Genomic DNA, 55,857 nt, shown 5'->3' with positions numbered 1-55,857 from the left:
CGGCGGGCTGGTCGACCGGCACGGCGCCGGGCGGGTCACCGCGATGGGTGATTCGGCCGGCGGTCAGATCGCGCTGTCCGCCGCGCTGCTGCTCCGCGACCGGGGCGTGCCACCGCTGCACCGGACGGTGCTCGTCTCGCCCGCGGTGGACCTGACCCTGGCCAACCCGGAGATCGACCTCATGGAGCCGCAGGACCCCTGGCTGGCCCGGCCCGGCACCCGGGCGGCGATCGAGCTCTGGCGGGGCGACCTGCCGCTGACCGATCCGCTGGTCAGCCCGCTGTTCGGGGAGCTGGCCGGGCTCGGCCCGCTGACCGTCTTCAGCGGCACCCGGGACATCACCAGCCCCGACACCCGGTTGCTGGTCGACCGCGCCCGCACGGCCGGCGTGCCGGTCGACCACCACGAGGAGGCGGGCCTGGTCCACGTGCACCCGCTGCTGCCGGTGCCCGAGGGGCGGCGGGCCCGGCGGGTGATGGCGGCCGTCCTCGCCGGCTGACGCAGCACCCCGTCGGGCCGGGCAGCCGGTCCGCTCCGGAGGTGCTGGCGCCGCCCGTGGCCGTGCTGGGAAAGTCGCGCGGGGGTGTCGATCCGTCGGCACCTCGTTCGTACAGGGGGTGAGCGACCGGCACGAGGCCGGCGCCGCACCCCAGGAGGCAGCCATGGCGCAGTACCTGCTGAACATCGTCCAGCCGGTCGGCGAGGTCCCCCCGCCGGAGAACCTCGAGCCGGTGATGAAGGAGCTCGCCGCGCTCAACGAGGAGATGCAGGCGGCGGGCGTGTGGGTCTTCGCCGCCGCGCTCCACCAGCCGGAGGCCTCGACCGTCGTCCGGGCCGAGGGCGGCGACCTGCTCGTCACCGACGGCCCCTACGCCGAGGCCAAGGAGTTCGTCGGCGGGTTCGACCTGATCGAGGTCGGGGACCTGGACGAGGCCCTGGTCTGGGCCGGCAAGCTCGCCCGCGTCCTCGGCGGCCTGCCGGTCGAGGTCCGGCTCGTCGCCCAGGCCTTCTGACGCCCGTGCCCGACGCCGCCGCCGAGGTCGAGCGGATCTTCCGCGAGCACCACGGCCGGGCGGTCGCCGCCCTGATCCGCCTCCTCGGTGACGTCGACGCCGCCGAGGAGGCGGTCCAGGACGCCTTCCTCACCGCCCTCGCGCGGTGGCCGGCCGACGGGGTGCCGCCCAGCCCGGCCGGCTGGATCGTCACGACCGCGCGCAACCGGGCGATCGACCGCTGGCGGCGCGAGTCCGTGCGGACCGACCGGCACGCGCAGGCCGCGCTGCTCGGCGGCGCCCCCGAGCCGGTCGAGGAGGGGCCCGTGCACGACGACCGGCTGCGGCTCGTCTTCACCTGCTGCCATCCCGCGCTGGCCGCGCCCGCCCGGGTGGCGCTCACCCTGCGGCTGCTCGGCGGCCTCACCACCGCCGAGATCGCGGCGGCGTTCCTCGTGCCCGAGGCGACGATGGCCCAGCGCCTGGTGCGGGCCAAGGCGAAGATCCGCACGGCGGGCATCCCGTACCGGGTGCCGCACGAGGCGGAGCTGCCCGACCGGCTGCCGGCCGTGCTCGCCGTCGTCTACCTGGTCTTCGGCGAGGGCCACACCGCGACCTCCGGGGACCGGCTGGCGCGGGCCGACCTGTGCGACGAGGCGATCCGGCTGGGTCGGCTGCTCGCCGAGCTCACGCCCGACGAGCCGGAGGTGCTGGGGCTGCTGGCGCTGATGCTGTTCACCGAGGCCCGCCGCCCGGCGCGGACCTCCGCGGGCGGCGACCTCGTGCTGCTCGCCGACCAGGACCGGTCGCGGTGGGACCGTGCGCTGATCGCCGAGGGGCCAGGAGCTGGTGCGGCGATGCCTGCGGCGGGGCCGGCCGGGACCCTACCAGCTGCAGGCGGCGATCGCCGCGGTGCACGCCGACGCGGCGACGGCCGCCGGAACGGACTGGCGGCAGGTGGTCGCGCTCTACGACCAGCTGCTGGCCGTCACCCGCAGCCCGGTCGTGGCGCTCAACCGCGCCGTCGCCGTCGCCGAGCTGGAGGGCCCCGCCGCCGGGCTGGCGCTGGTGGAAGGGCTGGAGCTGCCGCACGAGCACCTGCTGCCCGCCGTCCGCGCCGACCTGCTGCGCCGCGCCGGACGCCCGGCCGAGGCGGTCGCGGCGTACGACGAGGCGATCGCGCGGTGCGGGAACGAGCGCGAGCGGGCGTTCCTCCGGCGGCGCCGCGATGAGTTGTCGCCACGGGAACGGTCGGTAGGGGTATGAGCACCCCTGGAGCCCTCGACGTCACCTTCACCGCCCCGATCGAGAAGGACGGCGCGTTCCCCACCTACCTCGAGGTGCCGGACTCCGCCGAGCTGCTGGGCACCCGCCGGGCGGTGAAGGTGACCGGCACCGCCGACGGGCACGCCTTCGCGGCCACCCTCATGCCCTCGGGCACCGGCCCGCACTGGCTGCCCCTGCGCGCGGCGATCTGCTCGGCCATCGGCAAGAGCCACGCCGGCGAGGAGGTCACCGTGCACCTGCGGCAGCGGCTGAGCTAGTCCCAGGAGCCGCGCTGCTTCTTCAGCTGGCCCCGCTGCTTCTTCGCCTGGATCCGGCGCTCCTGCGAGCCCCGGGTGGGCTTGGTCCGCCGCCGGGCCGGCGCCGGCGGGGCCAGCGCGGCGCGCAGCACCGCCGCCAGCCGCTCGCGGGCGGCCTGCCGGTTGCGCAGCTGCTGGCGGTGCTCGCTCGCCGCGATGGTGAGGACGCCGTCGACCAGCCGGCTGCCGAGCCGGGAGGCGAGCCGCGCCCGCTGCGGGTCGGTCAGCCCCGGCAGGTCCAGCGGGCGCACCGAGAGCTCGACCCGCGAGTCGGCGGTGTTCACGCCCTGCCCGCCGGGGCCCGACGACCGGGAGAACCGCCACGACAGGGCGGCCGCGGGCACGACGACGGACCCGGTGACGGGGAGGTCACCGGCGGCGTCGTCGGTCAGCGGCACCCCACCAGTCTGGCCGACCCGGTCAGCGACCGGTCGACAGCGGGCCCGGGGCCAGGTGCTCGGCGGTCCAGCCGGCCACCTGGCCGGCCCACTCGGCGCGTTCGGCCGGGTGCACGCCGCGCAGGATCCGGCGCCAGGTCAGCGCCCGCTGCAGCGGCGCGACGTGGAGCGCCAGGTCGCACTGCCGCCGCAGCTCCTCGGCCGCACCGAAGTCGAGCCACTGGTCGAGGTAGGCGTCGCGCAGCCGCCGCAGCGCCGGGTCGCCATCCGGCAACCGGAGCACGCGACCGGCGAACCGCAGGGCGACCAGCAGCACGAGGAAGGGGTGGGCCACCGAGGCGTCCCCCCAGTCGAAGAAGCGGTGCCGGCCGCCGCGGACGAACACGTTCGCATCGTGCAGGTCGTCGTGCTGCACGGTGGGCGGCAGGCCGCTCCCGGCGAGCTCCCGGCAGGCCTCCGCGTACTCGCCGAGACCGGCCAGGACGCGGGCGCGGACGTCCGCGGCGAGGCCGTCCGGGCGGCCGACCCGCTGCGCCTCGTCGTCGGCCAGCAGGTCCTCGACCAGCTCCGGCAGTCGTTCCGGTCGGTGGTCGGGCACGCCCAGGCACACCAGCTCGTCGGCGTGCTGCGCCACCTCGGACTGCAGGCGGGCGTGGTCGGCGAGCATCGACGCCCACGCGGCGGGCTCGGCCGAGCCGGCCCCGCGGAGCGTCGGCCCGCCGTCGGGCAGGAGGAGCAGCCGTCGCTCGCGGTCGGCCGCCAGCGGCACCAGCACCCGCTGCGGCACCCAGCGCCCCAGCGCTTCGGCCAGCACCGGCTCCTGGACGGAACCGGGCCCCACCGACTTCAGCCAGACCACGCCCCCGCCCCGCACCGGGATGCGGAAGGCGGTGGACCAGACCCGCACGTGCACCTGCTCCGGCGGGCCGGCCGGCTCGAGCCCCGCGCGCCCCAGGCGAGCCGCGACCCAGCCCACGGCGGCGGCGCGCCAGGCGTCGTCGCACCACGTCGAGGTGCCGGACGTCGCGCCGTCCCCGGGGTGCACCGCCGCACCGTAGGCGACTCCCCTCCTGCTGCCCAGCCGGTTTCCGGCGAGCGATCAGGCGGGCACCGGATCGGCACCGGGGGCCGCACCGGGGCGGCAGCGCACGAGGCGGCGGAGGGTCAACCAGGAGCCGCGCAGCGCGCCGTGGGTCTCGAGCGCCTCGATCGCGTAGGCCGAGCACGTCGGGGTGAAGTGGCAGCACGGCCGGCGCTTCGGGCTGATCTCCCGCTGGTAGTAGCGGACGGCGGAGACCAGGCGGGCCGTCGCGCCGCTCCCCTGCCGGCCTGCCCGGATCGCCGGCAGCGACCGCGGTGCCACGAGCAGCAGATCCATGCCGCAGCCGACGGCGTTGGCCAGGCAGCAGCCGGTGTTGAGGAACAGCAGGTCGCGCAGGCACGAGTCGTTGCGGCGTCCGTAGCCGTAGCCGGGCGGCGGCCCGTACCCCCGGCGGTAGTGGCCCGCGTAGTGCCCGCGGTACCCGCCGCCGTACCGGGGACGCCGCCGACGGGGACCCCAGCCGCTGCTCCAGATGAACACCATGGACAGCCCTGTACCGCGGGATCATCGAAGGCATGCCTCCACTGGCCGATGCGCTCGCCGCCGGACCCGTCCTCCTCGACGGGGGCCTGTCCACCGAGCTGGAGGCGCGTGGCCACGACGTCTCGTCGGCGCTGTGGTCGGCGCGGTTGCTGCGGGACGACCCGGCGGCGGTCGTGGCCGCACACGCGGCGTTCGCGGCCGCGGGTGCGCAGGTGGCCACGACGGCCAGCTACCAGGCCACCGTGGCGGGCTTCGCCGCCGCCGGCGTGGACGCGACCGAGGCGCGGCGGCTGATCGCGTCGTCGGTGGCGCTGGCCCGGGAGGGTCAGGCGACGGGGTGGGTGGCCGGCTCGATCGGACCGTACGGCGCGATGCTCGCCGACGGCTCGGAGTACACCGGCGGCTACGCCTCCGAGATCGGCGTAGCCCGGCTGCGGGAGTTCCACCGGCCGCGGATGGCGCTGCTGGCCGAAGCGGGCGCCGACGTGCTGGCCTGCGAGACGGTGCCGGCCGCCGCCGAGGCGGAGGCCCTGCTGCTGGAGGCGCAGGCACTGGGCGTGCCGGTGTGGCTGTCGCTCACCACGGTGGTGGACGACGACGGCGTCGCGCGCACCCGCCGCGGCGAGCGGGCGGCCGACGTGTACGCGATGGCCGCGGACGTCGACGAGGTGATCGCGGTCGGCGTCAACTGCACCGCGCCGGACGCCGTCCTCCCCGCGGTGCGCGCGGCCGCCGGCAGCGGCAGACCGGTCGCCGCCTACCCCAACAGCGGTGAGGCGTGGGACGCCGCCGCCCGGCGGTGGACCGGGACGCCGGGGATCGCGCCGGACACCACCCGGGAGTGGCTGCCCGCGGGCGTGCGGCTGGTCGGCGGCTGCTGCCGCGTCCGCCCCGCCGCGATCGCCGTCCTCGCCGCGACGATCAGGTGACCTGATCACGAGGGGTCCTGGCTCACGACCGGTGGTGAGCCAGGACCCGGAACGATCAGGTCACCTGATCATCAGGGGCGGTCACAGGATCGGGCGACCGCCGGTGACGGCGACCCGCGCGCCGGAGACGTAGGAGGCCTCGTCGCTGGCCAGCAGCACGTAGACCGGCGCGAGCTCGGCCGGCTGGCCGGCCCGACCCAGCGGTGTGTTGCCGCCGAAGCTCTCCACCTTCTCCTCGGGCATCGTCGAGGGGATCAGCGGCGTCCAGATCGGGCCGGGCGCGACGCTGTTGGCCCGGATGCCCTTCTCGGCGTAGAGCTGCGCCAGGCTGGCGGTGAAGTTCGCGATGCCGGCCTTGGTCATCGCGTAGGCGATGAGGTTCGGGCTCGGGTTGTCCGAGTTCACCGACGACGAGTTGATGATCGAGGCGCCCGGCTGCATGTGCGGGATGGCGTCCTTGGTGAGGGTGAACATCGCCGAGAGGTTCGTGGCGACGGTGAAGTCCCACTCCTCGTCGGAGATCTCCTCCAGCGAGTCGTGGCTCATCTGGAAGGCGGCGTTGTTGACCAGGATGTCCACCCGGCCGAACTCCTCGACGGCCTTCGGGATGATCGTCTTGCAGTGCGCCCGGTCGGAGATGTCCCCCGGCACGAGCACGCACTTCCGGCCGGCCTGCTCCACGTACTTCGCGGTGTCCTGCGCGTCCTCGTGCTCGTTCAGGTAGGAGATCAGGACGTCGGCGCCCTCGCGGGCGAAGGCGATGGCGACGGCGCGGCCGATGCCGCTGTCCCCGCCGGTGATGACGGCGGCCTTGCCGGTGAGCCTTCCGGAGCCCTGGTAGCTCTCCTCGCCGTGGTCGGGCTTCGGCGTCATCTCACCGAGCGTGCCGGGGACGTTCTGCTGCTGGGCGGGCTGGGTCTCGGGACGGGGCGATGACATGACGGTCCTCCGCGGCGTTCGGGAGCGGGCGCAGGCCCCTGCGGCCCGCACCTCCTCGTCCGCGCGCTACCCCGGCAGGACCCCGCGGAACCGGCACGTGCCGGCTCCGGACAGCACACGACCCGGGCGGTGGGAGAGGCGCACGTCGCTGTGCACCCCTCCTACCGCCCGGGTCGGGTCTCCGTCACGTCCCGGGGAGGGGGTGTCCCTCCGTCACGCCGCGCGGGCCACCGGGGCGTGGTCGGCCGTGGCGCCGAGCGGCACCCAGCGCATCTCGAGCCGACGCCGGCCCGCGGGGTCGGTCACAACGGTCCACCGGCACTCCGGGCAGAAACGTTCACGCATGGTCTCAGCCACCTTCCGTTCACCTGTTGTTCACCTTCCTCTCCGATTACGACGCACGTCACACCTCACCGCACCCCTTGTTACCGGATCGTGACCATCGTGCGGACACGAACCCGCAGCCGGACCTGGATCAGCGGAAGCGGGAGGCCGTCGGGCACGCTGGTAGCCCTGATGACCACGACCGCCGCTCCTCCCCTGCTCGACGACCCCGCCGACCTCTCCGCGCTGCGCGCGAGCGGCGGCGACCCCGACGAGCTGTTCGCCGCCTTCGCCGCCTGGGCCGAGGCCGGCGGCACGCCGCTGTACCCGGCGCAGGAGGAGGCGCTGATCGAGCTGGTCAGCGGCGCCAACGTCGTCCTGGCGACGCCGACCGGCTCGGGCAAGTCGCTGGTGGCCACGGGCGCGCAGTACGCGGCCCTGGCCGCCGGCCGGCGCAGCTACTACACCGCACCCATCAAGGCGCTGGTCAGCGAGAAGTTCTTCGCTCTCTGCGGGATCTTCGGCGCGCAGAACGTCGGCATGCTCACCGGTGACGCGGCGGTGAACCGGGACGCGCCGATCATCGCCTGCACCGCCGAGGTGCTGGCCAACATCGCGCTGCGCGAGGGCGCCGAGGCCGACATCGGCCTGGTGGTCATGGACGAGTTCCACTTCTACGGCGACCCCGACCGCGGCTGGGCCTGGCAGGTCCCCCTGCTGGAGCTGCCCGAGGCGCAGTTCCTGCTGATGAGCGCCACGCTGGGCGACGTCACCTTCCTCCGCGAGGACCTCACCCGCCGCACCGGCCGGCCGACGGCGCTGGTCGCCAACGCCGTCCGGCCGGTGCCGCTGCACCACTACTACGCCACGACGCCGATGCACGAGACGATCCAGGAGCTGCTGGACACCCAGCAGGCGCCGGTGTACGTCGTCCACTTCACCCAGGCCTCGGCGCTGGAGCGCGCGCAGGCGCTCATGAGCGTCAACGTCTGCAGCAAGGAGGAGAAGGCCGCGATCGCCGACATGATCGGCGGCTTCCGGTTCTCCTCCGCCTTCGGGACGACGCTGTCGCGGCTGGTCCGCCACGGCATCGGCGTCCACCACGCCGGGATGCTGCCCAAGTACCGGCGGCTGGTGGAGCAGCTGGCGCAGGCCGGGCTGCTCAAGGTCATCTGCGGCACCGACACCCTCGGCGTCGGCATCAACGTACCGATCCGCACCGTCGTCTTCTCCGCGCTGAGCAAGTACGACGGCACCCGCACCCGGCTGCTGCAGGTGCGCGAGTTCCACCAGATCGCCGGCCGGGCCGGCCGCGCGGGCTACGACACCGCGGGCACCGTCGTCGTCCAGGCGCCGGAGCACGAGGTGGAGAACCTCAAGCAGTTCGCCAAGGTGGCCGACGACCCGAAGAAGCGCCGCAAGCTGGTGCGCAAGAAGGTGCCCGACGGCATGGTGCCGTGGAGCGAGGCGACGATGAACCGGCTGGTCGAGGGCGAGCCGGAGAAGCTGACCAGCCACATGCGGGTGACGACGGCGATGGTGCTCGACGTCGTCGACCGGCCCGGTGACCCGTTCGCGGCGATGCGCCGGCTGCTCACCGAGAACCACGAACCCCGCAAGAAGCAGCTGAAGCTCATCCGCGACGCCATCGGCATCGCCCGCTCCCTGCTGCAGGCCGGCGTCCTGGAGCGGCTGCCCGAGCCCGAGCCCGACGGCCGCCGCTACGACCTGACGCTGGACCTGCCGCCGGACTTCGCGCTCAACCAGCCGCTGTCGACGTTCGCGCTGGCCGCGATCGACCTGCTCGACCCCGACTCCGACACGTACGCGCTCGACGTCGTCAGCGTCATCGAGGCCACCCTCGACGACCCCCGGCAGATCCTGTCGGCGCAGCTGAACAAGGCCAAGGGCGAGGCCGTCGCCCAGATGAAGGCCGAGGGCATCGAGTACGACGAGCGGATGGAGCTGCTCGAGGAGGTCAGCTACCCCAAGCCGCTGGAGGAGCTCCTCGGCCACGCCTACGACGTCTACCGGCAGAGCAACCCGTGGGCCGCCGACGGGCAGCTGTCACCGAAGTCGGTCGTCCGGGAGATGTGGGAGCGGGCGTTCACCTTCCGCGAGTTCGTGAACACCTACGGCCTGACCCGTGCCGAGGGAGCGGTGCTCCGCTACCTCTCCGACGCGTTCAAGGCGCTGCGCTCCGGCGTGCCCGCCGCGGCGCGCACCGAGGAGGTCACCGACCTGGTCGAGTGGCTCGGCGAGCTGGTGCGCCAGGTCGACTCCTCGCTGCTGGACGAGTGGGAAGCGCTGACCGACCCCGCGGAGGGGCCGGTGGCGGAGGTCGCCGTCCCCGCCCGGCCGCGCCCGCTGACCGGCAACGAGCGGGCGTTCACCGCGATGGTCCGCAACGCGCTGTTCCGCCGCGTCGAGCTGTGGGCCCGCCGCCGCTGGTACGACCTGGGCGAGCTGGACGCCGGCTCCGGCTGGGACGCCGACCGCTGGGGCGAGGTGGTGCAGGCCTACTTCGCCGAGCACGACGAGGTGAACACCGGGGCGGACGCGCGCGGCCCCGCACTGCTGATCTGGGACAAGCGCCCGGACGTCTGGCGGGTGCGGCAGATCGTCGACGACCCCGAGGGCAACCACGACTGGGGTCTCGACGTCGAGGTCGACCTCGAGGCGTCCGACGAGGAGGGCGCGGCCGTCCTCCGCCTGGTCGACGCCGGCCGCAAGGACTGAGCCCGCTCAGGCCGGTGCGGTGACCCCGACCCCGCCGCCGTCCGGCTCGTCTACGCCGATCGCGGCTCGACGACCTCCTGCTGGGCCGCATCGTCGCGCACGCCTGATCGGCGCGCTCGGACCGACCGGCGCGATCCGCTCCGTCGCCGAGGCTCTCGGCGGTTTCCTCACCCGGGAAGCCGGGGACACTGCTCGTCGACCTCGCGCTCGTCCTCGACCCCCGACCGTCCCGCCAAGGAGCCAGCATGACCGTCCTCGTCGGATTCGTCCCCACGCCGGAGGGGCGCGCGGCGCTCGACGCCGGGATCGCCGAGGCGGCCCGCCGCGGCGAGGGAGTGCTGGTGCTCAACTCCGCGCGCGGCGGCGCCCCGGTCAGCGTGGAGGTCGCCGACGAGGACACCGTGCGAGACATCACCGCACGCGCCGAACGGGCCGGCGTCGCGCTCGAGCTCCGGCAGGGGATGCGCGACGGCGAGGCGGCCGACGAGGTGCTGCGCGTCGCGCGGGAGGTCGACGCCTCGGTGATCGTGATCGGGCTGCGCAAGCGCTCCCCCGTCGGCAAGCTCCTCATGGGCAGCAGCGCGCAGCGGATCCTCCTGGACGCCGACCGCCCCGTCCTGGCCGTGAAGCCCTGAGCCGGCCCGCGGCCGTCAGATGCCGAGCACCGCGCGCGCGATGAGGAAGTAGACGATCAGGCCGGTCGCGTCCACGAACGTGGTGATGAACGGCGCGCTGACGACTGCCGGGTCCACCCCCACGCGCCGGGCGAGCATCGGGGTCAACGCGCCGGCGGTGGTGGCGAGCGTGCAGACCACCAGCAGCGCGGAGCAGAGCACCACGGCGATCTCCACCCCCACCAGCCAGGCGGCGGGCGCGAAACCCACCAGCCCGAGCAGCGCGCCCAGCAGCGCGCCGGTGGCCATCTCCCGGCCCACCACGCGCGGCAGGTCGCCGAACCGCACGTCACCGACGGCCATGGCCCGGATAACCGTGGTCGCCGCCTGCGCACCGGTGTTCCCCCCGGTCCCGATCAGCAGCGGGACGAACAGCGCCAGCGCCACCACCTCGGCCAGGACGTCCTCGAAGTAGTCGAGCACGTTGACCGTCAGGGTGGCCGCGGCGATGAGCACCAGCAGCCAGCCGACGCGGCTGCGCGCCAGGCCCACGACGCCCGCCGTCAGGTAGGGCCGGTCGAGCGGTTCGGCGCCGCCGGCACGGGCGATGTCCTCGCTCTCCTCCGCCTCGAGCACGCGCATGGCGTCGTCGACGGTGAAGAGCCCGACCAGCCGGCCCTCCCGGTCGACCACCGGCACTGCGACCAGCCCGTGGTCGCGCAGCACCCGCGCGGCCACCTCCTGGTCGTCCTCGGTGCGCACCACCACGGGCTCGCTCATCACGTCGTCGACCGGCGCCTCGGGATCGCTGACGAACAGCCGGCGCAGGGACACCACCCCGACGACGCACCGTCCCGCCCCGACCACCGGCAGGGCGTAGATCGTCTCGGCGTGCGGCTCCTCGCGGCGGGCGATCGCCAGCGCGTCCGCGACGGTGCTGCCCACCGGGACGGAGACCACCTCGGGCGTCATGCGCCGGCCCGCGGACTCCTGGGGGTACCCGAGCAGCTCCGTGGTCATCGCGCTCTCCCGGGCATCGAGCCCGGAGAGCAGCCGCGCGGCGACGGTGGCCGGCAGCTCGTCGAAGAGGTTCGCCCGGTCGTCGGGGTCCAGCCCCGTGATCAGCTCCCGGGTCGACTCCTCCCGCAGCGTGTCCAGCAGTTCCCGCTGGAGCGAGGGGTCGAGGTTCTCGAACACCGCCAGCGACCGGTCCTTGGGGAGCAGCCGGAACACCACCGCCCGCGTCGTGGGATCGACCCGTTCCAGCTCGTCGACCGTGCCGGGGACGTCCAGCGCTTCGAGCACCTCGCGCAGCGCGCGCGGATCACCGGCCCGGGCGAGCTCGGCGAGATCGGCGGTGGCATCCATGGCCCCTGTCTACCGGCCCCGGCCGGGGTCCTGCCCACCAAGAGCCGATGAGCACCCGTAGGGCGGCGCGGCGACGATCACACCCGTCCACCCGCCCGGGCGGGGTCCGGGCGTGCCAGGCTCGTCGGCGATGACCGCATGACCGTGTGGGAGATGGTGGCCGTCGCGGCGGCGGGCGTCGCGGCCGGCGGCATCAACGCCGTCATCGGTTCCGGGACGCTGGTCTCCTTCCCGGTGCTCGTCGGGGTGGGCATCGCCCCGGTCCCGGCCACGATCAGCAACTCGCTCGGCCTGATCGCCGGCAACCTGACCGGCTCGATCGGCTACCGGCGCGAGCTGCGCGGGCAGTGGCCCCTGCTCCTGCGGCTGGTCCCCGCCTCCGTCCTCGGCGGCCTGACCGGTGCCTTCCTGCTGCTGCACCTGCCCGCCGCGACGTTCGAGGCGGTGGTGCCGGTGCTGATCGCGCTCGCCGTCGTCCTGGTGGCCGCGCACCCGCTGGTCCGGCGCCGGCTGGCCCGGCGCGGGACGGACGAGCGACGCACGCCCCGCATCGGCCCGGGACGGCACGCGGCCCTCGTCGGCACCGCCTACCTGACCGGCACCTACGGCGGCTACTTCGCCGCCAGCCAGGGCGTGATCCAGATCGGCGTCTTCGGCTTCCTGCTGCGGGAGCCCCTGCAGCGGCTCAACGCGCTCAAGAACGTGCTGACCCTGACGGTGAACTCCGTGGCGGCCGGCGCCTACGTGGTGGTGGCCACCGACCGGGTGGTCTGGTCGGCGGCCGGGCTGCTGGCCGGTGGCTCGCTGGTCGGCGGGCACGTCGGCGCCCGCTACGGCCGGCTGCTGCCCGAGCCGGTCCTGCGGACGGCGATCGTCGTGCTGGGCGTGGTGGCGATCGGGGTGCTCGTCTCCCGATGAGCGTCCTCGAGTTCCTCTTCCTCGTGGCCGCCGGCGTGGGGGCCGGGCTGACCGGCAGCATCGCCGGGCTCGCCTCGCTGGTGAGCTACCCCGCGCTGCTGGCCACCGGCCTCCCCCCGGTCGCCGCCAACGTCACCAACACCGTGGCGCTCGTGCTGAACAGCGCCGGGTCGGTCAGCGCCTCCGGGCCGGAGCTGCGCGGCCAGGGACGACGGGTGGGGCGGCTGGCCGTGGGGGCGGTGCTGGGCGGCGCCGGCGGCGCCGCGCTGCTCCTGCTCACCCCGTCCGCGGCGTTCGAGCGGATCGTCCCCTGGCTGGTCGCCGGGGCGTCGCTGGTGCTGCTCCTGCAGCGTCCACCGCGCGAGCTCGCCGTCGAGGGGATCGCCGCGCAGGCGGCGACCCCCGACCCGCGGTGGCTGCCGGTGGGCACCTTCGCCGTCGCCGTGTACGGCGGGTACTTCGGCGCCGCCGCCGGCGTCATGCTGCTCGCGCTGTTCCTGCTCGGCACCGGCGAGGGGCTGGCCCGCAGCAACGCGCTGAAGAACGTCATGCTCGGCATGGCCAACGCGGTGGCCGCCGTCGCCTTCGTGGTGCTGGCCCCGGTCGCCTGGACCGCGGCGCTGCCGCTGGCGATCGGGCTGTTCGGCGGCGGGCGCCTGGGGCCGCGCGTCGTGCGCCGGGCCCCGCAGACGCTGCTGCGCCGGCTCATCGCCCTGGCCGGCCTGGGGCTCGCGGTCCACCTGGGCGTCCAGGCCTACCGCTGAACCCCCCGGCGGGAGTACGCCGATCGTGGTCAGGCCGCGCCATGACCACGACCGGCGCACACCGGCTCGGTCAGCGGGCGACGTAGGCCGAGAGGAACAGCACGAAGGCGCTGACCAGCAGCAGCAGCCGGGCGGGGGTCAGCCCGTTCACCAGCCCCGCCGTCGCCTCCACCCACTGCGGCCGCACCCCGGCCTCCCGGGAGCGCTGGCGCACGATCCGCACCTCGTCGGCGAGCAGGACGCCGGCGGCGCCGAGCAGTCCGAGGCCGACGACGGCGAACGCCAGCGCCAGCCGGTCGTCGAAGGCGTCCGCCGACCCCGCGAGCAGCAGCACGACGACCAGGCCGAGGAACAGCCCGAGCAGGCCGCCGGCGACCGGGGCCCAGGGCCCCATGACGGTCATCGGTCCGCGCCGTGGCTTGCGGGGGGCCGGACGCACGTTCACCGGCGCGGTGGCGTGCCCGACCGCGGGCGTCTCCCCCGGATCGTCGGTCGGCGTCGGTCCGGGCAGCGGCGGGACGGGCCCGGCAGCTCCCGCTGCGGTGGCGCCGGCGCCGTCGGCGCTCGGCTCGGGCAGGGACATGGTCTGGTCACGTTCGCTCATCGCACTCACCTCACCGGCCACGCTAGGCACAGCCGCCCCGCGAACGCCGCAGGACACCCCGCCGCCGCGACGTGGGTCATCCCTCACCGTCCCGGAACACCGGACCGCAGGTCAGCGCGTGACCGGGCGGGTGCAGCCGGCCACCGCCACGCTCACAGCAGCCGGCGGCTCCCCTGCCGCACCACCCGCAGCCAGCGGTGGCCGTATCCCTCCAGCGCCAACTCGACCGCGCCGTCGTCGCCCACCTGGGTGGCGCCCTCCTGCAGCAGGTCGTGCAGCCCCGCACCGCCGAGGGCGGGCAGCCGCAGCGGCACCGTGCAGGGCTCGGAGCCCAGGTTGTGGACGGCGATCAGCGCGCCGTCGTCCCAGGTGCAGCGGTGCGCCAGCACGGCTGCGTGCGGCTGGTCGAGCAGCTCGAAGCTCCCCCAGCCCAGCTCCGGCGACTCCCGGTACCGGCGGATCAGCAGCTTCATGTACGACAGCAGCGAATCGGGATCGCGCCGCTGGTCGGCGACGTTGACGAACTCGGGGGCGAACCCGCCGCGGACCACGGGTCCGGGCAGCCGGTCGGGCTCGGCCGTGGAGAAGCCGCCGTTGACCCCGCCGTCCCACTGCATCGGCGTCCGCACCGACTGCCGCCCGTTCGCGGAGAGCTCCTCTCCCATGCCGATCTCCTCCCCGTAGAAGAGCACCGGGGTGCCCGGCAGGGAGAACATGAGGCTGTAGACCAGGCGGATCCGGCGCGGGTCGCCGGCCAGCATCGGCGGCAGCCGCCGGCGCAGCCCGCGGCCGTAGAGCTGCATCCGCGGGTCCGGGCCGAAGGCGGCGAAGACCTCCCCGCGCTCGTCGTCGGAGAGCTTGTCGAGGGTCAGCTCGTCGTGGTTGCGCACGAACGTGGCCCACTGGGTGTCCGAGGCGACCGACGGCCGCGCCCGCAGGGCCTCGGTGAGCGGGCCGGCGTCGCAGCGCGCCAGGGAGAGGTACATCGCCTGCATGCCGACGAAGTCGAACTGCATGGTCAGCTCGTCGCCGTCCGGGCCACCGAAGAACGTCACCTGCTCCTCGTAGGGCAGGTTCACCTCGCCGAGCAGGATCGCCGGCCCCGTCCGCCGGGTGAGGAACCGGCGCAGCGCCCGCATGTACTCGTGCGGCTCCGGCAGGTCGCCGGCGTCGCCGTGCTGGGTCTCCAGGAAGTACGGCACCGCGTCCACGCGGAACCCCGACAGCCCCAGCTGGAGCCAGAACCCCATGATCTTGGCGATCTCGTCCCGGACCCGCGGGTTGGTCACGTCCAGGTCGGGCTGCTCCTTGTAGAAGCGGTGCAGGTACCACTCCCCCGTCTCCTCCGAGAGCGTCCAGATGCTGTCCTCCTGGTCGGGGAAGACCACCTGGTCCCTGGTGTCCGGCGGCTCGTCCGCGCGCCACACGTAGAAGTCGCGGAACGGGGCGTCGGTGCTCCGGCGCGCCGACTCGAACCACGGGTGGTGGATGGAGGTGTGGTTCACCACCAGGTCGGCGATCACCCGGATACCGCGGTCGTTCGCCGTCCGGATCACCTCGACCAGGTCACCGTGGGAGCCCAGCCGTGGGTCGACGCCGTAGAAGTCGGTGATGTCGTAGCCGTCGTCGCGCTCGGCGGTCGGGTAGAAGGGCATCAGCCACAGGCAGGTGACGCCGAGGTCGGCCAGGTGGTCGATCCGCTGGGCGAGGCCCGCGAAGTCGCCGCAGCCGTCGCCGTCCCAGTCCAGGTAGGTCTCGACGTCGAGGCAGTAGACGACGGCGTTCTTCCACCACAGGTCGCTGGTGTCGGTGATCCTCACGCCCGCACCGCCTCCACGGCGCCCGGGGCGGTGACCCCGAGCTGCGGCAGCACGTGCTCGCCGAACGCGTCCAGGAACGGCCGCTGCTCCTTGCCGACGTGGTGCAGGTACACCGCGTCGAAACCGAGCTCGAGGTACTCCTGCAGCCAGGTGGTGTGCTGCCCCAGGTCGGCCGACACCCGGACCGCCCCGGTGACGTCGCCCGGCCGCACGTGCGCGCTGGCCTGCTCGAAGGCCTCCGGGCTGTCGAGGTCCCAGCACAGCGGCGGGGGGAAGACGTTGCTGCGCCACTGGTCGTGCGCGATCGCCAGCGCCCGGTCGGGGTCGGGGTCCCACGACAGGTGCACCTGCAGCGCGACAGTGCCCCGCCCCCCGGCGTCCCGGTAGGCGGCGACCACCTCGCGCAGCTTGTCGTGCGGCTGGTTGATGGTGACCAGCCCGTCGGCCCACCCGGCGGCGTCGCGGGCGGTGGCCACGCTGACGGCGGGGGCGATCAGGGCGGGCTGCAGGTCGGGGAGGGTGTAGAGCTTCGCGCGGTCGACGGTGACCAGCCCGTCGTGGCTGACCTCCTCCCCCGCGAGCAGGGCGCGGATGACCGCCACGCACTCGCGCAACCGGGCCTCGCGCACCGCCTTGCGCGGCCAGGTGTCGCCGGTGACGTGCTCGTTCATCGCCTCGCCGCTGCCCAGGGCGACCCAGAAGCGCCCGGGGAACATCGCGCCCAGGGTGGCGATCGCCTGGGCCACGATCACCGGGTGGTAGCGCTGCCCGGGCGCGTTGACCGCACCGAAGGGCAGCGACGTCGTCGCCATCGCCGCCCCCAGCCACGACCACGCGAACCCCGACTCGCCCTGCCGCGGGTTCCAGGGGGTGAGGTGGTCCGAGCACATCCCAGCGGTGAAGCCGACCTCCTCGGCGTGCCGGACGGCGTCCAGCAGTGCGGCGGGGTGCACCTGCTCGTGGGAGTTGTGGAAACCGATCACCGGCATGGCCCGATGCCTACCCGACTCCCGGCGGCGCGGCCACGTGGGACGGGTCGGGGTCGGCCGCCGTCCGGCGCCGGACGAGACCGGCGCCACGCCGGTCCGGACTGCGAGGCGGGGCGCGCCCGGCGAGGATCGCGGGGTGACGACGAAGCCGACCACCGACGACTGGGGCATCGATGCGAGCTGGCTGGACGCGCTGGACGAGGAGCACCAGGTAGCCCAGGAGACGATCGAGCAGCTGCGCGCCGTCATCGGCGAGCCGCCGGCCGACCTGGAGGACCGGGCGCCGATCGTCGCCCGCCCCGGGGACGCGCTCGAGGTGGACGAGGCCGACGTCGTCTGCGAGGACGGCGAGGTGCGGCACATCGACGGCGAGCTGCCCCCGGACTTCCCGCTGGGCTACCACTGGCTCCAGTCCGCGGAGGGGCCCCGCCGTCGGCTGATCGTCTCCCCCGGACGGTGCTGGCTGCCCGAGAACCGCGCCTGGGGCTGGGCGGTGCAGCTGTACGCGGCCCGGAGCCGGGACAGCTGGGGCATCGGCGACCTGGGCGATCTGCGTGCCCTGCGGCAGATGGCCACCGAGCAGGGGGCCGGGTTCCTGCTGATCAACCCGCTGCACGCAGTCGCCCCCATCGCCACCCAGGAGGCCAGCCCCTACCTGCCGGCCACCCGCCGCTTCCGCAACCCGCTCTACCTGCGGGTCGCCGAGGTGCCGGGTGCCGACGCGGTCGACCTGGAGGCCGACGCCGGCCGGGCGCTGTCGGAGGGACCGCTGATCGACCGCGACGCGATCTGGGCGCGCAAGCGCGAGGTGCTCATGCGGATCTTCTTCGCCCACGGCGGCGGGGAGGCCTTCGCCCGCTGGCGGGAGGAGCGCGGGCAGACGCTGCAGGACTGGGCGACGTGGGCGGCGATCACCGAGGAGCACGGCGCCGACTGGCACGCCTGGCCCGAGGAGCTGCGGCGCCCGGACGGCCCGGCCGTCGCGGCCTACGCCGAGCGGCACGGCGCCGTCGTGGCCTTCCACGCCTGGCTGCAGTGGGCGCTGGAGCTGCAGTTCACCGCCGCCGCCGAGGGCATGACCGTCGTCCAGGACCTGCCGATCGGCTTCGCCGGCGGCGGCGCGGACGCGTGGACGTGGCAGGAGGTGCTGGCCGACGGGGTCAGCGTCGGCGCGCCACCGGACGCGTTCAACTCGGCCGGCCAGGACTGGGGCTCCCCGCCGCTGATCCCCTGGCGGCTCCGCGACGCCCACTACGAACCGTTCATCCAGTCGATCCGGGCCACCATGGCCGGTGCCGGTGGCCTGCGGATCGACCACGTCATGGGGCTGTTCCGGCTGTGGTGGGTGCCGGCCGACGGCAGCGCGGCGGACGGCGCCTACGTGCGCTATCCGGCCGAGGACCTGCTGAACATCGTCGCCCTGGAGAGCCACCGCGCCCGGGCGCTGGTGGTGGGTGAGGACCTCGGCACCGTCGAGGACGGGGTCCGCGAGGCGATGGCCGAGCACGGGGTGCTGTCCTACCGGCTGCTGTGGTTCGAGGACGACGCCCCCGCGGAGTGGCCGGCCGAGGCCATGGCGGCGATCACCACCCACGACCTGCCGACCGTGGCGGGGCTGTGGACCGAGGCCGACGTCGACGAGCAGCGGGAGCACGGCACGGGCACCGAGGAGGAGCTGGAGCGGGGCCGGAGGTCGCTGCTGGCGCACCTCCCGGGGCTCTCCGACGACGCCACGGTCGAGCAGGCGGTGGAGCAGGCGCACGCCCTGCTGGCGACGGCGCCGTCGTTGCTGCTGTCGGCGACGCTGGACGACGCCGTGGGTGAGCAGCGCCGGCCGAACATGCCCGGCGCCGACGACCGGCCCAACTGGTCGCTGCCGCTGCCGGTGCTCGTCGAGGACCTGCCGGCGCACCCGCTGCTGCAGACGATCGCCCGCACCCTCGCCGAGGGCGTCGGCAGCGACTGACCCGCCGGACGCAACCGGCGCGGCACCTCCTCGGGGAGGTGCCGCGCCGGCGCGCGTCAGGGACCGGTCAGGTCAGGACTCGACGCCGTCGGGCGTGTGGCTCCCGGTTCCACGCCCCTGGTCCAGCCGGTCGGCGCCCGGGCCGCCGACGAGCGCGTCGCTGCCGTTGCCCCCGTCGAGCCGGTCGTCGCCGAAGCCGCCGGACAGCACGTCCTCGCCGTTCTCCCCGGCGATCCGGTCGTCCCCGGCGCCGCCGCAGATGACGTCGTCGCCGTTGCGGCCGCGGATCTTGTCGTTCCCCCCGAGGCCCATGATCACGTCGCGGCCGTTCGTCCCGCTGAGGACGTCCTTCCCCGCCGTGCCCCGGATGGTCGGCAGCAGGCCCTGGCAGCGCTCCTCCAGGTCGATCCCGAGCACCAGCGGGTCGTGGTCGCTGGAGCGGTACGGGTCCGGCGCGTAGAGGGCCGGGTCGCCGGTGTACTGGTAGGCGAAGGACTCGACCGCGTTGATGTTCCAGTGCGTGACGCCGGTGACCTTCGCGGTCAGCTCGGCCGTGGCCAGCGCGTGGTCCAGGGAGCCCGACATGTCGTCGTACACGTAGCTGTACGAGCCCTCGACGAACCGCAGCCCCAGGTCGGTCCAGCCGGCGTCCTCCAGGAGCTGGATCGGGTCCTCCTGGGTGTAGGCGTTGAGGTCGCCCATGAGCACGACGTCCCGGTCGCCGGAGGCCTCCGCCAGGTCCGCGGCGAACTGCGCGAGGGACGCCGCCTGCCGGACGCGGTCGCCGTTCCAGGCACCCTGACCGTCCCCGGAGTCGACGTTGTCGCCCTCGGGCTGGCCCGGGCTCTTGGACTTGAAGTGGTTGGCGACGACGGTGAACGCGTCACCGTCCTTGACGAAGGTCTGGGCGATCGGCTCGCGGGCGTTGTCCCAGACGTCCTCGTCGACGAGGCCGACCGGGTCGCCCACCGGGAGGACGACGTCGTCCTGGTAGATGACCGCGTTGCGGATCACGTCGCGGTCGACGGCGTACAGCTCCGCCGGCAGGGCGACGTAGCTCCACTTGGCGTAGCCGGCCGCCTCGTTCAGCCGGCGCACCAGGTCGGCGAGCGCGGTGTCCGCGTTGCCGGGCGTGAGGCCGGTGGAGTCGGTGTCCTCGATCTCCATGAGGGTGACGACCTCGGCATCGAGGGCCTCGATGGCCGGGACGATCTTGCCCGCCTGCTTCTCGAGCTGCTCGGCGCTGCGCGCGCCGCGGCCCTCGCCCCCGAAGGTCAGGAAGTAGTTCAGCACGTTGAAGGCGCCCAGCCGGACGTCCCCACCGACCTCCTCGGGAGCGGCCGGCCGGGTGTTCTGCGGCGCGAAGACACCGTCGGCGGTGCCGTCGGCCGGCTGCAGCCGCCACTGGTCGAAGCCGTAGCCGAGGACCAGCGGCTCGGTGAACGTCAACTCGTCGCCGACCCGGACCGGGGTCCGCGGCGACAGGTAGGGACGCGTGGTCACGCTGACCCGCGCGCTCACGCCGTCGTCCAGGACGATGCGGCGCAGGGCGTTCCCGGCGGCGATCGCCGCCGCCTCGGCGGTGCCGGGCCGGGCGAGCTCGGTCGGCTGCACCAGGATCCCGCCCTCGGCGAGGGTCAGCTCGCCGTAGCTGGTCAGGTCGTACACCTCGCTCACGGTGAGGGTGTCGACCGGCGCGACGCGCATGCCCTCGACGCGCTCGCGGGCGGCGTCGTCGGCCGGCAGGTCCAGCGGCGTGGCCTCGGGCAGGTCACCCGCCGTCCCCTTCGCGCAGACGGCGACGTCCTCGCCGGAGCTGATCTGGGTCTGGCCGAAGTACTCCTGCGCCTGACCGGTCACGGCGACCGTGTCGCCGAGGTCGACCGCGACGGGGCTGAACACGAAGACGCCGTCGGAGGTGGCGGCGTCGCCGTCGCCGTCGGCGTCCTGGAGGTAGAACCCGGAGAGCCCCGCCACGTCGCCGACGACGGTGCCGCGCACGGTGACCTGCTGCCCGGCCAGCGGGGTCTGCGCGCCGGTCCCCTGGACCTCGCCGATCTCGTGGGTCGCGGGGAGGTCGCACACCTCGCCGGAGGCCGGCGGCGGGTCCACCGGACCGGGGGCCGCGGAGTTCACCGCGCCCCGGGTGGCTGCGGCCGGGCCGGACCAGAGCAGCGAGCCGGTGGCGGCGTCGTAGCCGCGCGACAACGACTGCCCGGCCGGCTCGCTGCCGTCCTCCGAGACACCGATGTCGGTGCTGGTCAGCCCGTCCGCGGGGCCGCTCGCCGCCGTCATGCCCCCCTCGTAGGAGAGGAACTCCAGCACCTCGTCGCCACGGACGAGCGCGAGCCCGTCGGGCGCGCCGTTCTGGACGCCGTTCGACGCGTACTCGATCACCGCGACCGCCGGCGCGTCGGCCGGCGCGGTGACGGCGGGCAGCGCGTCGGTGTCGTAGACCGCGCCGTTGCTGCCGTTGTAGAGGACCACGGACAGCCCGGCGGAGCTGGTGCCCGCCGGGAGCTGCACCTCGACGAACTCGCCGACGTCGGTGCCGGCGTTGTCGTAGTGGATCTCGGACACGAACGGGCCGGTGGGCGGCGCGGCCTGGGCCAGGGACGGCAGGCCGAGCGTGGTGAGGGAGACGGCGACGACGCCGAGGGTGCTGCAGCGCGCGAGACGCGCGCCACGAGGACGCAGGAGCACGGGGGTCCTTCCGGAGGAGGAACGGAACTCGGCGACCGTAGAGCTACCCGGTGACAGCACGGCCTACGCCAGGTGACCGGGCCGTGACAGCGAGATGGGGCGCCTTCCCACCGCGGCAAGGCGCCCGCGCCGCGTCGTGTCGAACGTCTGTTCGATCCCGTGGCAGACTGCCGGTATGGCCGGCGGCATGCATCCAGGACGTTCCGGTCGCCGCTCGCTGGGCGAGCGCGCGCTGGGATCGGGGGTCCGGCCGGAGCCGCCCGAGCCGCTCGCCCGCCCGGCGGCGGAGACGGCGGAGGGGCGGCACTGCTGGGTGCACGACCCCCCGGAGGCGCCCGGCACGTGGCCGGGTCTGCTGGTGGAGTGGCAGCAGCGCGGCGGCGGCTGGCACGGCCGGGTGACCTACGCCGTGGCCGGCCCGCACGGGCCAGCACTGGTCGAGGCCTGGTTGCCGGCCGCCCGCCTCGAGCCGCGGTGAGCTCCGTCCCGGTTAGCGGGCACGGGTGGGGGCTATGGCCCCTTCCGACCGCATCCCGACAGACCGGAGGACGTCACGATGACCGAACCCCACGACCGCCCCACCCTCGACGACGTCATGGAGCCGCAGGAGCACCCGACCCGGGACCGCACGCAGCACGCGAAGGACCCGCACCCGGCCGACGAGGTGCTGGAGCACCGCACCGAGCAGGAGCGGCAGGCCGTCGGCTCCGACGACGCCGACCCCGCCGGCGCCGACCTTCACTCGGCCACCGACTGACCCCGCGGTCACCCCGGCCGGCGACGCCGGCGCGGCTGCGCGCCGCCGACGTCGCCGGCTGGCTGCTCAAGAGCACCCGGCCGCCGGCGTCCGTCGACGCGGCCTGGCAGCCCGGCGCCATCCGGGACCTGGCGCGCTGCGTGCGCCGCAGCTACCGGCTCGACCTCGTCGCGGCCGGTCAGCCGGTGGTCCTGTGGGTGAGCGGGCGGGCCGCTGCCGGCGTGCACGCCGTCGGCCGGGTCACCGCCCCGGTCCACGAGACCGCGGACGGGCCCGTGATCCCGGTCCGCCTGCTCCGCCTCGACACGCCGGTGGACCGTGCCCGGTTGCGGGCCGATCCGGCCTTCGCGGACGCCGAGGTGCTGCGCATGCCGGCCGGCAGCAACCCGTCGTGGCTGTCGAGCGCGCAGCTGTCCGCCGTCCTCGACCGGGTTCCCTGCGATCAGCTGGGATCATGGCTGCCGTGACTGCCCACCGCCTCCGCTGGGGCGCCCTCGCGTGGGTGCTGACCCTGCAGTTCTTCGTGGCGGAGGCGGTGGCCCAGGCCCGCTACGCCGGGTCGTACTCCCGCACGGACGACGTGATCAGCGCCCTGGGCGCCGCCGACTCCGCCGGCCGGCAGGTGATGAACGCCTCGTTCGTCGTCCAGGCCGCCCTGATCCTGGGCGGGGCCCTGCTGCTGCTCCCCGCGCTGCGTGGCGGGGCCGCCCGCGCGGTACCCGTGCTGCTCGGCGCCGCCGCCCTCGGCGTGCTGCTCGTGGGCGTCTTCCCCACCGACGGCAACGGCACGCTGCACGCGCTCGGGGCGGTCCTGTACCTGGCCGGCGGCGGCCTGGGGCTGATCGCGCTGGCCTACGCCGTGCGCCCCCTCTCGGAGGCGCTCGGCACGACCGTGGTGCTGCTGGGCATCCTGGCCACCGCCGCGACCGTCTTCTTCCTGGCCGGCGTCACCCGGTACCTCGGGGAAGGGGGCGTCGAGCGCGCCGCGGCCTACCCGCTGCCGATCACCCTGGCGCTGACCGGGCTGGTGCTGTGGCGGCTCGGCCGCCGCGGCGACGTCGCGCCGGCGGAGTCGCCCCTGCGCGCCGCACGGGCGCAGGAGCAGGCGCGACGGGCGGAGCAGGCGCGCGCACGCGACGAGGCCCTGGAGTCCGCCGCCGGCCGCGATCGGCGGACCGGCGCGACGACCGCCGACGGACACGACGCCGACGGGCACGACGCCGACGGGGAGGACGCCGACCCCGAGGACCCGTGGGCGGCTCCCCGCCGGCACGGCTGAGCTGCCGCGGTTCAGCCCGCGGGCTCGAACCGCAGCACGTCGCCCACCGGGCGCCGTCCGCTGACCGCCGGGGTCGCTGCCCCGGGAGCCGACGGCTGCGGGTACCCGAGCCGCAGGAGCATCTGCGGGTACCCGACCAGCGACAGCCGTGACTGCATGCGCACCCGGGTCGCCGGCCAGTCCAGCGCCTGCGTCAGCGGTGAGGCGACCAGGCCGGCCGCGGTCACCCGGAGGAGCAGGCGCCCCAGGGCCCGCCCCGAGCGCAACCAGTCGGCTCGGTCGTCGCCGTCGGTACCCACGAGCACGACCGCCGGCCGCTCGACCTCCGGCGGCGGGGCCGCGGGGTCGCCGGCCGCCCGGAACGGGTGCTGCTCGCGGTGCCCGGCCACGAAGTCCCGGATCAGCCAGTTCGAGGCCCGCTCGTGGGGATCACCGCTGGGCACCGCCCCCAGCGGCACCCCGTCCTCGGCGGCCGGGTCGGTGCGCAGCCAGCTCTCCAGCTCGGCGAGGTAGGCCGGGTCCCCCTGCTCCATCTCCTCGGCCCGGGAGATGAGGAACACGGTGGCGATCTCCTCCTCCGAGCGGGTGATCGGCTTCAGCCATGCGCCGAACACCGCCGCCTCCGCCTGCAGGCGGTCGACCACGTCGTCGGGAACCGCCCGCGCCTGGAAGGGCGTCCGCACGGTGTGCCGGCGAGGGATCGCCTCGGCGAGCGCCCGGTCGTCGGCGGCCGCCTCGGCCGCGCCGGCGACCAGGATCGTCGCCAGGTGCTCCGGGTCCGCGGCGTCCGGGAGCAGCTCCACCTCGGCGGCCCTGCCCCGGGCGGCGAGGGCGACGACGACGAACTCCAGCACGGCGCCGCAGCTGATCACCTGCTGCCGGCCGCTCGGGTCGAGCACCGGGAGAGCGCGTGCCGGGTCGGCGTGGAGCTCCAGCCGGTCGGGCCGGGCGACGAACCGCCACGGCTGCGTGTTGTGGATCGACGGCGCCCGCGTGGCGGCCGCCACCACCTGCGCCCACTCCTGCTCCTCCACCACGAACCCTCCCGACCGGTCTCCACGGAGGACCACCGGCGGTGGTCCCGGTCCGTGCCTACCCCATGGCGGCAGCCGCCCGCACACCCGGTCGTCGATCGGTGCGCTTACCGCTGACCGGCCGTTCCCGCCCCCACCGGCGGAGCGCCGGCCGCGGGGACCAGCGCGGGCCGCCCCCGCCGCCGGGACAGCGCCACGCCGGCCAGGCACACCGCACCGCCGGCCACCGCCAGCAGCGGCGGCGCCTCCTCCAGCAGCAGCCAGCTGAGCAGGATGACCAGCGGGGGCACCAGGTACGTGGTGACGCCGAGGCGGCCGGCGTCCATCCGCGACAGCGCGTAGGCCCAGGTGCTGAAGGCCAGCGCCGTCGGGACGACTCCGAGGTACACCAGCCCCGCGACCGAGCCCGCGGGCGCGCGGCCGAGATCGGCCACCAGCGCGCCGGCCCAGGGCAGGCAGGCGACCGCGCCGATCGCGCACGCCGTGAAGGTGACCTGCAGGCCGGGGAGCCGCCGCAGCAGCGGCTTCTGGGCCACCACACCCACCGCGTAGGTGATCGCCGCGACCACGCACAGCGCGATGCCGATCAGATCGGCGTCCGCGCCGCGCGTACCGGCGCCGATCAGCACCACACCACCGAAGGCCACGGTGATGCCGACGACCAGCCAGCGCGGGAAGCCCTCCCCGAGCCAGAACCCGGCGAGGACGGCGATGAGGATCGGCCCGATGTTGACCAGCATCGCCGTCGTGCCGGCGTCCAGGTGCCGCTCCGCGGCGTTCAGCGCCAGGTTGTAGAGGCCGAACCAGCCGACCCCGCAGACGGCCAGCAGCCGCCACTCAACGGGCGTGGGGCGCACCCAGCCGCGGCGGACGACGAGCAGCCCCAGCACGAGCGCGCCGATCAGCAGCCGGCCGAGGGCCAGGGCGCCGGGCGAGAGGTCCTGGCCGACCGCGCGGATGCCCACGAAGGCCGATGCCCAGGCGAGCACGGTGACGACGACGGCGAGCAGCGTGCGCCCGTCCGGGGCAGCGGGAGTGGTCACGTCCGCAGAACCTAGGGCCGACTGCCGACCCGGTTCCGGCGGTTTCCGGCCGCGGCACGCGGCTGGCACCCGGGCTCCGGGAACTGGCAGGAACGCTGCGGTCCTCAGCCCCGCAGGTGCTCGGCCCACGTGCGCCGGCCCCGCCCGCCGCGGGTGGGCAGTGCCGCACCGTCGCGCAGCGCCGTGCCGAGCCGGCCCGGGACGGGGGTCGCGATCACCCGCGCTCCCGGAGCACGGACCTCCGCCCAGGTCCGCGCCAGGTCGACCACGGAGTGCTCCTCGGGTCCCCCGAACTCGACCACGCCGCCCGACGGCGGGGCGCTCACGCGCTCCACCAGGTGCGCGGCGGCGTCGGCGACGTCCACCGGCTGCACCCGCCAGCCCATGGGCACCGGCAGCAGCGGTCCACGGCGCGCCGTGCCCAGCAGCTCGTCGACGAACCCGTGGAACTGGGTGATGCGGACCAGCGAGACCGGCAGGCCCGAGGCCAGCAGCACCTGCTCGGCGGCGTACTTGGCCCGGTAGTAGCCCAGGGGAACCCGGTCCACCCCGACGATCGAGACGTGCACGACGTGCGGCGGCCGGGACCGGTCGACCGCCTCGACCAGCCGCCGGGTGCCGGCGACGTCGACCTCCCACGGGTCCCCCCGGGGGGCGCTGGCCGCGTGCACCACGACCTCCGCGCGCGCCACCGCATGCGCCAGGTCCCGCCCGGTGGCGAGGTCACCCCGCACCCCGCCGGGGCCTGCGCCCCGGCGCGACATCTGCCGCACCTGGTGCCCGGCCTCCCGCAACTGCGGCACGAGGTGCCGTCCGAGGCGGCCCGTGCCGCCGGTGACCAGTACGTCCACGAGTGCAGTCTCCCGGGCGGCACCGCGTCTCCGCACCGAGCGGCCGTCATCTCAGATACGAGATAACGTGGTCGGGTGACGCTCACCGACCTGCCTGCCGACGAAGCCATGCGGCGGATCGGGGCGCTCGTCCGCGACGCCCGCCGCCACCGGGGCCTCACCCAGCAACAGCTCGCCGAGCGGCTCGGCACCAGCCAGAGCGCGGTCGCCCGCATCGAGCAGGGCAGCCAGAACCTCACGCTGGAGTTCCTGGGCCGCCTCTCCGCCGCCCTCGACAGCGAGCTCATCCGGCTGGGCCCCGCGGGGCCGGCACACCTCCGAGTCACCGGCGGGCACCCCCTGCGCGGCCGGGTGGCGGTGAAGTCCTCCAAGAACGCCGCCGTCGCGCTGCTCTGCGCGGCGCTGCTGAACCGGGGCCGCACGACCCTGCGCAACGTGTCCCGCATCGTGGAGGTCGAGCGCATCCTCGACGTGCTGCGGTCCATCGGCGTCGCCGCCACCTGGGACGAGCGCGGGCACGACCTCACCCTCGTCGTCCCCGACGAGCTCGACCTCGACGGCATCGACGCCGACGCGGCCCGGCGGACCCGCAGCATCATCATGTTCCTGGGCCCGCTGCTGCACCGGGCCGGCGCGTTCCGGCTGCCCTACGCCGGCGGCTGCGACCTGGGTACGCGGACCGTGCAGCCGCACATGATCGCCCTCCGCCCGTTCGGGTTGGCCGTCGAGGCGCACGCCGGTGAGTACCAGGCCACGGTGCAGGGCCCGGCCGCCGCCGATCGGACGATCGTGCTCACCGAGCGCGGCGACACCGTCACCGAGAACGCGCTGCTGGCCGCGGCCCGCACCGACGGCACCACCACCATCCGCAACGCGAGCTCCAACTACATGGTCCAGGACCTGTGCCTGTACCTGCAGCTGCTCGGCGTGGACGTGGAGGGCCTGGGGACGACGACGCTGGTGGTGCGCGGACGCCCGGTGCTCGACGCCGACGTCGACTACACGATCAGCGAGGACCCGGTGGAGGCGATGAGCCTGCTGACCGCCGGGATCGTCACGGGCTCGGAGCTGACGGTCACCCGGGCCCCGGTGGACTTCCTCGAGGTGGAGCTCGCGGTGCTCGCCGAGATGGGGCTGCGCTACGAGCTCTCCGCCGAGTACCTCGCCGACAACGGGCACACCCGGCTGGCCGACATCACCATCCACCCGTCGGAGCTGCGGGCGCCGCTGGACAAGGTGCACCCGATGCCGTTCCCGGGGCTCAACATCGACAACCTGCCGTTCTTCGCGGTCATCGCCGCCCAGGCGCAGGGGTCGACGCTGATCCACGACTGGGTCTACGACAACCGGGCGATCCACCTCTCCGACCTCACCCGGCTCGGTGCCGACGTCCGCCTGCTCGACCCCCACCGGGTGCTGGTCACCGGCCCGACCCGCTGGCGGGCCGCGGAGGTCGTCTGCCCGCCCGCACTGCGCCCGGCGGTCTGCATCCTGCTGGCCATGCTGGCGGCCAAGGGCACGTCGGTGCTGCGCAACGTCGACATCATCGCCCGCGGGTACGAGCAGCTCTACGAGCGGCTGGTCGAGATGGGCGCCGACATCGAGGTCTTCCGCGACTGAGCCCCGCGACGATCATCTGACCTGATCATGACGCGTCCTCCCTCACCGTCTGCCGTGAGGGAGGACGCTCCACGATCAGGGACCCTGATCCCCGCCCGGCCGGGCCGGACGGCCGGGGTCAGCGCTCCTGGTCGGTGGGGCGGACGAGCACCTCGTTCACCGCGACGTGCGGCGGCTGGGTCACCAGGTAGAGGACCGCGCGGGCGATGTCCTCGGCGCGCAGCGCCCGCATGCTCGAGTACATCTGCACCGAGGCGGCCTTCGCCGCGGGCTGGGTGATGTGGTCGGTGAGCTCGGTGCTGACCGCGCCGGGCTCGACCAGGCCGATCCGCACCCCGCGGCCGGTGACCTCCTGGCGCAGCGACTCGCTGAAGGCGTTCACCGCCCACTTGCTGGCGTTGTACACCCCGGCGCCCTTGCGGGCCTGCCGCCCGGCGACGCTGGAGATGTTCACGATGTCCCCCGACCCCTGCTCGAGCATCCCGTCGAGGGCCGCGTGGGTCATGTACAGCACACCCATCACGTTGGTGTCGATCATCCGGCGCCAGTCCTCGGTGTCCGCCCCGGCGATGGTGCCCAGGAGCATGACGCCGGCGTTGTTCACCAGGACGTCGAGGCCGCCCAGTTCCGACCGGGTCCGGGCGACGGCCTCGGCGCACGCCCGCTCGTCGGTGACGTCCAGGGCCAGCGGCAGCACCGCCGTCCCGCCGTCCCGCAGCCGGCCGGCCAGCGCCTCGACCCGGTCGCTCCGCCGGGCCCCGAGGGCGAGAGCCGCCCCGGCCTCGGCCAGGGCGATCGCCGTGGCCTCGCCGATGCCCGAGGACGCCCCCGTCACGAGGGCCACCGTGCCGGCGAGCGGACGTCCGGGCTGCGTCATGCGGACATCCTCACCACGCAGCACCCGGCGGCGCACGTCGGCCCCGCGGCCGCGTCGCCGCGGGGCGGGCGAGGCGTCGGTGCAGCGGGGCCCCTCAGAGGAGGGCGTCGAACCCGTCGTCGAGCGGCAGGCCGAGGCCGCCGTCCAGCGGCGGGCGCGCCGGCTGGTCCAGACCGCGCATGCGGGCGGCGTGCAGCGCCAGCAGGAGGTTCAGCCGCAGCGTCGGGTCGGTGGTGAACGGCCCGAGCATCCGCTCCAGCTTCCCGATCCGGTAGCGCATCGTGTTGTAGTGGAAGTGCAGCCGCCGGGCGGACTCCGCGACGTTCAGGTTGGTCTCCAGCAGCACCCGCAGGGTCTCCCGGAGGTCGGCGGAGTCGGCGTCGACGGCGTCGGCCAGCGGGCCGAGCACCTCGTCGACGTAGGACCGCAGCTCGGTGCTGTCGGGGATCAGCGACAGCAGCCGGAACACCCCGAGCTGGTCGAAGTGGACCACCGACGACCCGCCGTGGATCTCCTGCCCCACACCGAGCGCGCGCTGCGCCTGCCGGTGCACCTCGGCCAGCTCGGAGAGCGATGCGGCCGGCCGGCCGATGCCGGTGCCCAGCAACCGTCCCACCCGGCGCAGCCGCCCGTTGACCCGGGAGGTCACGGCGGAGACCAGGGCCGACAGCTCCTCCGGCGTGCGCCCGTCCAGGGGCAGCAGCGTCACGATCTCCGTGGCCAGCCCCGCGACGGCCGCTCCGGCCACCTCCGACTCCAGCGCGGCGCGCCAGCCGTCGGCCAGCCGGTCCAGGACGTCGAGGGCGCGGGTGGGGTCGGCCGCGGCGTCGGCCACGGTCTCGGTGGCGGTCACCAGCACCGCGACCGGCCCGTCCAGCCGCCACCCGAACGAGCGGGTGTAGGCCAGCGTCCGCTCGGTGTGGCCCACCGCGCCACCCACCAGCCGGCGGACCAGGTCCCCCTGGAATCGCAGCTCCACCGAGTGGACCGCCTGCAGCCGGATCACCGACAGCGCGGCGATGACCGCCGCCCGCTCCAGCACGCCGCCGGCGCCCAGCATCATCGCGCCGTTCCGGTGGACGGCGACGAGCCAGCCGTGCCGCTGGTCGCCCGCCATGATCGGTGCCACCGCGTACTCGCCGATCCCGCCGGGGAGCTGGTGGTGCCCGGGCACGAGCAGGATGCCGTCGGCGGGCGAGAGGTCGGCGTTCAGGTCGGCCGGCGTGACCACCGTCTGGTCCGCGCGGACCCCCGACAGGCGCAGCGACGGCGCCATGGCGGCCAGCTCGTCGTCGGCGGCGGCGTCGAGGAGCCACAGCCAGTCGCTGATCTCGGCGACGTCGTCGGCGGGGCCGGCGCTGGTGACGACCTCGCGGTCCGGCCCGAGGCCCAGCACGGCGGCCCCCTCGAGCATCACGGCCAGGCGCTGGGTCACCTCGGCCAGCCCACCGCCGGTGAGCGCCACCTCGGTGAACTCGTCGTCCATGCGCGAGGACAGGGCGAGGGCCTGCCCCTGCTTGGCGACGACGGCGCCCAGCACGCCGGAGACGACCTCGTCGAGCCGGGCCGTCGGCGGCAGCGCGAGCACCGGGAGACCCCGGCGCTCGGCTTCGGCCAGGACCTCGGCGGGCAGGGGCGGCGGGCCGTCGACGCGCCGGTAGGCCAGCGCCGCGGTGCCGGCGGCCTCGAGCCGCTCGACCAGCGCCCGGCAGCTGGCCGGGTCGGCGGGAGGGAGCCGGGCCCCGAGGACGACGAGCACATCGGGGCCCGCGGCGGCCAACGGCTCGGCGGGGTCGTCGACGACCATGTGGCGGATCACCCGGCCGAGCCCGGCGGCGCCGGTGGTCACGGTGCTCCCGGCGAGGACGGCGAGGTCCAGCGCCTCCTCCACGGTCAGGCCCATCCGCTGCTGCCAGCTCGCGCGCTCGCCGCGGCGCTCGGGCCGGGGCGACTCGGCGACCGACCAGTTGCGACGGAACGGGGTGGTTCCACTACCGCGAGTAGACGCCAGGAGTGACGAATCACTCTGTGTCACGAGGCATCCCCTTCCAGTCGTCGTCCAGGGTGCCACACGGCAGCGGCCTGTCGAGTGTCCCCGGACGCCGCCATCCATTCTTGGCGACATCCGCCATAAGAGGGCGTGCGACGCGCCGCTTAGGTTCGACCTCGTTCCACCTGCTGGCTGGATCGTAGGGGCTCCGCGACGGGGCGTGTGCACCCTCCTCGCCGGCCGGTGGACCGAGGGGTGGAGGCGGCCCATGCGCGCGATCGACGACACCGAGGTCCGGACCGACTCGAGCGAGCACCTCACCGCGCACGGCCGTGCCGTGCGCGCCGGCGTTCGGACGATCCCCCTCCCCCGCGAGTCGGCGCGAGCCGCCGCCCGCACCCAGCCGACGGCCGCGGTGCCGGCCGCGGCGAGCACCGCCGTCGCCGACGTGCTGCGCGGCCCTGCCCGCCCGGCGCGCGTGCTGCTCAGCCTCCCCGCCGCCCTGTACGTGCAGGTGGTCGGCGAGCGCGGCCTCGGTGAGGTCGTCGGCGTGCTGACCAGCGATGCCGCCCGGCTGCCGCTCGGCTGCGTCCTCTTCCGCCCGAGCAACGGGCGCCCGCTGGCCGGGCTCCCCGCGGGCGCACCCGCCGAGGTGGGGGCCGGGCGGATCGTCGTCGGCGACCTCGCCGTGAGCGCGTCGGCCTGGTGGGACCCGCGACCGCGGCTGCCCGGGGACCGGCCCGCGCTCCTGCCCGAGGGCGTCCGGCACCTGCGCAACGCCCTCTACGGCGAGGGCGTCCCGCACAGCGCCTTCACCCTGCCCGGCCTGCCCACCGGCCCCGGTGGCCCGCTGGCCGCCCTGCGCGGCGCCGTGCGCCGCGCCGACCTCGAGGCCGCGCTGCGCACCGCCACCCGGCTCATCGGCCTCGGCCCGGGGCTGACGCCGGCCGGGGACGACGTCGTGGCCGGGACGATCGCCGGCCTGGTGCTCCTCGGGCACCCGGCGGCGGAGCGCTTCGCCGCCGGCGTGTGCTCCCTGGCCGGTGGCCGGACGACCGAGCTGTCCCGGGCGCTCCTGCGGCACGCGGCCGCGGGCCAGGTCAGCGGTGAGTACGCCGCGGTGCTCCGCGGTCTGGTCGGTGAGCGCCCCCTCGGGCCGGCGATCGGCCGCCTGCTGGCCACCGGCGCCACCAGCGGCCGGGCCATGGCGCTGGGCCTGTGCACCGCCATCGACCTGGTGGAGCGCACCGCACGCGTCCGCTGACCGCAGCCCCGGGCGCGGGTGTCCGGAGCGTCAGCCGAGCGGCGTCGCCGGCTCCCCCACCGGCACGGGCAGGACGGGCCCCAGGGCGTCCCACTGCGCGATGCGGCACCCGTCGACGCGGGACAGCTCCAGGTCGACCGGCTCACCCTCCCAGCGCCCGGTGATGCGGGCGGTCTGCGGACCGCCGTACTGCTCGGTGCAGACCAGGTCGTCCGGCAACGGCGCGAACGGCTCGGTCATGTCCTCGAGGTGGGCGCAGGCCTCCTCCGCCCGCGGGTGGGTGCCCTCGACGACGCCGTCGCAGGTCAGCGTCCAGGTCTCCGGCGGCGTCCCGTCCCCGCGGTCGACCACGATCCGCAGCTCGTTCTCCGCCTGCGAGGCGCCCGACGGGCCGCCGCCGTCGGTCGCGCTCCCCCCGTCGGCGGTCGCCGCCGCGTCACCGTCGCTCCGCCCCGTGGCGCAGGCGCCCAGGACGAGGGCCCAGGCCAGGAGACCGAGGAGCAGCAGGCGTCGCATGCCGGTGGAGACGAGCGACGCCGCCCCCGGGTTCCACCGTGGCCGGCGGGTCGGTCAGATCCGGGAGGCGTGGATGCTGGTGACGAGGATCGCCCGGGCGCCGAGCTCCCAGAGCTCGTCCATCACCCGGTTGGTCTCGGTGCGGGCGATCATGGCCCGCACCGCCGACCAGCCCGGCGTCTGCAGCGGGCTGACCGTCGGCCCCTCGATGCCCGGGGTGATCGCGGTGGCGCGGTCGAGCAGCTCGTTGGGGCAGTCGTAGTCGAGCATCACGTACTGCCGGGCGACCAGCACACCGCGGAGCCGACGGCGCAGCTGCGCCACTGCGGGGATCTCCTCGGCCCCCTCGCGGCGCACGAGGATGGCCTCGCTGCTGAGCACCGGCTCCCCGATGATGTGCAGCCCCGCGGCGCGCAGCGTCGTCCCGGTCTCCACCACGTCGCAGACCGCGTCGGCGACGTCCAGCCGGCAGGCGGTCTCCACCGCGCCGTCGAGCTTCACCACGTCGGCCTTGATCCCCTGCTCGTCCAGGTAGCGCCGCAGGAGCACCGGGTAGGCGGTGGCGATCCGCTTGCCGGCCAGCTGCTCCACCTGCTGGATCGCCGACTCCACCGGGGTCGCGAACCGGAACGACGAGCGACCGAAGCCCAGCGGCATGACCTCCACCGCGCTCGGGCCCTCCCCGTCGGCGGGAGCGGTCTCCAGCAGCATGTCGCGGCCGGTGATGCCGACGTCGAGCGTGCCGGCGGCCACGTACACCGCGATGTCCCGCGGGCGCAGGTAGAAGAACTCGGTGTCGTTCTCGGGGTCGTAGACCGCGAGGTCCTTGGTGCTGCGCCGCTGGCGGTAGCCGCTCTCGGCGAGCATCTCCGCCGCCGGCTCGCTCAGGACACCCTTGTTCGGCACGGCGACGCGCAGCACTCGGCCACTCCTAACGGGACGTGATGGAACGGCCCCGCTGCAGGTGCCCCGCCGCGAGGGAAGCGAGCGGTGGGGGGCAGCGGGGTCCTCTCAGAGGTGAGCGTAGACGTCGTCGAGCGTGAGACCCCGCGCCAGCATGAGCACCTGCACCCGGTAGAGGAGCTGGCTGATCTCCTCGGCGGTGCGGCCGGCGCCCTCGTGCTCGGCGGCCATCCAGGACTCGGCGGCCTCCTCCACGACCTTCTTCCCGGCCGCGTGCACGCCGTCCCGCACCGCGGCGACGGTGCCGGACGCGGCATCCCCGGCGGCCACCTTGGCGGCGAGCTCGGCGAACAGGCTGTCGAAGGTCTTCACGACCGGGTCTCCTGGCGGGCGGGGGTGACGGAGAACCCGGTCTGCCGCTGCGGCGACCGGAGCTCGCGGAGCACGAGCGCGGTCTGCAGCGCGGCGAGGGTGGCCTCCCAGCCCTTGTCCTCGCCCGAGCCGGGCAGCCCCGACCGGTCGCGGGCCTGCTGCTCGTCGTTGGTGGTGAGGACTCCGTTGCCCACCGGCTTGCCGGCGTCGAGGGCGACGCGGGTGAGCCCCGCGGTCACGGCATCGCAGACGTACTCGAAGTGCGGCGTCCCCCCGCGCACCACGACGCCGAGCGCGACGACGGCGTCGTGGCGCTCCGCCAGGGCCTGCGCGACGACGGGCAGCTCCACGGCGCCCGGCACGCGGACGACGGTCGGCGCGGGCACCCCGCAGGCCTCGGCGGCCGCGACGGCGCGGTCCAGCAGCGCGCCGGTGATCTCGGCGTGCCACGTGGTGGCGACGATGCCCAGCGTCAGCCCGGCCGCGTCGACCGGGGTCGCCCGCGGCGCTCCGGTGCCGCTCATGCCGGCTGCTCGTCCTGGCCGAGGGGCACATCGGTGCCCGGCACCGTGGTGGCGCCCGGGGCGTCGGCCGGGCCGGACTCGGTCTCGGGCTCGATGATGTCGAGCAGGTGGCCCATGCGGTCGCGCTTGGTGCGCAGGTACCCCAGGTTCTCCGCGGTGACGTGGCTGGGCAGCGGCACCCGGCCGAGCACGCGCAGGCCGTAGCCCTCCAGCCCGGCGCGCTTGGCCGGGTTGTTGGTCAGCAGCCGCATGGTGTGCACGCCCAGGTCGACGAGGATCTGCGCGCCGGTGCCGTAGTCGCGCGCGTCGGCGGGCAACCCGAGGTCGAGGTTGGCGTCGACGGTGTCGGCGCCCATGTCCTGCAGCTGGTAGGCCTGCAGCTTGTGCAGCAGCCCGATGCCCCGGCCCTCGTGCCCGCGGATGTAGAGCACGATCCCGCGGCCCTCCTGGGCGACGGCGGCGAGCGCGGCCTGCAGCTGGGGCCCGCAGTCGCAGCGCAGCGAGCCGAAGACGTCGCCGGTGAGGCACTCGGAGTGCACCCGCACCAGCACGTCCTCGCCGTCGCCGATGTCCCCGTAGACGAAGGCCACGTGCTCGCGCTCGTCGTAGGAGCTCGAGTAGCCGACGGCGGTGAACGTGCCCGGGGCCAGCGGCACGATGGCCTCGGCCACCCGCTCGACGAGCTTGTCGAACCGCTTGCGGTAGGCGATCAGGTCGGCGATGGAGATCAGGCACAGGTCGTGCTCGTCCGCGAACAGCCGCAGCTCCTCGCTGCGGGCCATGCCGGTCGGGTCCTTCTCGCTGACGATCTCGCAGAGGACGCCGGACGGGCGCAGCCCGGCCAGCAGCGCCAGGTCGACGGCGGCCTCGGTGTGGCCCGGCCGGCGCAGCACGCCGCCGTCGCGGGCGCGCAGCGGGACGACGTGACCGGGGCGGGCCAGGTCGGCCGAGGTGGTGTCGGCGGCGGCCAGGGTGCGGATGGTGTGCGCCCGGTCCGCGGCGGAGATGCCGGTGGTGACGCCTTCCCGGGCGTCGACGGTGACCGTGTAGGCGGTGCCGAGGCGGTCCTGGTTCACCCGGTGCATGGGCGGCAGGTCCAGCCGGTCGGCGTCGGCCTCGGTCACGGCCACGCACACGTAGCCGGAGGTGTACCGGACCATGAACGCCACCAGCTCGGGGGTGGCGAGCTCCGCGGCGAAGATGAGGTCGCCCTCGTTCTCGCGGTCCTCGTCGTCGACGACGACCACGGGCCGGCCGTCCTTGATGGCGGCGATGGCTGTCTCGATGGAGTCCAGCCGGGTGCGGGGCTCGCTCATGCGCGGGCCCCCAGCAGGCGTTCCACGTACTTGGCGATCACGTCGACCTCCAGGTTGACGGGCTCCCCCGGGGCGCGCGCGCCGAGCGTGGTCTCGCGGAGGGTGGTGGGGATGAGGCTGACCTCGAACCAGGGTTCGGGGTCGGTCGCGGCGCTGACCGCGCTGACGGTCAGCGAGACGCCGTCGACGGCGATGGAGCCCTTCTCGACGACGTAGCGGGCGAGCCCGGTGGGCAGGCCGATGCGCACGACCTCCCAGTGCTCCGCCGGCGTGCGGGACAGGATCTCGCCCACGCCGTCGACGTGGCCCTGCACGATGTGCCCGCCCAGGCGGGTGTGCGGGGCGACCGCGCGCTCCAGGTTGACCGGTGCGCCGTCGGCGACCGCGTCCAGGCTGCTGCGGCGCAGCGTCTCGGCCATGACGTCGGTGGTCCACACACCGGCGCCGTCGGCGCCCGGCTGCACACCCGTGACCGTGAGGCAGACGCCGTTGACGGCGATGGAGTCGCCCAGCGAGACGTCGGTCAGCACGGTGCGGGCGCGGATGCTCAGGACGGCGGAGTCGCCCTGGTCCTCGCGTCCGGCCAGGGTGCCCACCTCTTCGACGATGCCGGTGAACACCTCAGCTCCCTCCGTCCGTGCCGGTCCCGCCGGTGCGGGCCACCCGACCAGTGTGCCGGGTGGGGTGCAGCCGGATCTGCACGTCCCCGCCCAGGGGGGTGAGATCGGCGACCGAGAAGGACAGCGCCGAGCCGATCCCGGTGATTCCCAGGTCCCCCACCAGCGACGGGCCGGCCCCCAGCAGCTTCGGCGCGAGGTGGACGACGGCCTCGTCGACCAGGCCGTCGCGCAGGAACGCGGCAGCGAGCGTCGGGCCACCCTCGAGCAGCACCCGGCGTGCGTCACGGGCGAACAGCTCGGCCAGCAGGTCCGCCGGTGCGGCGGCCCGGCTGACCAGGGTCGGCGCGACGTCGTCGAGCACCCGGGCCGAGGCCGGCAGCCGGTCGCGGCGGTCGACGACCACCCGCAGCGGTTGCCGGTCGGCGTCCCGGCCGGCGTCGTCGCGCACCGTGAGCTGCGGGTCGTCGGTGAGGGCGGTGCCGGAACCGACGACGACGGCGTCGCAACCGGCCCGCAGCCGGTGCACCTCGGCGCGCGCCTCCGGCCCGGTGACCCAGCGGCTGCTGCCGTCGGCGGCGGCGACCCGTCCGTCGAGCGTGGCGGCGACCTTCCAGATCACGTACGGGCGGTGCTCCCGGACCCCGGTGAGCCAGCCGGCGAGCGCGCCGCGCTCGGCGGCCTCCTGCTCGATCCCCAGGACGACGTCGACGCCGGCGGCTCGGAGCCGCGCCGCTCCCCCGCCGGCCAGCTCGGTCGGCTCGGGCACGGCGACGACGACCCGGGCGATCCCGGCGGCCAGCAGCGCATCGGCGCACGGACCGGTGCGCCCGGTGTGCGCGCACGGCTCCAGCGTGACGACGGCGGTGCCCCCGCGGGCCCGCTCGCCGGCCTGGGCCAGGGCGCGCACCTCGGCGTGCGGGCCGCCGGGCGGGGCGGTGGCCCCCTCCCCCACCACGCTGCCGTCGGCGGCGACGACGACCGCGCCCACCGCGGGGTTGGGGCTCGTCGTCCCCAGCACGGAAGCGCCGAGCTCCCGGGCCCGCGCCATCGCGGACCGCTCGACCGGGGCGAGGGTCACCCGCGCATCGCCGCGGCGGCCTGCGCGCGTAGCGCGGCGATGGCCTTCGCGGGATCGTCGGCGCCGTAGACGGCGGACCCGGCGACGAACATGTCGACGCCGGCCTCGGCGGCCTGCTCGATGGTGTCGGCGTTGATGCCGCCGTCGATCTCGACCAGCAGGCGGAGCTCCCCGGCGTCGACCAGCTCGCGGGCCTGCCGCACCTTGGGCAGCACGTCGGCGATGAACGACTGCCCACCGAAGCCGGGCTCGACGCTCATCACCAGCAGGGTGTCGAAGTCGGCGAGGACGTCGAGGTAGTCCTCCAACGGCGTACCGGGCTTGATCGCCAGCCCGGCCAGCGCACCCGCTGCGCGCAGGTCCCGGGCCACCGCCCGGGGGTCGGTGCAGGCCTCGGCGTGCACGGTGACGTTGCGTGCCCCGGCCTCGGCGTACCCGGGCGCCCAGCGCTCGGGGTCCTCGATCATGAGGTGGCAGTCCAGGGGCACGGGGCTGACCCGCTGGATCGCCTGGACGACCGGGAGCCCCAGGGTCAGGTTCGGGACGAAGTGCGCGTCCATGACGTCGACGTGCAGCCAGTCCGCGTCGGCCACGCGCGCCACCTCATCCGCCAGGTGGGCGAAGTCCGCGGACAGCAGGCTGGGGGCGATCGACGGTTGCCGGGGCACGGCCGCCGAGTCTAGGTGGCGACGCGTGCTGGAACCCGACCCGTCCGTCGGGCGTCAGACGTGGAGGGACGCGACCGCCGCGGCCCCCGCAGCACGGGAGGAGCACCATGCCGACGCCCGCCCTCGTCGCCCTCGTCCTGGTCGTCTGGATCGCCGTGGGCTGTGGTGCCGCCCTCTTCCTCGGGCGCCGGGGTTACCGCGATCCCCAGTGGTACTTCCTCGGCGCCGTGCTGGGCCCGCTGTTCGTGCCGGTGGCCATCGAGCGCGGCCGCCGCGAGCACCGCGTGGTCGAGCGGACACCGCTGGCGGACTCCGGTGCCTCGCGGGCCGACGGCGCGATGACGGTCGTGGTGGGCGTCGACGGGTCCGCGGAGTCCGACCGGTCGTTGCGGGACGCGGCACAGCTCTTCTCCGGCGACGGCCCCCGGGTGGTGCTCGTCATGGCGGTCGACCCCGACGTCGTCGAGTTCGCCGATCACACCGAGCGGGACAGGTGCCGCGGCCTGCTGGAGGAGCGGGCCACCTGGTTCTCCGGCGCCAGACCCGTCGTGGAGCTGGTCAGCGGCCGGCCGGGCTCGGCGCTGCTGGAGGTGGCCGGTCAGGAGGACGCCGACGTCGTGGTCGTCGGCCGGCGGGGGCGCGGCCTGTCCCACCGCATGCTCGGGAGCGTCGCGGAGCACGTCACCCACCACTCCCCGGTCCCGGTTCTCCTCGCCGGGCCCGTCGCCGGGCGGTGACCGGGCGGTGACCGGGCGACCGTTCCACGGTCCGGCGCAGGCGACCGGGACCAGCCGGTCCGGCGCGTCCACCGCGCGGACCCGGACCCTGCCGGCCGAGGATGCCGCCGCGGCGGTGCGCGAGCGGGCCCGGCACGAGCTCCGCATGCTCGCGGGCGGCCTGCCGCCCTTCGCGGTGGGCTTCGCTCTGCTGCGGCTGGAGCCGGCGAGCTGGTCCACGGGCACGTGGACCGCCGTAGCCGCTGGTGCCCTCGTCCTGGCGCTCCTGGGATGGGGTTTCCTGGGGACCGAGCGCGGCCGGCAACGGCAGCAGGAGCGCCTGCTGGCCGAATACGCCGTCGTCCACCACAGGGACCCGGGGCCGGGCCGGCGAGCGCGAGCCGACCGCGTGGCGGACCGGATGGCGCGCCAGCGGTTCTTTGCCCGGGTGGGCGTCCCGGCCATCATCGGCATCCACGTGGTCCTGGGCGACTGGGATGAGCTCGGGACCACGGTCCCGGGCGCCGTCCTGGTGACGATCGCGGGCGTGGTCCTCCTGGTGGACAGCACCACCCAGGCCCGGGCCGGCCGTCGCTGGCTCGCCGACCCGCCCGGACCTGCCCGCAGCTGACCGGCCGGCCCACCGCCACGTGTCCGTCGCACACGACCGGGTAGGGCCAGATCCATGGCTTCCGACACCACCGCCCCCGAGCGCTACGACGGCTTCGACCGCATGCCGATCGGCGGCACCTGGCGCGCCGGGCGCGCCGGGAAGACCGCCACCGACACCGATCCCTACACCGGCGAGACGCTGACCGAGATCCCGCTGGCGAACGCCGAGGACCTCGACGAGGCGTACGCGACCGCCAAGCAGGCGCAGCGCGAGTGGGCGGCCCGGCTGCCCAGCGACCGCGCCGACGTGATGCGCCGCGCCGCCCGCATCATGGAGGCGCGCAAGGACGAGATCGTCGACTGGCACATCCGCGAGAGCGGGGCCGCGGCACCGGCCGCCGAGTTCGAGTTCGCGATCACCCTGCGGGACTTCCACGAGGCGTCGTCCTACCCGTACCGGATGGAGGGCCGGATCCTGCCGGCCGACATCGAGGGCAAGGAGAGCCGGGTCTACCGCCGCCCGGTCGGCGTGGTCGCCGTCATCAGCCCGTGGAACGTGCCGATGCACCTGTCCAACCGCTCGGTCGCGCCGGCGCTGGCACTCGGCAACGCCGTCGTCCTCAAGCCGGCCGGTGACACCCCGGTGACCGGCGGGCTCCTGCTCGCCAAGGTCTACGAGGAGGCCGGGCTGCCACCGGGCCTGCTGTCGGTCGTCATCGGCGCCGGACGCGACATCGGCGACGCGATCGTCAGCCACCCCACGCCCCGCGTCGTCTCCTTCACCGGGTCCACCCCGGTGGGCAAGGGCATCGCCGAGAAGGCAGGGCTGAAGAAGCTCTCGCTCGAGCTGGGCGGCAACGGCCCGCTGGTGGTGCTCGACGACGCCGACCTCGAGTACGCGGTGGACGCCGCCGTCTTCGGGAAGTTCTTCCACCAGGGGCAGGTCTGCATGATCACCAACCGGATCGTGGTGGACGCCGCGGTGCACGACGAGTTCGTCGACCGCTACGTGGAGCGGGTGCGCGGGCTCAAGGCCGGCGACCCCCGCGAGGGCGACACCGTGATCGGCCCCATCATCAACGGCAAGCAGCTCGAGGGGATCCAGGAGAAGGTCGCCCAGGCGCGGGAGGACGGCGCCGACCAGCTGCTCGGCGGCGAGCCGACCGGCCCGATCGGCTCGGTGCTGCCCCCGCACGTGCTGCTGGGCACGAACGACGTCGCCACCGCCCGGCAGGAGGTGTTCGGCCCGGTCGCGACGATCATTCGCGCCCGCGACGAGGCCGAGGCGCTGGCCATCGCCAACGACACCGAGTACGGGCTCTCCAGCGCCGTCTTCACCCGGGACACCCTGCGCGGCGTCAACTTCGCGCTGCAGGTGGAGGCGGGCATGACCCACGTCAACGACTCCCCGCTCAACGACGAGAACAACACCGCCTTCGGTGGCGAGAAGGATTCGGGGCTCGGCCGGTTCGGCGGCGAGTGGGCGATCGAGGAGTTCACCACCGATCACTGGATCAGCGTCCAGCACACCCGGCGGCAGTTCCCCTTCTGACGGTCGGCCGGGTGGCGGCCGTGTGGCGGCCGCCCGGCCCGTCCCCGCCGCACACGATCGGGTGACCGTCGCGATGCCTGCCTGCCGCTCTTCCTAGGGTGGCGGCGATGCAGGCACTGCGCTGGCGACGTCGGCTCGCCGAACACCCGCCACCGCGCCCGGAGGACCTGTCGTGAGCACCGGTCCGGACGTCGACTGGTCCGCCGTCGAGCACCGCGGGCGCCGTACCGACTGGCTGGCGCTGCCCCAGCTGGCGTTGCTCTTCGCCTGCCTCGTCACCCTCCAGGGACGGTGGGCGGTGTGGGAAGGCGCCGCGGCCTGGGTCGCCATCGGCGTCCTGACGGCCATCGTCGTGAGCGGCCATCTGGTGGTCCGGCTGAGCCCACGACTGCGCGCCCGGTCGGCCGAGGCGCACCGGATCGGCCACGCCCTCCGGTACCGGGTGGATCCCGGCCCGGGGTTGCGCGAGCGCGCCGACGTCCAGGCGCGCTACCAGGCAGGCGTCGGCTGGCTGGTCTGGGTCCTCCCGGTGGGGCCGGCCGCCCTGCTGCTGGGTGCCCGTTGGGACCGGCCCGTCTCCACCGTGCCCGCCGCGCTCCTCGTCGCCGGCGGGGCCGTGGGCCTCACCGTGTGGTGGCGGCGCCGGGTCGCGTGGGCTCGGCGGTGGCTCGCCGACCCACCCGGTCCACCCCGTGAGGTACCGCCACCCGGTCGCGCCGAGCGCTGGTTCACCCGGCCCCGCACCGCGCTACTGGCGATGGCGGCGGTGCTGGTGATCGGTCTGCTGGCCGGTCTGGTGAGGGGGCTGACCGGCTGACCCTCGTGCAGCGTCGACCTGCGGGAACTGTCGTACCCCGTGCTTAGCCTGCGGGTATGTCGGTGGTCGGGTTCGCGGTCGGGGTGACCGTGGCGCCGGTGTCCGACGCGCCTTCACCGTGGGAGCTGGAGGATCCTGATCCGGCGCGGTGGGACGAGCCGTTGAGTGCCTGGCTGCCGGCCCGGCGGTCGGCGGCAGAGGCGGCGGAGCTGCTGGGGCAGATCGTGGCCGCGGAGGCTCGGCTGGCCGCGTTGCGGGCGGAGCTGGTGATGGACCTGGCCGCGGCCCGCCCGGCGCCGGCGGATCCGCTGCCCGGCGGTGAACGCCCCGGGCAGGTCGGACCGGCGGGGGCCAGTGAGTTCGTGCCCGATGAGCTGGCCGCGGTGCAGAACTGCAGCCGCACGAGCGCGGTGACGCAGTTGGAGCACGCCCACGTGCTCACCACCGTGCTGCCGGCCACCTTCGCCGCGCTGCGGCTGGGGCGGCTGGACTGGCCCCGAGCCCGGGCGATCGCCGCCGAGGTCGCCGCCACCGGCGCCGACACCGACCCGGACGTGATCGCCGCCGCCGAGGCGGCGGTGCTGCCGGGAGCGGTCGAGCTGGGGGTGGGGAAGCTGCGGGCGGCGGTGCGCACCGAGCTGCTGGCCCGCGATGCCGCCGCGGCCGACCGGCGGCGGGAGGCCCGTCGGCGGGCGGCGGATGTGACGGTGCGCCCGGTCGGGGACGGGATGAGCGAGCTGCGCGCCCTGCTGCCCCATCCCGAGGCCCGCGCCTGCCGCGACGCCCTGGATCGGCACGCCCGCGCGGCGAAGGACGCCGGGGATACGCGGCCGATCGGGATGCTGCGCGCCGGAGCGCTGGCCGATCTGCTGCTGCGCCCCTGGCAGCAGCAGCCGGCGGTGACCGCGCAGCTGACCGTGGTCGCACCACTGGACGCATTGACTCCCGGCCGGTTCCTCGCCGCCGGCGCCCCGCTGCCCGCGGCGTTCACCCCGCCGGGTGCGGCCGCGCCGGTCGGGGAGGTCGACGGGGAGCCGATCACCGCCGCCCACCTGCGCGAACTGCTCACCCAACTCGACGGCCTGGGCGTGCACGCGCCGTCCGGCGGCAGCCTGCAGATCGCGCTCACCGATAGGACCGGGGCACTGCTGGCGATCACCGGCCGCACCGAGCTGGCCCGGCTGGCCACCCGCGGCTGCCCCCACCACCCCGACCGGTCCGACCAGCCCGACCACCCCGACCGGTCCTGCGGGTGCCCGCTGCTGCGCCCGCCGGCGGCAGTGGACCGCTACCGGCCCTCGGCCGCCCAGCACCGCTTCCTCGAGGCCCGCGACCGCACCTGCCGCCACCCCGGCTGCACCGCACCCGCCGCCTGGGCCGACCTCGACCACGTCCTCCCCCACGCCGACGGCGGCGCCACCGCCTGCGAGAACCTGTGCTGCCTGTGCCGCCACCACCACCGGCTCAAGACCTTCGCCCCCGGCTGGCAGCACACGATGAGCGACGACGGCGTCCTCACCGTCATCACCCCCACCGGCGCCACCCGCACCAGCCGACCACCCGGCTACCGCGTCCTCACCGCACCACCAGAGCCGCCGCCGGACCCGGCGGAGGATCCACCACCCTTCTGACCGGCGCTCAGGCGCCGTCCGGCCCGCGCGACGCGGCGACCTCCGCCGTGCTGCGCAGGATGCAGAACTCGTTCCCCTCGGGGTCGGCGAGAACCACCCAGCCGGTCCCGTCGGGGTTGCGGCGGTCGTCGACGGCCGTCGCACCCAGCGCCAGCAGGCGGGCGAGTTCCTCGTCGCGCGTGCCCTCCCGCGGACGCAGATCCAGATGCACCCGGTTCTTCACCCGCTTCGGATCGGGCACCTCGATGAAGAGCACCAGGTGGTGCCCGTCGCGCGACCTGATGAGGCACTCCTCGTGGCCGGGCCCGTTCGGGTCTTCCGGATCCTCGACGTAGTCGAGGACGGCCTGCCACCAGCGCGACAGCGCGTAGGCGTCAGCGCAGTCGACGCTGGTGTGCGACACGTACGACACCATTGCCGGATCCTGGCACGGTGCCCGGTCGTCTCGGCCGCACGACGCGGTCAGCGGGTCCGGCGGAGCAGCGCCATGAACATGGCGTCCGTGCCGTGCCGGTGCGGCCACAGCTGCGCGTAGTCGCCGCGCGCGATGCCGGGGACCTCGGGGAACAGCGGCGCGACCGGCAGCACCTCGACGTCGTCCCGGGCGGCGGCGGTGTCGACGACGGCCACCGTCTCCTCGGTGTGCGGCGAGCACGTGACGTAGGCCAGCACGCCCCCCGGGCGCACCGAGGCGAGCGCGGCGGCCAGCAGTTCGGTCTGCAGCTCCACCAGCGGGGCGACGTCCTCCGGCGTCCGCCGCCAGCGGACCTCCGGCCGGCGCCGCAGCGCGCCGAGCCCGGTGCAGGGCGCGTCCAGCAGCACCCGGTCGAAGCTCCCCGCCGCCCACGGCGGCTCGCGGCCGTCGGCGGCCACCACCTCGACGTCGGCCTCGTCACGCAGCGCCTGGCGGACCAGCTCGGCGCGGTGCGGAGCCCGGTCGGCCGCGGTCAGCCGCACGCCGTCCGGCCGGGTGACGGCGAGCAGACCGGCCTTGCCGCCCGGCCCGGCGCACATGTCCAGCCAGGCGCTCTCCGGCCCCTCGACCGGCGCCCGGGTGAGCAGCAGCGCGGCCAGCTGGCTGCCCTCGTCCTGCACCGCGGCGCGGCCCGAGCGCACCGACGCCAGCCGGCCGGGGTCTCCCCCGCCCAGCCGCACCGCGTACGGCGACCACGGACCGGGCTGCCCCCCGGACTCCTCGGCGAGGTCGCCGCGCGCCATCCGGCGGGCGACGAGGTGCACCTCGGGGGCGGCGTCGTCGGCCAGCAGCGCCTGCTCCAGCTCCGCCTCGCCGCCGAGCGCGTCCCGCCAGGCGTCGACGATCCACCGCGGGTGGTCGGTGGTCAGCGCCAGCCGCTCGTCGCCCTCGGGCGCCAGCCTCGCCAGCCACGCGGCCCGGTCCCCGCCCGCGGCGACCTTCCGCAGCACGGCGTTGACCAGTCCGGAGGCGCCCGCGCCCACGATGGCACGCGTGAGGTCGACGGAGGTGTCCACGGCCGCGTGCGAGGGCACCCGCAGGTCGACCAGCTGGTAGGCGCCCAGCCGGAGCAGGTCCAGCACCCGGGGGTCCAGCTCGCCCAGCGGGCGGGAGACGAGGCCGGCGAGGATCGCGTCGAGCGTCCCCTGCGCGCGCAGCGTCCCGTAGGCCAGCTGGGTGGCGAAGCCGGCGTCCCGCGGCTCGAGCTGCCGCTCCCGGAGCAGCTGCGGCAGCAGCAGGTTGGCGAACGCGTCACGCGAGGAGACGGCGTCCAGGACGTCGTAGGCGGTCAGCCGGGCGCCGTCCAGCACCGGGCGACGGGTGGCGGGGTGCCGCCGTCGTCCCTGGCCGCCGCCGCGGCCCGGGCGGGTCACTCGCCGCCCAGCCGCTCGCCGGGGGCCGGCCGCGCGCCGCGGGCCCAGTCGGTCGCCGCGAACATCCGCTTGCCCGCCGGCTGCACGTCTCCCAGCCGCACCGGGCGGTTCCCGGTGCCCACGAGCACCTCCCGGCCCTCGGCCCGCACCTCACCGGCGCCCAGGGCCGGTCCGTCGGGCAGCGGCGTGACGGGCCCGAGCCGCAGCCGCTCCCCCCGCCACGTCGTCCAGGCGCCGGGCGCCGGCGTCACACCGCGGATCCGCCGGTCCACCACGTGCGCGGGCAGCGCCCAGTCGACCCGGGCGTCCGCGGTCTCGACCTTCGGGGCCAGGCTGACGCCCTCGGCCGGCTGCGGCCGGGCCTCCAGCGCTCCGGCGGCGATGCCGTCGAGGGTCGCCACGAGCAGCTCCGCGCCGCTGACCGCCAGGCGTCCGAGCAGGTCACCGGCGGTGTCCCGCGGCCGGATCGGCTCGGTGAGCGTGCCGTACACCGGACCGGTGTCCAGCCCCGCCTCCAGGAGGAACGTCGAGGCCCCGGTCACCTCGTCGCCGGCCATGATCGCGTGCTGCACCGGTGCGGCGCCCCGCCACGCGGGGAGCAGCGAGAAGTGCAGGTTGACCCAGCCGTGCCGCGGCACGTCGAGCGCCGCCTGGGGCACGAGGGCGCCGTAGGCGACGACGGGCACGCAGTCGACGCCGAGGGCCGCGAGTCGCTCGAGGAACTCCGGGTCGCGGGGGGTCCGTGGCTGGAGCACCGGGACGCCGGCCGCGTCGGCCCGCTCGGCGACCGGCGAGCGGCTGACCTTTCGGCCGCGCCCCGAGCGGGCGTCCGGGCGGGTGAGGACGGCGACGACGTCGTGGTCGGAGGCGAGCAGGGCCTCCAGGGACGGGACGGCGGGCGCCGGGGTGCCGGCGAACAGGAGCTTCAGTGCGGGCTCACCTTCACGACGGGGAGGTAGCTGCCGTAGCCGGCCCATTCGGCGGCCCGGATCTCGGCGAGCGCGGCGGCACGGTCGACCTCGGTGAGCCGGTCGACGAACAGGACGCCGTCGAGGTGGTCGGTCTCGTGCTGGATGGCGCGGGCCAGCAGCTCGGAGCCCTCGACGCGCACCGGGTCGCCGTGCATGTTCCAGCCGGAGGCGACCACGTGCAGGTGCCGGCGGCAGTCGTAGCGCAGGTCGGGGATGGAGAGGCAGCCCTCCGGGCCGTCCTGCACCTCCTCGCCCACGGCAGCGACGTCCGGGTTGACGAGGTGGCCCACCTCGCCGTCGACGTACCAGGTGAACACACGCAGACGGACGCCGATCTGCGGCGCCGCCAGCCCGGCACCTCCGGCCGCCTGCATGGTCTCGGTCAGGTCGGTGACGAGCTGCCGGAGCTCGGCGTCGAAGTCGACGACGGGCGCGGCCGGCCGGTGCAGCACCGGGTCGCCGAACAACCGGATGGGGGTGACGCTCACCGGACGATCGTATGCGGGGGCCCGGCGCCGTCCTCGGCGAGCGCGGCCCGCACGGCGGCAGCCACGTGCAGCGCCGTCGTCGGGAAGGTGGGGACGGCGACGTCGTCCGGCCCGATCAGCAGCTCGATCTCCGTGCAGCCGAGCACCACGCCCTGGGCCCCACGGGCGACGAGCCGGTCGACGACCCCCCGGTAGGCACCGCGGGACTCCTCGCGCACGATCCCGAGCACCAGCTCCTCGTAGACGACCCGGTGCACCTCGTCCCGGTCGTCGGGGCCGGGCACGAGCACGTCGAGCCCCGCGGCCGCCAGCCGGTCGGCCAGGAACGGCTGCTCCATCGTGTAGCGGGTGCCGAGCAGCCCGACGCGGGTGAGCCCGGCGGCCGTGACCGCCTCGGCGGTGCTGTCCCCGATGTGCAGGAAGGGCACGTCGACGGCGCCGGCGACGGCGTCGGCGACGGTGTGCATGGTGTTCGTGCAGAGGACGACCAGCTCCGCCCCGGCCGCCTGCAGCCGCCGGGCGTCCGCCGCCAGCAGGTCACCGGCCGAGGCCCACTCCCCCGCCGCCTGGAGCCGCTCGATGACGGCGAAGTCGACCGAGAGCAGGATGCAGCGCGCCGAGTGCAGGCCGCCCAGCCGTTCGCGCACCGCCTCGTTGAGCAGCCGGTAGTACAAGGCGCTGCTCTCCCAGCTCATCCCGCCCAGGAGCCCGATCGTCCGCACGGCCGGATCCTGCCTCACACGAGGTCGAGCGGGTCCAGGTGGACGCGGACGTGCTCGGGCACCTTCTTCGCGCTGCGGACGCCCTGCACCTCGGTCAGCGCGGAGGCCAGCGCCGCCCCGGAGCCGCGGGGCACCCGCACCAGGTAGCGCTCCCGCTCGCCCTCCCGACCCGGCCGGGGCGGTTCGGGCACGGGCCCCAGCAGGTCGGCGTCCTCGGGGAGCCGCAGCGCCGTGAGGAACTCGGCGAGGGCCGCGGGCGAGGCGGACAGCGAGGCCATGCGGGTCACCGGCGGGAAGCCCAGCTCACGGCGGTCGGCGAGCTCGCGTTCGGCCAGCCACGCCGGGTCCCAGCGCACCAGCGCCTGCACGACCGGATGCGCGGCGTCCGCGGCGACCACGACGCGCCCACCCGCCGGCGCCGGTCGCACCAGGGCTGCGGCGTTCATCCAGCGGCGCAGCGTCTCCTCCCCCGCCCGCAGATCGGCCCGGCCGAGCAGCGCCCACGAATCCAGCAGCAGCGCGGCGCCGTACCCGCCCTCGGCCACCGGCTCGGCGCCGGGCGTGGCCACGACCAGCGCCGGACCGGCCGGCACCGTGGCGAGCACGCCGGAGGTGCTGCCGGAGGTGCGCACGGTCGTGCCCGCGAACGCCCGCGCGAGCTCCTCCGCGGTGCGCGACTCCCCCACCACCGCGGCCCGCAGCTTCGTCCCGTGGCAGTGCGGGCAGTCGAAGGTGGCGGCCGGGCGGGCGCACCAGCGGCAGGCCGGGATGCGGACGCCGCCCGGGCCGGGCCGCGGCGAGACGCCGAGCGGGCCGGCGCACTTCGCGCACCGGGCCGGTGCCCGGCACGTGGCGCAGGCCAGGGACGGGACGTAGCCGCGGCGGGGCACCTGCACCAGCACCGGGGCGCCGGCGGCCAGGGCCTTGCGCGCCGCGTCGTAGGCCAGCGAGGGCAGCCGGGCGGTGCGGGCCGCTGCGTCGCGAGCCAGCTCGAAGTCGTCCCCGAGCGCCTGCACCCGGGGTGCCTCGGCGCGCAGCACCGCACGGTCGGCGGCCAGTTCGTGCGCCCACCCGGACTCCACCAGCAGCGCGGCCTCGGCGGTGCGCGAGGTGCCGGCGACGACCGCGGCGCAGGAGTCCAGCCAGGCCCGCTGGACCAGCACGTCCCGGGCGTGCGGGTAGGGGGCGCGCTCCTCGGAGTGCAGGTCGTCGCCGTCGTCCCACACGACCACCAGCCCGAGGTCGCGGACGGGGGCGAACATCGCCGCCCGGGTACCCAGCACCACCTGGGCGGCGCCCCGTGAGGCGGCGAGGAAGCGGCGGTAACGCTTCTCCGGTGAGTCGTCGGCGCGCAGCACGGTGAAGGAGTGCTCCGGCAGCAGCCGTTCCGCCGCCACCGTCAGCCGGTCCAGGTCCTTGCCGTCGGGCACGACGACCAGGGCGCCGCGCCGGCCGGAGAGCGCCGCGCGGCACAGCTCGACCAGCCGGGTCGGCCAGTCCTCACCGGGCAGCGCCGTCCACACGGCCCGCGCCGGGCGCCCCTCCGCCAGCGCCGCGAGCAGGGCCGGGCCGGCCTGGTAGCGGGCGAACCCGGCCGGATCCGGCGGCGCGGGCAGCTCCTCGGGGGTGGGGGTGGGCCGCTTCTCCGCGGCCGCCCGACGGGGCGGCAGCGCCAGCCGCAGCACGTCGCTCGCGGTGCCCGCGTAGCGGTCGGCCACGGCGCGGACCAGCCGGGCGACCTGCGGGGTCAGCACCGGCTCCCCCGAGGGCACGTGGGACAGCGGCTGCAGGGTGCCGGCGAACTCGGTGCCGTTCGCCAGCTCCCAGACCACACCGTCGACCAACCGGCCGCGGAACCGGACCCGCACCCGGCACCCCGGCCGCACCGTGTCGGCGAACTTCTCCGGGACGGCGTAGTCGAACGGCCGGTCCAGGTGCGCCAGCGGCACGTCCACGACGACCCGGGCCACCTGCACCGGCCCAGTCTCCCCGCTCATACCGACAGCTCCCGGCCGCGGCCGGGGATCACGCGGACCTCAGGCGACGGCCGAGCGCAGCGCCTCGACGCGGTCCAGCCGCTCCCACGGCAGGTCGAGGTCCGCGCGGCCGAAGTGGCCGTAGGCGGCGGTGGGGCCGTAGATCGGCCGCAGCAGGTCCAGGTCACGCACGATCGCGCCCGGGCGGAGGTCGAACACCGAGGTGATCGCCTTCTCGAGCACCTCGTCGGCGACGGTCCCGGTGCCGTGCGTGTCGACGAACAGGCCGACCGGGTGCGCGGCACCGATGGCGTAGGCGACCTGCACCTCGCAGCGCCGGGCCAGCCCCGCGGCCACGACGTTCTTGGCCACCCAGCGCATGGCGTAGGCCGCGGAGCGGTCCACCTTCGACGGGTCCTTGCCCGAGAAGGCGCCGCCGCCGTGGCGGGCCATGCCGCCGTAGGTGTCGACGATGATCTTGCGGCCGGTGAGCCCGGCGTCACCCATCGGGCCGCCGATCACGAACTTGCCCGTGGGGTTCACCAGCAGCCGGTGACCGGTCGTGGGCAGGCCGAGCGCGGCCAGCTCCGGCTCGACGACGAGCTCCTCGATGTCGGGGGTCAGCAGCGTCTCGATCGAGATGTCCTCGGCGTGCTGGGAGGAGACGACGACGGTGTCGACGGCGACCGGGCGGTCGTCCTCGTAGACGACGGTCACCTGGGTCTTGCCGTCCGGACGCAGGTAGGGCACCGAGCCGTCCTTGCGCACCGCGGAGAGCCGGCGGGACAGCCGGTGGGCCAGCGCGATCGGCAGCGGCATGAGCTCGGGGGTCTCGTCGGTCGCGTACCCGAACATCAGGCCCTGGTCGCCGGCGCCCTGGCGCTCGATCGCGTCCTCGACGGCCTGGTCCTGCTCGCGGACCTGTGCCTGCGTCCGCGACTCGTAACCGATGTCGACGCCCTGGGCGATGTCCGGCGACTGGGCGCCGATGGAGACGCTGACGCCGCAGGACGCGCCGTCGAAGCCCTTGCGCGAGGAGTCGTAGCCGATCCGCAGGACGGTCTCGCGGACGATCGCCGGGATGTCGACGTACCCGGCCGTGGTGACCTCGCCGGCGATGTGGACCTGACCGGTGGTGATCAGCGTCTCGACGGCGACCCGGCTGCGCGGGTCCTGGGTCAGCATCGCGTCCAGGATCGCGTCGCTGATCTGGTCGGCGATCTTGTCCGGGTGGCCCTCGGTCACCGACTCGGACGTGAAGAGGCGGCGTGGCACTCGGTACTCCCTGGGATCGTGGACGTGGGCTCGGCGGGTCGTTCGGTGCGCGGGCACCGGGTGCGCACGTTACCGGCGGCCCGGCAGGGCCGGCACGACGGCGTGGCTCAGGAGCGGGGCGACGGACCGAGCCGGGCAGCCACGGCGGCCCAGATGCCGGCGGCCACGGCGTCCTTGCTCCCCTGGGGCACCTCGGTCTCGGCACCGTCGGCCGCGAGCACCACGACGGCGTTGTCCGAGCGGCCGAAGACCTGCCCTGCGGAGACGTCGTTGACCACGAGCAGGTCGCACCCCTTGCGGGCGAGCTTCGCCCGGGCGTGGGTGAGCACGTCGGCGTCGGCGTCACCGGTCTCCGCGGCGAAGCCGACCACGAGCTGCCCCGGGTGCCGCTCGGTGACGAGCTCGGCGAGCACGTCGGGGTTGCGGACGAGCTCGATCGCCGTCGGTTCCCCCGCCGTGCCCTTCTTGAGCTTCGTCCCGGCCACGGCGGCCGGGCGGAAGTCGGCGACCGCCGCGCTCATGACCACCACGTCGGCCTCCGGGGCCTCCGCGAGCATCGCGGTGCGCAGCTGCTCGGCGGTCTCGACGGCCACGACCCGGACGCCGAAGGGCGCCGGGGCCTCGACGTTGGCCGCCACGAGGACCACGTCGGCGCCCCGGGCCGCGGCGACCCGGGCCAGCGCCCACCCCTGCCTCCCCGAGGAGCGGTTTCCCAGGTAGCGCACCGGGTCCAGCGGCTCACGCGTGCCCCCGGCGCTGATCACGACCCGGCGGCCGGCGAGGTCCCGCGGCAGCGCACCGGCCCCGCCCTCGAGCACGACCGCGGCCAGCGCGGCGACGTCGGCCGGCTCGGGCAACCGGCCCGCACCGGAGTCGGGGCCGGTGAGCCGGCCGACGGCCGGCGGCAGCACGACCGCACCCCGCCGGCGCAGCGTGGCCACGTTCTCCTGGGTGGCGGGGTGCAGCCACATCTCGGTGTGCATCGCCGGCACGAACACCACCGGGCAGTGCGCCGTGAGCAGGGTCGCGGTCAGCAGGTCGTCGGCCCGGCCCGCGGCTGCACGCGCCAGCAGATCGGCGGTGGCGGGGGCGACGACGACGAGGTCGGCGGTCTGGCCGATGCGCACGTGCGCGACCTCGGGGACGTCGGACCAGACGTCGGTGGTGACCGGGTTGCCCGACAGCGCCTCGAAGGTGGCGGCGCCGACGAAGTGCAGCGCACCGGGCGTGGGGACGACGCGCACGTCGTGCCCGGCCTCGGTGAAGGCACGCAGCAGCAGCGCGGCCTTGTAGGCGGCGACGCCACCGCTGACGCCCAGGACGATCCGGCTCATGCCCTCATCCTCCCCCGGACACGACGACGCCCCCGGCGCGGGCCGGGGGCGTCATCACAAAAGGGGGCTGGAACGGCCCCGTCGCAGGGGCCCGCGCCGAGCGTGCGAGGCGTGGGGGGCGACGGGGTCCTCTCTCAGTTCTCGCCGGCCGTGTGCGCCAGGAGACCCTCGTTGATCTCGCGGAGCGCGATCGACAGCGGCTTCTCCTGGGGCGCGGTGTCGACCAGCGGGCCGACGTACTCCAGCAGGCCCTCGGAGAGCTGGCTGTAGTAGGCGTTGATCTGGCGCGCGCGCTTGGCGGCGAAGATGACCAGGCCGTACTTGCTGCTGGTGCGCTCGAGCAGCTCGTCGATCGGCGGGTTGGTGATGCCCTCGGGGGCGGGTGCGACTCCGGACACGGTCGGACGGGTCTCCTCGATCGTTTTCGTGGGAGCGGCGGGCCGGCGGACCGGCGGGCTCACTCGTGGGCGCTGCCGCCCGGAACGGGACCGGGTGACGGCGCAGTCAGCAAGCCTACCAACTCGTCCGCTGCGCGGGACACGTCGTCGTTGACGACCACCACGTCGAACTCCCCGGAGGAGTCGAGCTCGGCCTGCGCGATCGCCAGCCGCCGCTCCTGCACGGCGACCGGCTCCGACCCCCGGCCGGCCAGCCGGCTGACGAGCTCCGCCCAGGACGGCGGGGCCAGGAAGACCAGTTGCGCCTCCGGCGCCCGCGCCCGCACCTGCCGGGCACCCTGCAGCTCGATCTCCAGCAACGCCGGCCGCCCGGTGGCCAGCTGGGCCCGGACCGGCGCCACCGGGGTGCCGTAGCGGTTGCCCGCGTACTCGGCCCACTCCAGCAGCCCGTCCTCGGCGATCAGGCGGTCGAACTCCGCGTCGGAGACGAAGTGGTAGTGCACGCCGTCGACCTCACCGGGCCGGGGACGACGAGTGGTGGCCGACACCGACACCCACACATCGGGGTGCCGCCGCCGGACCTCGGCTATCACGGTGCCCTTGCCGACCCCGGAGGGTCCGGAGAGCACGGTCAGCCGTGCCGGTGTCGCTGCAGCCACTCGTCGTCCTCGCCCGGGGTCGTCGGCGGTGCCGGCGACCCCTCCTCAGACGGAGCCGTCAGCGGGAACCTGCTCGGCGTCGACCTGCTCGCCGCCGAACTCGGCCTCCAGCGCCCGCCGCTGGTTGGCGCCCAGCCCCCGCACGCGTCGCGTGGGGGAGATCTCCAGGCGTTCCATGATCTTCGCAGCCCGGGCCTTGCCGACCCCCGGCAGGGACTCCAGGACGGCGGAGACCCGCATCTTGCCGATCACTTCGTCGGTCTCGCCCTGCTTCAGGACGTCGCCGACCGTGGCGCCCTTGCTCTTGAGTCGCTCGCGCAGCTCGGCGCGCGCCTTGCGGGCGGCGGCCGCCTTCTCGAGGGCGGCGGCCCGCTGTTCCGGGGACAGGTCAGGCAGGGGCATGGTGCAACCCAATCGTGTCGTCGTCGACCGTGCTCCGGCCGGCGGTCATTCGGTTCGCGGGGACGCACCGCGCCCCCGCTGCGAGCCTCACGGTCCTGGTGGTTCCCGGCAAATCCGCTGGTCACGCACGAGCAAGCAGGGCAGTCGTGAAGCCGGACGACCCCGGGTCCACACGATAGCCGCCCGGTTGGTCACTCGGCGTGATGATCCCTGGTCAGCGCGGGTATCCGGACGGTCTGGTTTCGCTGGGGTGGCTCCCGGCGCAGGTGGCGCGCCCGACACCGACACGCCGACGACACGACACGCCCGGCAGCGACCGGGCCCTGCTCAGGCGCCTCCGTCGGCGCAGCCGGGCCGGACCGCGACGATGGCCACGTCGTCCTGACCACCGCGGGGCACCATCCGCGCGAGGACGGCGTCGCACAGGTCCTCCAGCTCCTCCCCGGCGTGGTGGCCGACGGTCGCGAGCAGCAGCTCCAGCCCGTCGTCGAGCGTGTGCCCGCGGTCCTCGACGAGACCGTCGGTGAACAGCAGGAGGGTCGATCCGGGCGGCAGGGTGGCCTCCTCGGTGCGCCGGTGCGCTGCCGGGTCGACGCCCAGCAGCAGATCGGGGCGCCGGGCGCGGTAGGTGAGCAGCCGGGTGGTGCCGTCGGCTCCGAGGAGGACCGGTGGCGGGTGACCGGCGTTGGACCAGCGCAGCCGCGCGCCGCCCTGACCGTCGGCGCCCGTCGGTGCGAGCTCGGCGAGGATCGCCGTCGCCATCGTCGCGAGCTCCAGCCCCCCGGCGGCCTCGTCGACCGCGGTCAGCACCTGGTCGGGCGCCCCCGCGGTGGTGTAGGCGATGCCGCGCACGAGCGACCGCAGCTGGCCCATGGCCGCCGCTGCCCGCGTGTCGTGCCCCACGACGTCGCCGATGACCACCGTCAGGTCGCCGTTGCGCTGGCGGAAGGCGTCGTACCAGTCGCCGCCCACCTGGGCCTCCCGTGCCGCCGCGACGTAGCGGACCGCGACGCGGGCGAAGGGCAGGACCGGCGGGTCGGTGAGCAGGCTGTTCTGCAGCTCGGTCGCCAGGTGCCGCTGCCCGGCGTAGAGCCGGGCGTTGTCGAGCACGATGCCCGCCCGCCGGCCGACCTCGCGGGCCAGCGACAGGTCGCGGTCCCCGAAGGGCGCGGCACCGGCCCCGCGGGCCAGCAGCAGCGAACCCAGGATCCCGGAGCGCCCGGGCAGCGGCACCGCCAGCGCGCTCGCCGTACCCAGGCGCTCCGCGAGACCGCGCAGCTCTACGTCGGCCACCTCCTCGGCCAGGGTGCCGGCGTCGACGACCGGCAGCAGGACCGCCTCACCGCCCGCCGCCCGCCGGCTGGGTCCGCTCCCCGTCCCCCGCCCGGCCACGACGGCCTCGAGCCGGCGGGCCACGGGCGCCAGCGCCGGGTCGCGCTGCCGGACGACGTGGGCGACGAGCCGGTCGTGCTCCCCGCGCACCTGGATGCTGGCCCAGTCCGCCATCGCGGGAACCACCGCCTCCGCCAGCCGGGCGATCGAGTCGGTGACGTCCAGCGAGCCCACGAGCGACTCCGAGACCCGCGCGAGCAGGCTGACCTGACCGGCGAGCCGGTCCCGCTCCCGCTCCGCCTCCCGCCGCGCGGTCACGTCGACCGCCAGGAGCAGCGCCACCGGCCGGCCGTCGTCGGTCTGGCTGCGGACCGCGGTCAGCTCCACGTCCACGAGCCCGCCGACGAGGACGTGGGCGGCCGTCGGGATCGTCTCCGGGGGCTCGGTGCCGGCGGCGCCCCCGGCAAGGACCGGCGCCAGGAAGGCGGCGGCACCCGGGAGCACCGTGTCCACCGGATGCCCGGTGGGCGTGCGGACGAGCCCGAACAGGACCTCGGCACGGCGGTTCCAGCCCACCAGCGCCCCGGCGGGGTCGACGACCAGGACCGCGATGGGGGCGTGCTCGAGCACGCCACCGACCTCCGCCGGACCGCGCGGGGCGTCCTGGGGGGCGCCGTCCGCCCGGCGGGCCACCGCGGCCAGCACGGCGCTGTGCCGGCGCCGGTCGACGGCCGCCCGGCGGATGTCGCGCAGGCGCTCGGGCAGGTGCGGCTCGCCGGGCGAGGCCACCAGCAGCTCGATCGGCACCCCGGGGGCGTACGACGTCTCACGCCGCAGCGTCGTCGGCGCGGTCGTCAGCACGGCCACGGCCGCCCCGGGCGCCAGCCGGTGCGCGCGCTGCACCAGCGCCACCGGAGCCGCGGCCAGCGAGCCGATCACCACCAGGTCGACCGGTTCGGGCGGGTCGACCAGCCGGACCTCCAGCTCCCCCGGGGCGACGTGGTCCATGCCGGGCAGCGCCCGGAGAAGCTCGACGTCGGCGGTGGAGGGCTCGACCAGGACCCAGCGCCCCGACCCGTCCGGGCCGCTCACTCGCCCAGCAGCGGCAGGCCGAGCGCCGCGCGGCCGGTCCAGGTGCGCAGGATGTCGGTCGTCGGGCTCATCACGTCCGCCGCCC

At 75.4% G+C, this 55,857-nt stretch carries 57 protein-coding genes (2 of these 57 running past the window's edge); 21 read left to right on the top strand and 36 right to left on the bottom strand.

The annotated features are described in order from the left end of the window. From ACI79S_RS09065 to ACI79S_RS09050, 4 genes are all read left to right on the top strand, one after another. Positions 1-499 carry the 3' portion of an alpha/beta hydrolase fold domain-containing protein gene (locus ACI79S_RS09065; protein WP_456593119.1) on the top strand. 401 nt of this gene lie to the left of the window's left edge, so the window shows 499 of its 900 coding nt (coding positions 402-900); its start codon lies beyond the left edge, outside the window; it ends in the stop codon at positions 497-499. A gap of 118 nt (positions 500-617) precedes the next feature. Further along, positions 618-1,013 (top strand): YciI family protein, encoded by a 396-nt coding sequence (locus ACI79S_RS09060; protein ID WP_456593118.1) that lies wholly within the window; start codon positions 618-620, stop codon positions 1,011-1,013. 5 nt (positions 1,014-1,018) lie between these two features. Further along, positions 1,019-2,224, top strand: coding sequence for an RNA polymerase sigma factor (locus tag ACI79S_RS09055; RefSeq protein ID WP_456593117.1), 1,206 nt, complete (start codon positions 1,019-1,021; stop codon positions 2,222-2,224). A gap of 30 nt (positions 2,225-2,254) precedes the next feature. Then, a complete protein-coding gene (locus ACI79S_RS09050; protein WP_456593116.1) occupies positions 2,255-2,536 on the top strand; it encodes a DUF1905 domain-containing protein in 282 nt (93 codons plus the stop codon). On the opposite strand, the gene arfB is transcribed toward ACI79S_RS09050, so the two are convergent. The 3 genes from arfB to yidD are packed head-to-tail and all read right to left on the bottom strand — an operon-like array spanning position 2,533 to position 4,558. Continuing rightward, entirely contained in the window at positions 2,533-2,973 is a 441-nt protein-coding gene (arfB, locus tag ACI79S_RS09045) for an alternative ribosome rescue aminoacyl-tRNA hydrolase ArfB (protein ID WP_456593115.1), read from the bottom strand. The genes ACI79S_RS09050 and arfB overlap by 4 nt on opposite strands. Positions 2,974-2,995: 22 nt before the next feature. Further along, the gene (locus tag ACI79S_RS09040) at positions 2,996-4,018 is read right to left on the bottom strand and encodes a phosphotransferase (RefSeq protein ID WP_456593114.1); all 1,023 of its coding nucleotides are present in this window, start codon (positions 4,016-4,018) and stop codon (positions 2,996-2,998) included. A gap of 54 nt (positions 4,019-4,072) precedes the next feature. Beyond that, positions 4,073-4,558, bottom strand: a complete 486-nt coding sequence (yidD, locus tag ACI79S_RS09035) for a membrane protein insertion efficiency factor YidD (RefSeq protein WP_456593113.1) — start codon at positions 4,556-4,558, stop codon at positions 4,073-4,075. A 32-nt stretch (positions 4,559-4,590) separates the two neighbouring features. Here yidD and mmuM point away from each other — a divergent pair, with 32 nt between their 5' ends. Then, the gene (gene mmuM, locus ACI79S_RS09030; RefSeq protein ID WP_456593112.1) at positions 4,591-5,487 is read left to right on the top strand and encodes a homocysteine S-methyltransferase; all 897 of its coding nucleotides are present in this window, start codon (positions 4,591-4,593) and stop codon (positions 5,485-5,487) included. Between the two features lie 81 nt (positions 5,488-5,568). On the opposite strand, the gene ACI79S_RS09025 is transcribed toward mmuM, so the two are convergent. Beyond that, positions 5,569-6,426 (bottom strand): SDR family oxidoreductase, encoded by an 858-nt coding sequence (locus tag ACI79S_RS09025; RefSeq protein ID WP_456593111.1) that lies wholly within the window; start codon positions 6,424-6,426, stop codon positions 5,569-5,571. 213 nt (positions 6,427-6,639) lie between these two features. Next, a complete protein-coding gene (locus ACI79S_RS09020; RefSeq protein WP_456593110.1) occupies positions 6,640-6,771 on the bottom strand; it encodes a hypothetical protein in 132 nt (43 codons plus the stop codon). A gap of 171 nt (positions 6,772-6,942) precedes the next feature. On the opposite strand from ACI79S_RS09020, the gene ACI79S_RS09015 reads away from it, so the two are divergent. Together ACI79S_RS09015 and ACI79S_RS09010 are read left to right on the top strand one after the other, a co-directional pair. Further along, on the top strand, positions 6,943-9,489 hold the full coding sequence (locus tag ACI79S_RS09015) for a DEAD/DEAH box helicase (RefSeq protein WP_456593109.1): 2,547 nt from the start codon (positions 6,943-6,945) through the stop codon (positions 9,487-9,489). Positions 9,490-9,734: 245 nt separating this feature from the next. Then, positions 9,735-10,124 (top strand): universal stress protein, encoded by a 390-nt coding sequence (locus ACI79S_RS09010; RefSeq protein ID WP_456593108.1) that lies wholly within the window; start codon positions 9,735-9,737, stop codon positions 10,122-10,124. Positions 10,125-10,139: 15 nt separating this feature from the next. On the opposite strand, the gene mgtE is transcribed toward ACI79S_RS09010, so the two are convergent. After that, on the bottom strand, positions 10,140-11,471 hold the full coding sequence (mgtE, locus tag ACI79S_RS09005) for a magnesium transporter (protein WP_456593107.1): 1,332 nt from the start codon (positions 11,469-11,471) through the stop codon (positions 10,140-10,142). A 138-nt stretch (positions 11,472-11,609) separates the two neighbouring features. Here mgtE and ACI79S_RS09000 point away from each other — a divergent pair, with 138 nt between their 5' ends. Continuing rightward, complete coding sequence (locus ACI79S_RS09000; RefSeq protein WP_456593106.1) at positions 11,610-12,389, top strand: sulfite exporter TauE/SafE family protein; 780 nt, start codon at positions 11,610-11,612, stop codon at positions 12,387-12,389. Then, positions 12,386-13,153, top strand: a complete 768-nt coding sequence (locus ACI79S_RS08995) for a sulfite exporter TauE/SafE family protein (RefSeq protein ID WP_456593105.1) — start codon at positions 12,386-12,388, stop codon at positions 13,151-13,153. Before ACI79S_RS09000 ends, ACI79S_RS08995 begins: the two co-directional genes overlap by 4 nt. 70 nt (positions 13,154-13,223) lie before the next feature. Here ACI79S_RS08995 and ACI79S_RS08990 read toward each other — a convergent pair whose 3' ends face one another. The 3 genes from ACI79S_RS08990 to ACI79S_RS08980 all read right to left on the bottom strand — a co-directional run bounded on the left by ACI79S_RS08990 (position 13,224) and on the right by ACI79S_RS08980 (position 16,566). Continuing rightward, positions 13,224-13,757 (bottom strand): hypothetical protein, encoded by a 534-nt coding sequence (locus ACI79S_RS08990; RefSeq protein ID WP_456593104.1) that lies wholly within the window; start codon positions 13,755-13,757, stop codon positions 13,224-13,226. Positions 13,758-13,909: 152 nt separating this feature from the next. Further along, entirely contained in the window at positions 13,910-15,577 is a 1,668-nt protein-coding gene (locus ACI79S_RS08985) for an alpha-amylase family protein (protein WP_456593103.1), read from the bottom strand. Beyond that, the gene (locus tag ACI79S_RS08980) at positions 15,574-16,566 is read right to left on the bottom strand and encodes a TIGR03885 family FMN-dependent LLM class oxidoreductase (protein WP_456593102.1); all 993 of its coding nucleotides are present in this window, start codon (positions 16,564-16,566) and stop codon (positions 15,574-15,576) included. Before ACI79S_RS08980 ends, ACI79S_RS08985 begins: the two co-directional genes overlap by 4 nt. Positions 16,567-16,702: 136 nt before the next feature. Between ACI79S_RS08980 and malQ the strand changes: the two genes are divergently transcribed. Further along, positions 16,703-18,532: a 4-alpha-glucanotransferase gene (malQ, locus tag ACI79S_RS08975; RefSeq protein ID WP_456593101.1), complete on the top strand. Its 1,830-nt coding sequence runs from the start codon at positions 16,703-16,705 to the stop codon at positions 18,530-18,532. A gap of 72 nt (positions 18,533-18,604) precedes the next feature. On the opposite strand, the gene ACI79S_RS08970 is transcribed toward malQ, so the two are convergent. After that, the gene (locus tag ACI79S_RS08970; protein WP_456593100.1) at positions 18,605-21,235 is read right to left on the bottom strand and encodes an ExeM/NucH family extracellular endonuclease; all 2,631 of its coding nucleotides are present in this window, start codon (positions 21,233-21,235) and stop codon (positions 18,605-18,607) included. 187 nt (positions 21,236-21,422) lie between these two features. On the opposite strand from ACI79S_RS08970, the gene ACI79S_RS08965 reads away from it, so the two are divergent. The 4 genes from ACI79S_RS08965 (at position 21,423) to ACI79S_RS08950 (ending at position 23,271) form a co-directional block, all read left to right on the top strand. Next, positions 21,423-21,713: a hypothetical protein gene (locus tag ACI79S_RS08965; protein ID WP_456593099.1), complete on the top strand. Its 291-nt coding sequence runs from the start codon at positions 21,423-21,425 to the stop codon at positions 21,711-21,713. Positions 21,714-21,791: 78 nt separating this feature from the next. Beyond that, positions 21,792-21,992, top strand: coding sequence for a hypothetical protein (locus tag ACI79S_RS08960; protein ID WP_456593098.1), 201 nt, complete (start codon positions 21,792-21,794; stop codon positions 21,990-21,992). A 140-nt stretch (positions 21,993-22,132) separates the two neighbouring features. After that, positions 22,133-22,459, top strand: coding sequence for a hypothetical protein (locus ACI79S_RS08955; protein WP_456593097.1), 327 nt, complete (start codon positions 22,133-22,135; stop codon positions 22,457-22,459). Next, positions 22,447-23,271: a DUF998 domain-containing protein gene (locus tag ACI79S_RS08950; protein WP_456593096.1), complete on the top strand. Its 825-nt coding sequence runs from the start codon at positions 22,447-22,449 to the stop codon at positions 23,269-23,271. The genes ACI79S_RS08955 and ACI79S_RS08950 overlap by 13 nt, the downstream gene beginning before the upstream one ends. Positions 23,272-23,282: 11 nt before the next feature. Here ACI79S_RS08950 and ACI79S_RS08945 read toward each other — a convergent pair whose 3' ends face one another. The 3 genes from ACI79S_RS08945 to ACI79S_RS08935 form a co-directional block, all read right to left on the bottom strand. Beyond that, the gene (locus tag ACI79S_RS08945) at positions 23,283-24,308 is read right to left on the bottom strand and encodes an Acg family FMN-binding oxidoreductase (RefSeq protein WP_456593095.1); all 1,026 of its coding nucleotides are present in this window, start codon (positions 24,306-24,308) and stop codon (positions 23,283-23,285) included. 104 nt (positions 24,309-24,412) lie between these two features. Continuing rightward, positions 24,413-25,348 carry a DMT family transporter gene (locus ACI79S_RS08940; RefSeq protein ID WP_456593094.1) on the bottom strand — a complete coding sequence of 312 codons (936 nt, stop codon included), beginning with the start codon at positions 25,346-25,348 and terminating at the stop codon, positions 24,413-24,415. A gap of 104 nt (positions 25,349-25,452) precedes the next feature. Further along, on the bottom strand, positions 25,453-26,199 hold the full coding sequence (locus ACI79S_RS08935) for an SDR family oxidoreductase (RefSeq protein ID WP_456593093.1): 747 nt from the start codon (positions 26,197-26,199) through the stop codon (positions 25,453-25,455). A gap of 75 nt (positions 26,200-26,274) precedes the next feature. Between ACI79S_RS08935 and ACI79S_RS08930 the strand changes: the two genes are divergently transcribed. Next, positions 26,275-27,819: a helix-turn-helix domain-containing protein gene (locus ACI79S_RS08930; RefSeq protein WP_456593092.1), complete on the top strand. Its 1,545-nt coding sequence runs from the start codon at positions 26,275-26,277 to the stop codon at positions 27,817-27,819. Positions 27,820-27,937: 118 nt separating this feature from the next. On the opposite strand, the gene ACI79S_RS08925 is transcribed toward ACI79S_RS08930, so the two are convergent. Continuing rightward, positions 27,938-28,696, bottom strand: a complete 759-nt coding sequence (locus tag ACI79S_RS08925; protein WP_456593091.1) for an SDR family NAD(P)-dependent oxidoreductase — start codon at positions 28,694-28,696, stop codon at positions 27,938-27,940. A 94-nt stretch (positions 28,697-28,790) separates the two neighbouring features. Further along, positions 28,791-30,599: a PucR family transcriptional regulator gene (locus tag ACI79S_RS08920; RefSeq protein ID WP_456593090.1), complete on the bottom strand. Its 1,809-nt coding sequence runs from the start codon at positions 30,597-30,599 to the stop codon at positions 28,791-28,793. Between the two features lie 355 nt (positions 30,600-30,954). On the opposite strand from ACI79S_RS08920, the gene ACI79S_RS08915 reads away from it, so the two are divergent. Continuing rightward, positions 30,955-31,950, top strand: coding sequence for a DUF2877 domain-containing protein (locus tag ACI79S_RS08915; protein WP_456593089.1), 996 nt, complete (start codon positions 30,955-30,957; stop codon positions 31,948-31,950). A 30-nt stretch (positions 31,951-31,980) separates the two neighbouring features. Here ACI79S_RS08915 and ACI79S_RS08910 read toward each other — a convergent pair whose 3' ends face one another. From ACI79S_RS08910 to rpe, 8 genes are all read right to left on the bottom strand, one after another. Next, complete coding sequence (locus ACI79S_RS08910; RefSeq protein ID WP_456593088.1) at positions 31,981-32,466, bottom strand: SSI family serine proteinase inhibitor; 486 nt, start codon at positions 32,464-32,466, stop codon at positions 31,981-31,983. 54 nt (positions 32,467-32,520) lie between these two features. Further along, entirely contained in the window at positions 32,521-33,387 is an 867-nt protein-coding gene (hisG, locus tag ACI79S_RS08905; RefSeq protein WP_456593087.1) for an ATP phosphoribosyltransferase, read from the bottom strand. Positions 33,388-33,477: 90 nt separating this feature from the next. Next, complete coding sequence (locus ACI79S_RS08900) at positions 33,478-33,741, bottom strand: phosphoribosyl-ATP diphosphatase (RefSeq protein WP_456593086.1); 264 nt, start codon at positions 33,739-33,741, stop codon at positions 33,478-33,480. Beyond that, positions 33,738-34,265 carry a 6,7-dimethyl-8-ribityllumazine synthase gene (ribH, locus tag ACI79S_RS08895; RefSeq protein WP_456593085.1) on the bottom strand — a complete coding sequence of 176 codons (528 nt, stop codon included), beginning with the start codon at positions 34,263-34,265 and terminating at the stop codon, positions 33,738-33,740. Before ribH ends, ACI79S_RS08900 begins: the two co-directional genes overlap by 4 nt. Further along, complete coding sequence (locus ACI79S_RS08890) at positions 34,262-35,581, bottom strand: bifunctional 3,4-dihydroxy-2-butanone-4-phosphate synthase/GTP cyclohydrolase II (protein ID WP_456593084.1); 1,320 nt, start codon at positions 35,579-35,581, stop codon at positions 34,262-34,264. The genes ribH and ACI79S_RS08890 overlap by 4 nt, the downstream gene beginning before the upstream one ends. Continuing rightward, positions 35,578-36,201, bottom strand: coding sequence for a riboflavin synthase (locus ACI79S_RS08885; protein WP_456593083.1), 624 nt, complete (start codon positions 36,199-36,201; stop codon positions 35,578-35,580). Before ACI79S_RS08885 ends, ACI79S_RS08890 begins: the two co-directional genes overlap by 4 nt. Position 36,202: 1 nt before the next feature. Beyond that, positions 36,203-37,279, bottom strand: a complete 1,077-nt coding sequence (gene ribD, locus ACI79S_RS08880; protein ID WP_456593082.1) for a bifunctional diaminohydroxyphosphoribosylaminopyrimidine deaminase/5-amino-6-(5-phosphoribosylamino)uracil reductase RibD — start codon at positions 37,277-37,279, stop codon at positions 36,203-36,205. Further along, positions 37,276-37,947, bottom strand: a complete 672-nt coding sequence (gene rpe, locus ACI79S_RS08875; RefSeq protein ID WP_456593081.1) for a ribulose-phosphate 3-epimerase — start codon at positions 37,945-37,947, stop codon at positions 37,276-37,278. Before rpe ends, ribD begins: the two co-directional genes overlap by 4 nt. Before the next feature lie 107 nt (positions 37,948-38,054). Between rpe and ACI79S_RS08870 the strand changes: the two genes are divergently transcribed. From ACI79S_RS08870 to ACI79S_RS08850, 5 genes are all read left to right on the top strand, one after another. Beyond that, the gene (locus tag ACI79S_RS08870; protein ID WP_456593080.1) at positions 38,055-38,684 is read left to right on the top strand and encodes a universal stress protein; all 630 of its coding nucleotides are present in this window, start codon (positions 38,055-38,057) and stop codon (positions 38,682-38,684) included. A gap of 7 nt (positions 38,685-38,691) precedes the next feature. Beyond that, on the top strand, positions 38,692-39,294 hold the full coding sequence (locus ACI79S_RS08865) for a hypothetical protein (RefSeq protein ID WP_456593079.1): 603 nt from the start codon (positions 38,692-38,694) through the stop codon (positions 39,292-39,294). 54 nt (positions 39,295-39,348) lie between these two features. Continuing rightward, a complete protein-coding gene (locus ACI79S_RS08860) occupies positions 39,349-40,827 on the top strand; it encodes an aldehyde dehydrogenase family protein (RefSeq protein ID WP_456593078.1) in 1,479 nt (492 codons plus the stop codon). A gap of 172 nt (positions 40,828-40,999) precedes the next feature. Beyond that, positions 41,000-41,644, top strand: a complete 645-nt coding sequence (locus ACI79S_RS08855) for a hypothetical protein (RefSeq protein ID WP_456593077.1) — start codon at positions 41,000-41,002, stop codon at positions 41,642-41,644. Positions 41,645-41,700: 56 nt separating this feature from the next. Beyond that, the gene (locus ACI79S_RS08850; protein WP_456593076.1) at positions 41,701-43,275 is read left to right on the top strand and encodes a DUF222 domain-containing protein; all 1,575 of its coding nucleotides are present in this window, start codon (positions 41,701-41,703) and stop codon (positions 43,273-43,275) included. Between the two features lie 7 nt (positions 43,276-43,282). Here ACI79S_RS08850 and ACI79S_RS08845 read toward each other — a convergent pair whose 3' ends face one another. The 13 genes from ACI79S_RS08845 to ACI79S_RS08785 form a co-directional block, all read right to left on the bottom strand. Next, entirely contained in the window at positions 43,283-43,690 is a 408-nt protein-coding gene (locus tag ACI79S_RS08845) for a VOC family protein (protein WP_456593075.1), read from the bottom strand. Between the two features lie 47 nt (positions 43,691-43,737). Beyond that, entirely contained in the window at positions 43,738-45,123 is a 1,386-nt protein-coding gene (locus ACI79S_RS08840) for an RsmB/NOP family class I SAM-dependent RNA methyltransferase (protein WP_456593074.1), read from the bottom strand. Further along, entirely contained in the window at positions 45,120-46,100 is a 981-nt protein-coding gene (gene fmt, locus ACI79S_RS08835; protein WP_456593073.1) for a methionyl-tRNA formyltransferase, read from the bottom strand. The genes ACI79S_RS08840 and fmt overlap by 4 nt, the downstream gene beginning before the upstream one ends. Beyond that, positions 46,049-46,582: a peptide deformylase gene (def, locus tag ACI79S_RS08830; RefSeq protein ID WP_456593072.1), complete on the bottom strand. Its 534-nt coding sequence runs from the start codon at positions 46,580-46,582 to the stop codon at positions 46,049-46,051. Before def ends, fmt begins: the two co-directional genes overlap by 52 nt. Next, positions 46,579-47,304, bottom strand: a complete 726-nt coding sequence (locus ACI79S_RS08825) for an aspartate/glutamate racemase family protein (RefSeq protein ID WP_456593071.1) — start codon at positions 47,302-47,304, stop codon at positions 46,579-46,581. Before ACI79S_RS08825 ends, def begins: the two co-directional genes overlap by 4 nt. 14 nt (positions 47,305-47,318) lie before the next feature. Next, the gene (locus ACI79S_RS08820) at positions 47,319-49,301 is read right to left on the bottom strand and encodes a primosomal protein N' (protein WP_456593070.1); all 1,983 of its coding nucleotides are present in this window, start codon (positions 49,299-49,301) and stop codon (positions 47,319-47,321) included. A gap of 39 nt (positions 49,302-49,340) precedes the next feature. Then, on the bottom strand, positions 49,341-50,555 hold the full coding sequence (metK, locus tag ACI79S_RS08815) for a methionine adenosyltransferase (RefSeq protein ID WP_456593069.1): 1,215 nt from the start codon (positions 50,553-50,555) through the stop codon (positions 49,341-49,343). Between the two features lie 107 nt (positions 50,556-50,662). Then, complete coding sequence (gene coaBC / locus ACI79S_RS08810) at positions 50,663-51,889, bottom strand: bifunctional phosphopantothenoylcysteine decarboxylase/phosphopantothenate--cysteine ligase CoaBC (RefSeq protein ID WP_456593068.1); 1,227 nt, start codon at positions 51,887-51,889, stop codon at positions 50,663-50,665. A 134-nt stretch (positions 51,890-52,023) separates the two neighbouring features. Continuing rightward, positions 52,024-52,287, bottom strand: coding sequence for a DNA-directed RNA polymerase subunit omega (gene rpoZ, locus ACI79S_RS08805; RefSeq protein WP_014376157.1), 264 nt, complete (start codon positions 52,285-52,287; stop codon positions 52,024-52,026). A gap of 59 nt (positions 52,288-52,346) precedes the next feature. After that, entirely contained in the window at positions 52,347-52,946 is a 600-nt protein-coding gene (gene gmk, locus ACI79S_RS08800; RefSeq protein ID WP_456593067.1) for a guanylate kinase, read from the bottom strand. A gap of 45 nt (positions 52,947-52,991) precedes the next feature. Next, a complete protein-coding gene (gene mihF / locus ACI79S_RS08795; protein ID WP_456593066.1) occupies positions 52,992-53,348 on the bottom strand; it encodes an integration host factor, actinobacterial type in 357 nt (118 codons plus the stop codon). A 327-nt stretch (positions 53,349-53,675) separates the two neighbouring features. Further along, positions 53,676-55,772: a SpoIIE family protein phosphatase gene (locus tag ACI79S_RS08790; protein ID WP_456593065.1), complete on the bottom strand. Its 2,097-nt coding sequence runs from the start codon at positions 55,770-55,772 to the stop codon at positions 53,676-53,678. Further along, on the bottom strand, positions 55,769-55,857 hold the 3' portion of the coding sequence (locus ACI79S_RS08785) for an acyl-CoA dehydrogenase family protein (RefSeq protein WP_456593064.1). The gene runs 1,075 nt beyond the window's last position; the window shows 89 of its 1,164 coding nt (coding positions 1,076-1,164); the start codon falls outside the window, past its right edge; its stop codon occupies positions 55,769-55,771. Before ACI79S_RS08785 ends, ACI79S_RS08790 begins: the two co-directional genes overlap by 4 nt.

The organism is Blastococcus sp. SYSU DS1024, assembly GCF_054050795.1.
This window is presented reverse-complemented; position numbering and strand designations above follow the sequence as displayed.

Bases quoted from the DNA above. Each gene is read 5' to 3' on its own strand.
- ACI79S_RS09010 (WP_456593108.1), top strand. From the start codon at position 9,735: ATGACCGTCCTCGTCGGATTCGTCCCCACGCCGGAGGGGCGCGCGGCG.
- coaBC (WP_456593068.1), bottom strand. From the start codon at position 51,889: ATGAGCCGGATCGTCCTGGGCGTCAGCGGTGGCGTCGCCGCCTACAAG.
- fmt (WP_456593073.1), bottom strand. From the start codon at position 46,100: ATGGGCCGGCTACGGCAGCTACCTCCCCGTCGTGAAGGTGAGCCCGCA.
- ACI79S_RS08950 (WP_456593096.1), top strand. From the start codon at position 22,447: ATGGCTGCCGTGACTGCCCACCGCCTCCGCTGGGGCGCCCTCGCGTGG.
- ACI79S_RS08820 (WP_456593070.1), bottom strand. From the start codon at position 49,301: ATGAGCGGGGAGACTGGGCCGGTGCAGGTGGCCCGGGTCGTCGTGGAC.
- ACI79S_RS08845 (WP_456593075.1), bottom strand. From the start codon at position 43,690: ATGGTGTCGTACGTGTCGCACACCAGCGTCGACTGCGCTGACGCCTAC.
- ACI79S_RS09020 (WP_456593110.1), bottom strand. From the start codon at position 6,771: ATGCGTGAACGTTTCTGCCCGGAGTGCCGGTGGACCGTTGTGACCGAC.
- mihF (WP_456593066.1), bottom strand. From the start codon at position 53,348: ATGCCCCTGCCTGACCTGTCCCCGGAACAGCGGGCCGCCGCCCTCGAG.
- ACI79S_RS08915 (WP_456593089.1), top strand. From the start codon at position 30,955: ATGCGCGCGATCGACGACACCGAGGTCCGGACCGACTCGAGCGAGCAC.
- ACI79S_RS09015 (WP_456593109.1), top strand. From the start codon at position 6,943: ATGACCACGACCGCCGCTCCTCCCCTGCTCGACGACCCCGCCGACCTC.
- ACI79S_RS08965 (WP_456593099.1), top strand. From the start codon at position 21,423: ATGCATCCAGGACGTTCCGGTCGCCGCTCGCTGGGCGAGCGCGCGCTG.
- ACI79S_RS08870 (WP_456593080.1), top strand. From the start codon at position 38,055: ATGCCGACGCCCGCCCTCGTCGCCCTCGTCCTGGTCGTCTGGATCGCC.
- mmuM (WP_456593112.1), top strand. From the start codon at position 4,591: ATGCCTCCACTGGCCGATGCGCTCGCCGCCGGACCCGTCCTCCTCGAC.
- ACI79S_RS09000 (WP_456593106.1), top strand. From the start codon at position 11,610: ATGACCGTGTGGGAGATGGTGGCCGTCGCGGCGGCGGGCGTCGCGGCC.
- yidD (WP_456593113.1), bottom strand. From the start codon at position 4,558: ATGGTGTTCATCTGGAGCAGCGGCTGGGGTCCCCGTCGGCGGCGTCCC.
- ACI79S_RS08860 (WP_456593078.1), top strand. From the start codon at position 39,349: ATGGCTTCCGACACCACCGCCCCCGAGCGCTACGACGGCTTCGACCGC.
- ACI79S_RS09025 (WP_456593111.1), bottom strand. From the start codon at position 6,426: ATGTCATCGCCCCGTCCCGAGACCCAGCCCGCCCAGCAGCAGAACGTC.
- ACI79S_RS08995 (WP_456593105.1), top strand. From the start codon at position 12,386: ATGAGCGTCCTCGAGTTCCTCTTCCTCGTGGCCGCCGGCGTGGGGGCC.
- ACI79S_RS08925 (WP_456593091.1), bottom strand. From the start codon at position 28,696: ATGACGCAGCCCGGACGTCCGCTCGCCGGCACGGTGGCCCTCGTGACG.
- ACI79S_RS09050 (WP_456593116.1), top strand. From the start codon at position 2,255: ATGAGCACCCCTGGAGCCCTCGACGTCACCTTCACCGCCCCGATCGAG.
- ACI79S_RS08990 (WP_456593104.1), bottom strand. From the start codon at position 13,757: ATGAGCGAACGTGACCAGACCATGTCCCTGCCCGAGCCGAGCGCCGAC.
- ACI79S_RS08850 (WP_456593076.1), top strand. From the start codon at position 41,701: ATGTCGGTGGTCGGGTTCGCGGTCGGGGTGACCGTGGCGCCGGTGTCC.
- ACI79S_RS08910 (WP_456593088.1), bottom strand. From the start codon at position 32,466: ATGCGACGCCTGCTGCTCCTCGGTCTCCTGGCCTGGGCCCTCGTCCTG.
- ACI79S_RS08920 (WP_456593090.1), bottom strand. From the start codon at position 30,599: ATGGGCCTGACCGTGGAGGAGGCGCTGGACCTCGCCGTCCTCGCCGGG.
- ACI79S_RS08980 (WP_456593102.1), bottom strand. From the start codon at position 16,566: ATGCCGGTGATCGGTTTCCACAACTCCCACGAGCAGGTGCACCCCGCC.
- ribH (WP_456593085.1), bottom strand. From the start codon at position 34,265: ATGAGCGGCACCGGAGCGCCGCGGGCGACCCCGGTCGACGCGGCCGGG.
- ACI79S_RS08960 (WP_456593098.1), top strand. From the start codon at position 21,792: ATGACCGAACCCCACGACCGCCCCACCCTCGACGACGTCATGGAGCCG.
- ACI79S_RS08890 (WP_456593084.1), bottom strand. From the start codon at position 35,581: ATGAGCGAGCCCCGCACCCGGCTGGACTCCATCGAGACAGCCATCGCC.
- mgtE (WP_456593107.1), bottom strand. From the start codon at position 11,471: ATGGATGCCACCGCCGATCTCGCCGAGCTCGCCCGGGCCGGTGATCCG.